The following is a 47,258-nucleotide window of genomic DNA, read 5'->3' on the forward strand; positions in this document are numbered from 1 at the left end:
GGGTCCCAGGTGGCCACCCCGTTGCGGTCGTCCGGATCGTTCGTGAGAGTGCGCATCGACAGCTTGAGAGCGCTGACGCCGTCGACCAAGGAGTGATGCATCTTGGTGTACAACGCAATTCGACCGTCGGCGAGCCCCTCCACGATGTGCAGCTCCCACATCGGCCGATACCGATCCAACGGTGCACTGTGATTCAGAGACAAGAACTGGAACAACTCCCGGATGCGTCCCGGCGACGGCAACACGGTGCGTCGGACGTGGTACTCGAAGTCGACGTCCGGGTCGTAGGCCCACGCCAGGTTTCCCATGATCTGAACGGGCCGGGCAGGCCGCTTGCGGAACAGCTCGTGTACTTCACCGGTGGTGAACTTGTGGTGCACCTCCTGCGCGAACTCGTGCGGATCGCCCGGGGGAACGAACAGTTGCAGCCCGCCCACGTGCATCGGGTGCTCCCGTGACTCGGCGATCAGAAACATCGATTCGGTGATGGGCATGAGTGCCATGAGCTGTCCCTTTTCCATTTGTTTTGTGTCACGGTACGGCACCGAATGTGACTCAGAACACGACCTTACGTGCGGTGGCGAAAACCCACCCGCTATTGTCCGTTACCAGGGGTTCCAAATAAGACGGGGATTCCAACGCACGGCGCAGACGCGCCGAGCACCGCCAACGGGGATGGAGGCGACGGCTATGAATCCGGCGCTCACCGTAGTGAAAACAACCGACCCGGCAGCCACTGCGCGCCGACGCGATATCCGCGGAGCGAGCCTGCAGTCGCAGATCCTGTCCAAATACCTGCAGTTCACCGTGCGTCCGTTCCTGACGGTGTGGGCCCAGGCACCGTCGCTCCCCTGGCCGATGGGTCTGGTCGACTACGCAGGCCTGCTCGTCCCCCAGATCAGCGGCACCACCCGCAGTCGCGTCATGCTCGCCGAGTGCGAGGCCGAATGGATCCGGGCGGAAGGCAGCGGAAACGATCGTGTCGTTCTGTACATGCACGGCGGCGCGTTCGTCTGCTGCGGATTGCGCACCCATCGCCGGATGACCTCGCGGGTCTCCAAGAGCGTCGACGGCGCAGTGCTCTCGGTGAACTACCGCATGATGCCGCGCAACCCGATCGCGCACGCAGTGGAGGACGGAGTCGACGCCTACCGTTTCCTGCTCGATTCCGGTTACCGCCCGGATCAGATCCTCATGGGCGGCGATTCGGCGGGCGGATATCTGGCGTTCATGGTCACCCTGGCGCTGCGTACCGTCGGACTGCCCGCACCGGCCGGAATCTTCGCCATGTCTCCGCTGACCGATATGGACCCCACCGGCAAACTCGACCACGAGAACGCAAAGAAGTGTTCGGTCTTCCCGTCGAACGCAGTTCCCGCACTGACCGCACTGGCCGACCGCGTCGATGCGCGCATCGTCGTCGAGGGTCAACGTGGCCCGCGGGTCTCCCCCGTCGACGGCGACCTCACCGGCCTGCCGCCGGTGCTGATTCAGGTCGGCTCGACCGAAATGGTCTATGCCGACGCCGAACTCATGGCTCAGCGCCTCGCGGTCGCCGGCGTCGACTGCGAACTTCAGGTCTACGAGGATCAGGTCCACGTGTTCCAGGCAGCCGATTTCGTCCCCGAAGCCCGACGCGCGCTCCGCGCCATCGGCGAGTTCGCCCATAACGTCAGCCCCCGTACAGAAAGCTGAGATACCTTCTCCCCATGGCAGTCACAGTGAACAAGTCCGTCGACATCGACGCCGACGCAGCGACCATTCTCGACGTCCTCGCGGACGTCGAAGGCATCCCATCGTGGTCTCCGGTGCACAAGAAGTGCGAGGTGGTCGATCGCTTCGAGGACGGCCGGCCCAACCACGTCAAGATGAACGTCTCGATCATCGGCGTCAACGACGAGCAGTTGGTCGAGTACACCTGGAAAGAGAACGAGGTGTCGTGGAGCTTGGTGGAGAGCACCCAGCAGAAAGCTCAGGAAGGCCGATACACCCTGACGTCCAAGGGAAACGGCACCCACGTCGAGTTCGAGCTGACCGTCGACCCCAAGGTTCCGCTGCCCGGCTTCCTCGTGAAGAAGGGCACCAAGACCATTCTCGAAGCGGCGACCGAGGGACTTCGTCAGCAAGTAGTGGGCTGAGCGGCTACTCCGCCTGCCGGGCCGCCAGAACCGCTTCGTAGACCGCTCGTTTGGAGACGCCGTCGACCGCCACCTGGGCGCAGGCGTCCTTCAAGCGCATGCCCGACGCCACCAGCGTTTCGACGGTGGCCACGAGATCCTCGGGTTCCTCGGCGACGGCGACCGCTCCTTCGAGTACGACGGTGATCTCACCGCGTACGCCGCTCTGCGCCCACTCGAGCAACTCACCCAGTCCGCCGCGTCGCACCTCCTCGTAGGTCTTGGTGAGCTCTCGGCACACCGCGGCGCGGCGATCGGGACCGAGTACGTGCACGGCGTCCTCGAGACACGCCACGAGGCGATGAGGTGCCTCGAAGAAGACGATGGCACGTGGTTCGGCGAGTACAGACTGGAAATACGTGCGTCGCTGTCCCTGCTTGCGCGGCGCGAAGCCGTCGAAGCAGAACCGCTCGACCGGTAGCCCGGACAGCGCAAGAGCGGTGGTCACTGCCGACGGTCCGGGCAGGCACGTCACCGGCAGGTTGGCCTCGACGCATGCAGCCACGAGTCGGTAACCGGGATCGCTCACCGACGGCATCCCGGCATCGGTGACCAACAGCACCGTTCTGCCCTCGGCTACCGCCTCGACCAGGGCAGGCAGGCGAGCCGTCTCGACCTGGTCGTAGAAGCTGACCACTCTGCCTGCGATCACCACGCCGAGCGCGGACGCGAGCTGTTTGGTGCGCCGGGTGTCCTCGGCGGCGACGACGTCGGCACTGCCGAGGGCGTCGCGCAGGCGCTGCGAGGCATCACCGACGTCGCCCATCGGGGTGGCGGCAAGGATGAGCATGCCTCCAGTGTCCCGCATGCGGTGGCGTGGCTCGTCGGGCACTGCCGAGCAACGCCTACGATCGGTACGTGACCTTGCTGACCTCTGTGCGCTCCGGCGACCGGTCGATGGTCAGTCCCGGGCCGACCGTTGCCGCGCGCGACTGGTTCCACGACACCGATGCCAGGCGCGGCTGGATCGTCACTCTCGTCATCACCGCCATCTGCGCGATCACGCGTTTCACGATGCTGCGCTACCCCACCGATGCGGGCACTCCGGTCTTCGACGAGAAGCACTATGCCCCGCAGGGATATCAGGTACTCACCGGCGAAGGGCTCGAGGACAACCCGGCCTACGGACTGGTGGTGCACCCACCGGTGGGCAAGCAGCTGATCGCCGTTGGAGAAGCGCTGTTCGGTTACAACGGGTGGGGTTGGCGATTCTCGTCGGCAGTGGCCGGAACTCTGTTGGTGCTGTTGGTGATTCGTATCGTGCGACGACTCGCCCGATCGACGCTGGTCGGTGCGATTGCCGGAATCCTGCTGACCGTCGACGGGGTCGCCTTCGTCAGCAGTCGAATCGGCATGCTGGACATCTTTCTCGCACTGTTCGTCACCGCGGCGCTGGGTTGTCTGATCGTCGACAGAGACGACATGCGACGACGGCTGTCGAGAGTGCGCGACGAGGGCCGAATGGACGTCAGCGTCCTCGGTCCACGAATGGGAGTGCGCTGGTGGCGATTCGGAGCCGGCATCATGCTGGGTCTCGCCTGTGGCACCAAGTGGTCCGGCCTGTACTTCATCGCCTTCTTCGGATTGCTCAGTGTGGCATTCGATGTGGCCGCACGTCGTTCGTACGGCGTCGGGCGTCCGTGGCGGGGAACGGCCGTACGCGACGTCGGCCCTGCGCTCTACGCCTTGGTGGTCGTTCCGATCGCGGTGTATCTGATGACCTGGTGGGCCTGGTTCACCTCCGAGACCGGCGTCTACCGGCACGAGGTCGGCAGCGCCATCGGCACGGGCGGGCCGTTCTCGTTCGTTCCCGACGCGCTGCGCTCCCTCTGGTTCTACAGCGGCAGTGTGCTGCAATTCCATGAGGGACTGACTAATTCGGCCGGTAATCGGCACCCGTGGGAGTCGAAGCCGTGGACGTGGCCGATGGGTCTGCGCCCGATGCTCTACTACTTCGCCGACGGCGAGAACGTGTCCGGCTGCTCGGCGTCCTCGTGTGTGAAGGCGATCATGCTCATCGGCACACCTGCGATGTGGTGGTTGGCGTTGCCGATGCTGGCCTGGGTGACCTGGTCGGTGCTCGTTCGGCGCGACTGGCGTTACGCCGCGGTGTTGGTGGGCTACTCCGCAGCACTGCTGCCCTGGTTCACCACGCTGGACCGGCAGATGTACTACTTCTACGCGGTGGCGCTCGCACCGTTCATGGTGATGGGCTTTGCTCTGGTACTGGGCGACATCATCGGAAAGGCGACGGCGTCGGCGGAACGGCGAGGTACCGGGCTACTACTGGTGGCCCTGTACCTCGCCGTGGTGATCGCGAATTTCGTCTGGCTGTGGCCGATCCTCACCGCGATGCCGATCACGCCGCAGATGTGGCAGGAACAGCTATGGCTGCCGAGTTGGCGTTAGCGCGCCGGCGGCACCTGGCCCAGACCTACGCAAGAATTGCGGTTTTGCCCTTGGTCAATCCGTCGATGCTGATGCGTCCGGCACCGAATGCGGCCAGCAGCAATGCGCCGACACCGAGAGCCACGACCAGCTCGTAACCGTTGTCGGTTGCGAACACACCGTGCTCGAAGTGCACGAAGACCGCGGCACCGAGCATGTCGAGGAAGAGCAGCAGACCGGCGATCGGGGTGAAGATGCCCAGCACCAGGGCACCCCCGCCGATGAGCTCGACGAACGTGGCGAAGTATGCGGACGCCGTGGGCAGCGGGATGTTCATCATCTCGAAGCTGGACGCGGCACCGTCGAGTCCGTAGGTGTTCAGCTTCTGCCAGCCGTGAGCGATGAAGACGACTCCCAGACCGATGCGAGCTACGAGGGCGACGGCGTCGCGGACGAGGGTGGAGTTCATGGGACATCCTTCTGACACGGCTACATGGGCCGCATCACGATGTCAGAAGTATGTTGAAGCGTCAACTTAGCGGTCGTTTGCACCCTTCAGTGCAGCTTCGAGGAACGAGCGAGCCTGGTCGGCGTCCAGGCCGACGGACCGAACCGTTCTAACGAATTCCGTCGCGGCTCGCGCCGCGATATCGCGCGATGGATCGCCGCCCGAAGCGACGAACGAACCCGACCGACCACGCGTCTCGATGACGCCCTGCTGTTCGAGCTCACGGTACGTCTTGGCCACCGTGTTCGGCGCGATCTTCAGCTCCTCCGCGAGACCGCGAACCGTCGGAATCTTGGTGCCGGCAATCAAGTCGCCCGATCGAACCAGGTTGAGAATCTGCATTCTCAATTGCTCGAACACCGGGGTCGTGTTCGACGAATCGATATGAACGCGCACAGTCCGTGCCTCAACCAACCGCGGCGACTGCGTCGGTGATCGACGTCGAACCCGACGTCAACATCAGAATCTTGCGTACGGCTGCGCCGGTATCGAGCAGTGTCGCAATGACGGCGGCCACGTCGGCACGCGTCACCTCGCCCGGCTCGAGCGGAGGCTCGGTGAGTGATACCGAATCGGTCGGATCCTCGTCCGTCAGCTTGCCCGGACGCAAGATTGTCCAATCGAGACCGTCCTTGCCCGAAACATATTCCTCCGCAGCAGTTTTCGCGTCGATGTAGGCCTTCCAGCCATCGTCCACGTCGTCGGCGACCGGTTCTCCTGCGCCGAACGAGCTGATCAGTACGTACCGACTGACGCCGGCCTTCACGGCCGCATCCGCCAGCAGTACTGCACCCGCGCGATCGACGGTGTCCTTGCGCTCGGGACCACTGTTGGGGCCGGCACCGGCCGCGAAGACCACTGCATCCGCACCCTCGAGTACGGCCGCCACGTCGTCGACGGACGCAGATTCGAGGTCGATCACCTGCGGCAGAGCGCCGAGTGCGGTGACAGCGTCGACGTGATCGCTGTTGCGAATCAGCGACACCGCGCGATCTCCGTGCGCCGTCAGCACCTGCGTCAGATGCTGAGCAATCTGTCCGTGTCCACCTGCAATGACAATCCGCTTGTCCGTCATAACCACTCCCGTTCCTGGCGTGAATCTGTCGGCTTGGCTACCCGCGTGGGAGGATTGCAAACATGACCGCCACCGCGACCATCTACCACAATCCCCGGTGCAACACCTCCCGTACCGCGCTGAAAGCGATCGAAGAAGCGGGCATCACGCCGCAAGTCATTCGGTATCTCGAGTCACCGCCCACCGAGGACGAGCTCCGCACTCTCCTCGCCGACGCCGGTCTCGAACCGCACCAGGCTGTTCGAACCCGCGAAAGCATCTACAAGGAACTCGACCTCGCATCCGCGGACGCCGATACGCTGATCGCTGCGATGATCGAGCACCCGATTCTGATCGAACGCCCAATCGTGGTGACAGAGAAGGGAACCGTGCTGGCGCGACCCGCCGACAGAGTGCACACCGTCCTCTGACGAACTTCCCTCGCCGGGTCCGCAGACCTGAAGTAATGTCGAGGTCGTGCCGATGCCCGAGTGGAACGTCCGAGAGCTGACTCCAGGACAATTGTCCGAGCGCAGTGGAGTTGCTGTGTCCGCGCTGCACTTCTACGAAAAGCAGGGGCTGATCACCAGCCGCCGAACCACGGGCAATCAGCGCAGATTTCACCGCGAGACCTTGCGACGCGTGGCGTTCATCCGCATCTCACAGAAGGTCGGCATTCCGCTGGCCGAGATTCGGCAGGCACTGAGCGAGCTACCGGACGAGCGGACGCCTACGCGCGAGGACTGGGCGCGCCTCTCGACGCGGTGGCATCGCGAACTCGATTCTCGGATAGAGCAATTGACGAGGCTGCGCGACAACCTGACCGGATGTATCGGCTGCGGCTGTCTATCGCTGGCAGGCTGCGCTCTGGCGAACCCACACGACGAGTTGGCTCACTCGGGCCCGGGTGCGCGGACGCTGGATGTCGATTTCGACGACCCATCCACGCGACGAGGCACCAGCAACCGCGAGAACTGATCGTTGGCCCGCTGCAGAACGAACTCGTACGGCGGCGCGAACTTCCGAGCCATCCAGTATCCGAACCTGATGTCGTTGGAGGAATAGACGAGGTACTTGCGCTTGGCGATTCCGGTGAGAATCGCCTCGGCGACGACGGACGGCTCGACGGCCCGCTTCTCGAATCGATGCTGCAACTTCTGCACCCGAGGATCGTCTCGATCGACGCCGGCGATCTGAAGCGTCTGCACCAGACCGGTTTTGACGCCGCCGGGCACCACCAGGCTGACGCCGATTCCGTGGCGCTTGAGGTCGTATTTGAGCACTTCGGACACTCCGCGCAAGCCGTACTTGCTTGCGCTGTACGCCGCGTGCCACGGCAGAGGAATCAAGCCGGCGGCCGACGAGACGTTGACCAGATGTCCGCCGCGTCCGGCCTCGACCATGGGCGGAAGGAACTTCTCGATGATGTGAATCGGGCCCATGAGGTTGACGTCGACCATCGACTTCCAGTGTCGGTGCTCGAGGTTCTCCACGGTTCCCCATGCCGAGATGCCCGCGACGTTCATCACCACGTCGAGGCTGCCGAACTCGGCGTGAATGTCGTCCGCGAACGCGGTGACCGCCTCGAAATCGGAGACGTCGAAAGCCAGCGAGTGGCTGACGGTGCCGCCCGCGCGGCCCACCATATCCACCGTCTCGGCCAAGCCTGCGCCGTTGATGTCGGTGAGGAAGAGCTCTGCTCCCACCTCGGCGGCAGCGATGGCCGTCGCCCGACCGATACCGCTACCCGCACCCGTGATCAGTGTTTTCTTGCCACGCAGATCGTATGTAGCCATCGAAGCCTGTAACCCCCACCGGTTGCCACGTTCAGTTCGGGTTCGACCCTACGCGGTGACGACCGGGAGGGTTGTCACAATCTCTGCGACATCTCGTCTCGGTAATCGGCGATGGTGCGCTCGATCCGCTCAGCATCGTCGTCCGCGCCGCGTTTGCGCGCATCGTCTGCGCGGTGTTGCAACGTGCCGATCGCTTTGCGAAGTTCGTTGTCGGACATTCTCGAGTTCTGCGTTGTGTGTTCCATATCACACAGTGTGCCGGGCATAGGGATACCCGGCAAGCGCTACCGGGTTACGAAACGTGTCAGACGGTGACGGAAGCTGAGGTGATGTTCTCGCGCACGAAACTGGACAGACTCCGCGCTGCGAATTCCCGGAAGTAGGCGAGCTTGTCGGCAGGCACGAGGGAGGGAAGCACGGTGTTCCACACCTTCTCCATCCGCGACGGCGCATCTTCGAGACGCGACTGCGCCTCGGACACCATCAGCACTCCTGCCAGCATTTCGCATACCAGCAGCGCCGCGTTGCCTGAATCCAAGTGATCGGCAACGTCACCGTGCTCGATCGCGCGTTCGAACAGATGCTCGAAGATGTTGCCCCAGGTACCGAACACACTGCCCCGAGCGGTGTCGGAACCGTCGATCTCCATCTGCAACCGGTACATGACTCGAACCAGGGGATCGGAGGCCGCGAGCTCGAGTACCGAGTACGAAATCCCGATGACGGATTCCAGCGCCGGGCTACGGCTGTCGACCAGGCCGGCGCACGCGGTGGACACCCGCTCGTGGCCTTCGTCGACGATCGCGCGGGCCAGCTCCTCCTTGGACGCGAAGTGGAAGTACAACGCCCCCTTGGTCACGCCGGACTGGGCGGAAACCTGACTGAGCGTGGCATTCGCATGCCCCACCTCGAGAAAGAGATCCGCTGCGGCGCGTAGTGCGGCCGCCCGCGTTGCTTCTGCCCTGAGTTGTCTCACCATGTTGCTGCACCCCTGCTCTGTCGACCTTGCGATGACATCGACGCCCTGTTCACGCCGCCTACCCTGGAACGAACGGCGTGACTGTTGTTTCACGACGTCTTTGCGGGCCGACTGCGCTCGACAATGGTAACCGGTTCGGCGGCGACTTTGTGATTCGAAAGTGACGATTGGGTGAAAAAGGGCCCGACTACAAAACAATTGAAATGAAAAGTTCCACTTCTCCGGAACTTGTAACGACTTCTACTTCCTCTTTGTATGCGCGGAAAATGGCACCCGACGCCACGCAATCGTCGACTTGAGCCCATACGTCTTCTATTGGATCCGCCAATGAACCGCTCGGCGTAAACACCGCAAACACACCGGTCGGTATTGAAACGAAAACATCGCCGACAGCGACGTCCGCGGTCGAATCCACCGAGACGGCAACGACGGCGTTGACGGTGCCGTGCGCATCCGGTACGTACACCGTGTTCACCTGATCCACACCGATGTGCTTCTCACGCAACCGATCTCGCAGAAAGCGCATCCACTCGCTACCACTCGATTCCGCACCGGGATCGACTCTCGGCGCGACCAATCCGCTGAACAACTCCGCACTGCGCGCCGTCACCCGAAAGCTCACGACGAACCGCCAGGCACGGTGATCGCCAGATAGAGATCGATTTTGTACGCATGCGGATAGCATTCGTAATCGCCGGTGAACGATCGCACTATCTCGCCCTGCTCCTCTGCGTGATCGATCTGCGTCCACAGGCGAGTGAGAACCTCGGGGAAATACCCGACGGCCGAGAATCGTGCGTATTTAGCGGCAGGGACTTTTGCAATCAAATGTCCGCGCGCAACCTGACCCAGCGAAGAGCAGAGATAACCGACTATTTGCGTGTTGTATGAACCGATACCGGGGGCGAAGTCCGTATAAATGGAAGCCAACGGACCTGACGTGTCCTGATTGAGCACCGCAGACCAGGCTTGATCCAGAGCGGGGTCGTTGAGCCTTCCGAGTGCCCGTTTGGGGCTGCGCACTGGAAGACCGGCGACCCACGTTTCGGGTAGGTCGACGATCTCGAACGACATCCATACTCCGTAGAGAAAGTTGAAGGGGCAGATCCGGTGCTCGGACCGAGTCCGAGGGTATCGCCCGTCAATCTACCGGCCCGACGGGCACGTCGATCGTCAATTGATCAACCATACCGTCAGTTCGTTTTGATCGCTCAGTAACCTCTTCACGATCGACCGATGCCGTTCGAGTGAGCAAGCGGTCGTTGGTCGGGTATTGCCGAGGCTGCCTTGCTCGACCACCCCGGCCGCCCGCCGATTATGTTGTCGGTGCCGTTTCGGGCGAATCGGGCTTTGCCGCTATTTCTTCTGTTCGATCGAACGGACTATCACATCGCTGTAATTCACCGTCGAACCATCAACAATTCATTTGTTGGAAACAGTCATCGATCCTTCTACTCAAACTACGGACAGATGCCGGTCGGATGTAACGCTGGCGTCGGGATGCGACACTGGCAGAATGCGCGAATCGCATGTGGACAACATACGCGTCAGCGGCCAATGAACCGCGTGCAGAATCATATCCGCGACCAGCAATCGACGCAGCGACTTGCTTGCCAGATTATGGAACGCCCAGGTCCGATAGGAACTCTGTACATAGTGGCGGTATTCGAGTGGAGGCGTGAGCAGTCGACGCCCCGATACCTCGACACACATGGACTTGATCTGCGCGATCTGTAGCCCGACGCGGTAGAGACACAGTGAGAGATCGATGTCCTCGTGTAGATCGGTTCGCAAACTCACTCGGTCACGGGCCGCCTTCCACGCGGAGCGACGAATGGCGAAGTTGTTGCCGGAGGCCGCAGATACCCGCAGCTCATCGGGCTTGCGCTTGGTCGAGAACCTGACGAAGGCCCGGTATGGAGCAGACCAGGGCGAGTCGTAAAGGTATATCGGTCCGGTCACCGCGGCGTAGTCCAGTCGTCGATCGAAAAAGTCCAAAACCGACTTCGCCCAGCCTGATCCGACGTGTGTATCGGCGTCGATTCGTCCGATGATCGATCCGCTCGCCTGGTCGAAACCGGCGTTTCGTGCGTGCACGACTCCGCGCTCGGACTCGGCCACGAGTGTCACCATCGGAAATCTGCGTCGGCGATCGAGCACGATCTCAGCAGTGTCATCGGTGGAGTTGTTGTCGACCACAATTATTTCATGAATGTGTTCGCGCTGCGCGAGCAGTGCATCCAAGCATTCACCCATGTGGGCGGACTCGTTGAATGCAGGGACAACGATCGAAAGAGTGTTCACCCGTGCCAACCCCTGACGAATTGTTTTCGGCAATCGTGTGGCTCGATTCGTTTACATAATTCGTGTCCCGAAATGCGAGCCGCGGACGAATCTGATGCTACCTCACTGCTGTGGGTTGATAATTCGTCGAATTATCGGCTTGAAACAATATGAATTACGATTGAAGTTCATCGACGGTACTTCAATTCATCAACTGGTCTCGAAAACAAGCATAGAACCGGTTTGGATCTACCGAGCCGACTGATCGTCCACGCCTCGGATGCGTCTCGCCGGACTGCCCGCGTAGACCCCATTAGGGTCACAGTCGCTTGTTACGAGGGAGCCGGCACCGATGATGCATCCCGAACCGACCCGGACGCCCGGCATGATGACGGCACCGGAGCCAACCCAAGTGCCCGTTCCGATCGTCACCGGCGTGCCCACCAATCGCCCTGCCCGTCGTGTCGGAACGCCCACCTCATGAGTACTGGTCAACACGCGCACATGATCCGAGAGGAAGACTCCGTCACCGATGTCGATGTTCGCCACCGTGTCGAAATAGCACCCGTAATTGACGAATGCACCGGCACCGAGACGAAGTATGCCTCGGCCCTGAACCATCTGACCGCCGTAGACGAGCGCTCGTGAACCTGCCTGTACGCGCGCTCCCGTCAGCGCTCGTCCGCGGAGTATCGCGGGCAGCAAAGGGCAATTCGCCAACGCAACCACCGTGGATTGCCGCACCTGGAACAGAGCCCAGAGAACATCGTCGGCTACGTACCCTCGCCAACTGCGCATGAACAGAACTGTAGCTGTGCGCACTGAGGCAGCCGAGCGACATACCCGGCTCACAGGGGGTCCGTCAGCGGATCAGATTCAGGCGCGCTTCGTTGAGCACGAGAACACCGTCGCGAACTCCGAACAGGTCGATTTCCTCCGACAGTCCGTGGGTGTTGCCCAGCAGCGTCTCCGACGACGTCGACGTCAGACGGGCTCCGGTCATGGGGTCGACCGCCTCGATCTTCCCGAGATCGGACAGCCACACGGTGCCGTCGTGCAGTACGTCGGGGGTGGCCGAGAGCGGGGGAACGACTGTGGGCCACGCCGGCGCTCCAGTACGAAGATCGAGGGCGGGGGCACCGCCGGCCAGCACGACATTGCCGACAACGGCGATGTCGCCCTGGTAGAGGTAGCCGTACTCGTAGTCGGCGGTGGACCAGAGCCGCCGACCGGTCGAGGGGTCGAATGCATCGCCGTTCAGCAAGACCGGGTCGTCCTCCGCAGCGGGTGCGTCGATCGTGACTCGTTGATACGCCTCGACGTCGACGGTCGCGAGTACACGTCCGCGCATATCGACCACGTCGGTTCGGTACTCGAACAAGTCACTGCAATGCCGTCCCAGGACGAAGTGGACATCGTTTCCGCGGACCGACCGCGCACGGACGCAATCCGGCACACCGAACCGCGAGATGATCTCGCCGGTCTCGGTATCGAACACCGTGGTGGCGGAGAGGAAGTTGGTGACTCCTACCCCGCCCACGAATTCGATCATGTCGCCGGGCAATGACATCCCCACGTACGCGTCGTCCATCGTCAGCGACCAACGCGAGTCCGGGTCGTCGAGCGTCCCCCGATGGATATTCGTGGTGTAGCCGTCGATCGCGCCTTCCATCACGTAGATGTCGGTGCCGTCCGTCGCCACGCTGAAGATCTCCCAGCCTGTCGGATGACGGGTGACCGCACCGTCGGTGGTGTCGACCGCAACCACATCACTTCCGCTGCTGCACAACATCACTGGACCGAGAAGGGACGTGGAGCAGTTGGCGATTCCTTCCGCCGACGTCCTCCACCGAACGTGTCCGGTCGATGCGTCGACCCCGACCAACTCGGGCTTGTCGAAATCCTGAGTTTCCTGGTTCGTCACACCGACCTCGGTCACCAGAATGTCGCCCGCCTCGATGACGCCGCCGACCTTGCCACCGAACCGCGCACCCACCGGGTCCACGAAGGTGGCGAATTCGTTGCCCAGCACGTCCGCGGCATCGAGGGTCCAGACCGCACCCGGCGACGTCGGCGTCGAGCGCTCGAGGGGCTCGCTCACCTGTTGCCCACTGCTGACCGCCACAACAGCTGCACCGACGCTCACCACTGCCGCGGCTGCACTGACCGCGAGCCGTCTGTAGACGTTCACAGCACGTCCAGCCCGTCGGCCGTCGCGATGACACGAAGGGTCTCGGCATCGAGCGGCTCGTCCGGCTTCTCGGCATGTGAACGCACCTGCACCTGGGTGCCCGACGGGTAGGTGACGGTGACGGATCGATACAGCCCTCCACTCGAACCGGATTGCGGCGCAGGCGAATACGAGTACGGCGATTCGTCCACCTGGAGCACCGCACCGCCGTCGAGCATGTCCGTCGACAATGGCCTGTTCGCATAGGCGGGGTCGTAGACGTCCGGGATCGTCGGGAGCTCCTGGCCCCCTCGAATGGAGACGGACAGGTCTGCACCGGAGTCGAGCACGTCGACGTGCGTGCACACCACCCCGGGATCGAACGCCGCGAGCATCAGGCTGTCCAGACCGTGATCGAAGCGCAGGCCCGTGTCGATGCGCTCGAGCGCGGCGTTCAGTTCTGACGCCGTGGCACCGTCGATCTGCGTGCCGCCACCGAAGAACGCGAACGAGTTGTCGCACGCCTGCGCCGGTTCGGGGGTATCGGCCGGAACCGTAGCGGTGATTCTGAGCTGTGGGAGTGCCACGATCGCCTTCAGTTCGTCGACCGTGAGCACAACATCGCGCGGGCCCACGTTCGTCGACAGAAAGCCCTCACCGTCCGACGCCGTGGCCGTGATCCGCGAGCCGTCCGGGGCGTAAGCGGAGACCGACCGGAAGTTGGTTCGGTCGTCGCCGTACTCGTACCAGGATTCGCTCGCATCCATCACCGTGCCGTCCGCCGCGGTGGTGCGCTCCTGGAGAGCGCCGGCCACGCAGGGCGGAACGCCTGTCCCCGACGCCGATACATCGACGACGAGCAGACCGAGCGTCGGCCCGCGTTGCATCTCGGCCGAGGCCGACGCGGACCCCGGCGGCTGCGGCTCTCCCGGTTCGGTCGAACTCTGTGGAATCGGCTGAAAGACGAGTGACTCTCGGGTGCTTCCGAATGCGATGTCCACGCCGTCCGGCAGGGCATCAGCGACGGCGTCGGTCATCAGCACCGACCGGGGCCCGGAGTACCACGGATACTGCGGATTGTCGTAGCTGTCCGCACTGGTGACGATCCGTCCCCAGGTGCTCGATTCCGGGGCGGGGGGCGGCAGCACGTCGTCGCAGCCAGGGATGGAGGTGGGAAACGCAATTTCTGGAGTGCGATAGGTGGTGTCCGCCGGTTCGGACGACTGCTCCGGCGCAGGCGCGGTCGTCGTCGGCGAACTTGCACTCGCGCGCGGTTGTTGCGCGTCACCGCGATCCACCAGTGCCGCGACACATACTCCGACGGCAACGATGGACACGATCGTCAACGCGTCGGCCAACAGTCCGGCGCGACGAGGACCGAGGCTATTGAGCACCCAACGAACATACAGTTCTCGATACGAACCAGACACGGGCTACGAAAGCAGACCTGGTGTGGAGCTGAGGGGAATCGAACCCCTGACCTTCTCGATGCGAACGAGACGCGCTACCAACTGCGCCACAGCCCCTTTGCCGTCATCGTGACCGGCTGGGTAACCCTAGCAAATCCGTGTGGGACGGCCGCTACGCGCCCTGTGCCCGGCGCACGTTGCGATCGTCGTCACGGCTGGCTTGGAACGGCTCCTCGTAGTGGTCGAGGTGCTCGAACTCGGGATCCTCGTCGTCGATCTCGAGAACCACTGCGCCGGGTCGACGCAAACGTTGTGGGACGAGCTCGAGTTCTTCGTCGGTCTCCGATTCCACCCCGAGTCGGGATCGGCTCATCCGGGTGAGCCGACGCCGCCGCACTTCTTCCTCGATCTGAACCTGCCGGCGCAGGTAGTACAGGTAGCCGACGAGGACTGCGACGGACAGTCCGCACAGCCACCAGATCGTCGGAGAAATGATGAACGCCAATGCCGCCGTGGTGATCGCGGCGAAAACCAAACCGAGCACTGCGCGCTGACGGAACGCGTATCGCGCAGCGCGTGCCAGCGCGTCCGCCTCTGGATCGAAACCACCGCGGCCGCGGCGACGAGGCACGAAATCGTCGTCGACGACGCCGGGCTCGTGCGAGGCCGAGCCTCCGCGCGCAGGTTCCCCAACCGGTGCGTCGCGTTCGAGGTCGTTCTCTGCTGCGTGAGTGTCCATCGGGTCCTCCGCGGTACCGGGTAGATCGGGTGAGTCTGAACGTGCGGCCGCCGATGACGGGCCGAATATTTCACGAGCCGGCGCGGAGACCCGAAGGTCGTCCTCCGGTCGCCAATCGGGATCGCTGCGGTGGCCGGTCGCCGGGCCGCGCTGCTTGCGCTTGGTGCCACCTCGATGCAGAACGCGCGTGGCGAGCGCAGCATCGGTGGTCTGCATGATCTGCGGACGCTTGGTCATCAGCATGGGAAGAAGAACGAACAGCCATACGGCAACGAGACCGATCCAGATGACCGAGTTCGGCATCGGCGGTGTTCTCCTCCCTCGAGCTACGGCGACAGTCGTGACGTCATCAGGCTATGGGGAGCAGGTGCGAGAACCACGCAGACGCGCCGACCCGAATTACACTCCTGTCACTTTGACAACACGAGTGCCATCTTCTCGGGCCAGATCACGCCCAGGCGGCGCGTCCCGAACGGACCAACCGATCGACGACTGTTCCGTGCACCTCACCGGAGGTGAGCGCGACGAGCTTGTGATCGCGCCATTCACCGTCGACGTCCAGATACTTGTAGAGCAGACCTTCTTCGCGGAACCCGACATTGCGCAGCACTGCTTGACTGGCGAGATTCTCCGGTCTCACCGTCGCTTCGACGCGATGCAGTCCGACGGGTCCGAAACAGTGGTCGAGTCCGAGGGCGAGTGCTGCAGTTGCGACGCCCTTGCCGTTGACCTCCTTGGACACCCAGTAGCCGATCCACGCAGACCGCAGTGCGCCGCGAACGATGTTCCCGGTGGTGATCTGACCACAGAATTCGCCGTCGACCTCGATGACCATGGGCAGCATGTGACCTTTGCGTGCCTCGGACTTGAGTCCGGAGCACAGGGTGGGCCACGAGGAGATGTGATGCCGTGAATTCCAGCTGCCCTCGCCGCTGGGCTCCCAGGGTTCGAGGTGGGAGCGATCCTGGGTGCGAATCCGGCTCCAAGCTGCCGCGTCACGCACCCGAACCGGCCTCAACGTGACGGTTCCACCGGCCACTCTCACTGGACCCAATTTCGCCGGCCAACCTGGGTGGCTCGACCACGTTCGCGGCATCCGTCGATCGTATGCGCTACGCGCAGTGGTGCACTCGACTGCCCCGGGCAGCACCTGTCCCCGCCACTGGCGTCAGCCTCTCTGCGCGAGGAACGAGACCTTCACTTCTTCGCCGGTACGGATTTCGGTGACCTCGGGATCGATGACTACGAGGCAATTCGCCTCCGCGAGTGTCGCGAGAAGATGCGACGACGATCCCGGTGCTCCCCCGAGTGCCTGGACCAGATATTCGCCGGTCCCCTCGTCGCGCATGAGCTGGCCGCGCAGAAATCCCTTGCGATCCTCGATCGAGGTGATCGGTGCCACGGTTCGGGCCGTGACAGTCCGGCGCATCGGCTGTCGTCGACCCAGGGCGATGCGAATCAACGGACGAACCATCACCTCGAACACCACAAGTGCGCTGACGGGGTTCGCCGGCAACAGGAAGGTGGGTACCTCGTCGCGTCCGAGTTGGCCGAACCCCTGGACCGATCCGGGGTGCATGGCAACTCGTTCGACCTCCATGTCGCCGAGTTCGCCGAGCGCCTCCCGCACACCGTCGGACGCTCCACCGCCGACAGCGCCGGCGATGACGACGATTTCGGAACGAATCAACTGGCCTTCGACCACTTCGCGAAGCCGCTTGGGATCGGTACTGACGATGCCGACGCGGTTGACGTCGGCACCGGCGTCTCGCGCCGCGGCGGCCAAGGCGTAGGAGTTGACGTCGTAGACCTGGCCGGGCCCGGGGGTGCGATCGGTGTCGACGAGTTCCCCGCCGACCGAGATTACCGACAATCGCGGACGCGGATGGACCAGTACCTTGTCGCGGCCGACCGCCGCCAGCAATCCGACCTGAGCTGCACCGATGATCGTGCCTGCTCGCACGGCCACGTCGCCGGGCTGGACGTCGTCACCGATCTTGCGAACGTAGTCACCCGAGCGGACCGGCCGAAACACCTTGACTCGGGCTCGGCCACTGTCGGTCCGATCGAGCGGCAACACCGCGTCGGCCAGCGTCGGCAGTGGCGCTCCGGTATCGACTCGCACTGCTTGCCGTGGCTGCAAACGGATAGGTTGACGCGATCCAGCCGAGACCTCGCCGACGACGGGCAGCGTCAGGTCGATGCGCTCGTCTTCCTCATTGCGCAGATCCGTACCGGCAGCGGCCACATCCACACTGCGCACTGCGTAGCCATCGATCGCGGCCTGGTCGAAGCCGGGAAGGGGACGCTCGGTGACCACTTCTTCTGCACACAGCAGACCCTGTGCTTCGGAGATGGCGACCCGAACAGGCCGTGGAGCCACCGCCGCGGCGGTCACTCTGGTCTGCTGATCTTCGACCGAGCGCATCTGGCCCTTCCTCTATGGCATCGACCCGCGATGCTATTCGTACGTGGTCAGTTCCGGTGCCCAGCTGTCGCTCAAGCGCTCGTTCAACCATTCGCGCAGCGCGGGACCGTAGTCGTCACGCTGCAAGGCAAAGTCAACCGCAGCGCGGAGGTATCCCCCGGGATTTCCGAGGTCGTGTCTCGATCCGCGGTGCACCACCACGTGAACGGGATGGCCTTCCGAGATCAGCAGCGCGATGGCGTCGGTCAGCTGCAATTCGCCGCCGGCACCGGGCTCGATGCGTCGGAGGGCGTCGAAGATTGCGCGGTCGAGCAGGTAGCGGCCCGCCGCAGCCAGATTGGACGGGGCCTCTTCTTTCTTGGGCTTTTCGACCATGCCGGTGACCTTGAGGACGTTCGGGTTGACGGCGTCGGGCACGATCTCGACGGAGAAAACACCATAGGACGAGACCTTGTCGTCGGGAACCTCGATGGCGCACAGCACCGAGCCGCCACGCTTGGCGCGGACCCGAGCCATGACGTCGAGCACTCCGCGGGGCATCACCAGATCGTCGGGCAGCAGTACTGCGACGGAATCCTCGTCCTCGTCGAGAGCTTCCTCGGCGCAGGCGACGGCGTGACCGAGTCCGAGCGGTTCGTGCTGAATGACCGACTGCACGTCCAGCAGCTTCGGGGCGACGCGCACCTTCTCGAGCATTTCGAGCTTTCCGCTCGCTTCGAGCTTCTTCTCCAGAACGAGGTCCTCGACGAAGTGGGCGACGACGCCGTCCTTGCCGGGTGAAGTGACGATGACCAACCGTTGTGCACCGGAATCTGCCGCTTCTCCGGCGACGAGTTCGATACCGGGTGTGTCGACGACCGGAAGCAGTTCCTTGGGAACGGTTTTCGTAGCCGGCAGGAACCGGGTACCCATGCCTGCGGCGGGGACGATGGCCGTGCGGAAGTGCACGGGCGTGGCGGCGGTCGTCGCTGAAGCGGCTTCTGTCATGGTGCTCACCCTATCCATGGTTTACGGAGATCTGCTCGCCGTGTGCTGCGTTGTACCTCCGAGTGCATATCGTTGAACGACTGCACAGGAAGGGTGGGTGAACCGTTGTGACCGTTCCCGAATTCTCGGAGAACACGCCCAAGGATCGTTGGCGGGCACATGTCCTCGCCGAACGCCGACTGCTCGACGATGCGCAGCGCGCGGTGGATTCCTTCGCACTCTGCCATGTTGTGGCGCAATTGGCGGCCGAACACCCCGCGGTGGCCGCGTACGTGCCGGTCGGGCGGGAGCCGGGGTCTATCGAGATGCTCGACGCGATGGCCGCGGCCGGCTCCACCGTCCTGCTCCCGAGTGCGCACGAGCCCGGACCGCTGCGGTGGGTGGCCTACTCCGGGAGCGAGTCGTTGGTGGCTGCGCCCTTCGGGCTGCGCGAGCCGTCCGGGCCGATCCTCGAACCCGAGGCCGTCGGGCTGTGTTCCTTGGTGTTGCTGCCGGCGTTGGCTGTCGATCGCCGCGGTGTTCGATTGGGTCGCGGTGCCGGGTTCTACGACCGAACACTCGATCTGTGCAGGCCGGACGCGATGCTGGTTGCGGTGGTGCGTGAAAGTGAACTGGTGGATCGACTACCGGACGAACCGCACGACCGAAAGGTGACGCACGCGTTGACCCCAGTCAGCGGACTCGTACGCTTGGGTACGGAATAACGTTCCGATTCGATTGGTTGGCACTCCTGACTGTAGAGTGCTAATGCTCTCCCCAGTTTCGACGAACAGACAAGACACCGGCGGTGTTCGGCCTCGGCTCGCAGAGCAGCCAATCTCCTCGGTGACCAGCGCGGAGGAAACACGATGCCCACTTACTCATACGCCTGCACCGAGTGCGACAACCGGTTCGACATCGTCCAGTCCTTCACCGACGACACGTTGACGGTATGCCCGGCGTGCTCCGGCAAGCTTCGTAAGTTGTTCAACTCCGTCGGCATCGTGTTCAAGGGCAGCGGCTTCTACCGCACCGACAGCCGCGGCGGCTCGGGCACCTCGAGCGAGAGCGCAGGCGAGAAGAAGTCCGACGCGGCAGCCACGAAGTCCGACTCGAAGTCCGAGACCAAGTCGGACTCCAAGCCTGCCGAGAAGAAGTCTTCCGATTCGTCGTCATCGAGCTCATCTTCTTCTTCGTCCACCACGAAAGCTGCTGCCAGCAAATAGCTTTCAGCTTCATCCACAGGCCGGGCCGTTATCCACAGCCCGGCCTTTTCGGTATTCGAAGTGTCGTCGTCGGCACTAGCGTTTCCGGCATGACTGCTGGCCGGAACCGACTCGACTCGACGCTCCTCGATCGCATCACTCTGCGGCCGGCATGGATCGATTCCCCGAAGGTTCGACGTGTGGCGGCAGGCGCGCTGGTAGCACTTGCAGCGGTGTTGTTCGTCGACGACGCTGCCGGCGACGACCGAGTGGACGTGATCACCGCCGGACGCGACCTGACACCCGGAACGGTGCTGACGTCGGCCGATGTGGTGGTCTCCAATTGGGACTCCGACAGCGTTCCCGAGGGCGCACTGATCGATACCGGTGCAGTGGATGGCCAGACGCTCACCGGGCCGGTTCGAGAAGGCGAATTGCTCACCGACGTACGCCTACTCGGATCCCGGACGGCTACGACGGCTTTGGGGACCGAGGCGCGCGTCGTACCGGTGCATCTCGCGGACGCCGGAGTCAGTGATCTGCTGCGTGAAGGCGATCAGGTGGATGTGTTGACCGTCGAGGTGCAGGAAGACCCGAATGCCGTCCCCACTGCCCGGGTGCTGGCGTCCGGTGCCGTGGTTGTCCTCGTCTCCGACGACGCCGGGGGTAATAGACAACGGGATCGGGTGGTGCTGCTTGCGTTACCCAGCGACGATGCGACGACGGTGGCCGCCGCGTCGTTGGTCAGTGCTCTGACGGTGACGGTGCACTAACGTCTCCCGAGACAGAACACACCGATCGTTGGGAGAGGGCTCATGCTGAAGGGCTTCAAGGATTTTCTACTGCGCGGGAACGTTGTCGATCTCGCAGTTGCAGTGGTCGTCGGTGCGGCGTTCACCGCCATCGTCACCGCTTTCACCACCAACATCATCAACCCCCTCGTCGCAGCCGTCGGCGGCAGTAACGAACTGGGATGGGGCATCAAGATCCTGTCGGACAACGATGCGACGTTCATCAATCTCGGTGCGGTGGTCACGGCGATCATCAACTTCATCATCATCGCCGCGGTTGTCTACTTCGTGCTGATCCTGCCGGTGAACACGGCGAAGAAGCGCTTCGTCAGCCAGCCGGAGAAGGAACTGAGCGACGTCGACGTGCTCGTTCAGATTCGCGACATCCTCGCCGGGGGAACCGCTGCGGGACAGAAGCTCTCGACGGCGGAAGACACCACAGGCGGCAGCGGCGAGGCAATCGACGCTGCACCGGACTTGGGCAAGCACTCCAAGGACTGACAGCTCCTTACCCGCACTCGGCGGGCCCCTATCGAATGAATGTGCCAGTCACGCACTCTGAGTGCGTGGCTGGCACATTCATTCGTCTGTGAGGGTGTTGGAAGGGCCGGCCGCGAGGGCCGTCAGGCGATCAGTTGTTGAACGTCTGCAGCGGAAGCTCGTCGAGGGTGATCGTCGTGCCGTCGGCCTCGCAGGCCGACTTCACGGCTGCGCCGTTGTCGACGAATGCCTTGCCCGACGCGCTGTCGGGTTCCGACAGTTCGAGTGTGTCGGCCGGCAGCGCCTCCACGAACGTGGTGGACGCGGACGCGACATCACCGGACGCCGTGCCGGGCACCGACTTCAACGAGTCGACGGCAGCTTGCTTGTCGGCTGTCCACTTCTCGATGTTGGCTGCCGATCCCGGTCCCGCGGTCACCAGGCCGACGAAGGTGTTGTGATCGGCGGCGAAGGTGTTGCATGCATCGGTGCTCTGACCGGTGGCAGCCTCGTCACTGCTACTGCAGCCGGTGACCAACCCGAGAGCTGCGACGGCTCCTGCTGCGAACACTGTGAAACGGGCTTTGCGATGCATCACTACTTCTGAGCCTTCCGTGAACGTCGAACTGTGCGTGTGCCGAACATAGTTCAGGCCCGCACGGAGAATCCGTGCGGGCCTGAACCGGAGAATCTAGCGAACCAGAGTCAACCGAAGAAGATCAGTTGAGGCGAGTTGCCGGGCCGTACGTGGTGATGGAGTCACCCTTGGCGCTGAGCAGGGTGACGTACGGACGAACCGTGACGTTGCCCAAGATGCCCGTAGCGGTGCCGTGGACGCCGGCGAGCTGGATGGAGCCCTGTGCGCCTGCAGCGTCACCTTCGGTCTTGGAGATGTTCGCCTCTTCGTTAAAGGTGGCGATTGCACTCTCGGACTGAACGACGCCGCCGCCGGGAGCGAGATCGATGGTCGCAGTTGCCTGCGGGATCAGCTGGACGCCGACATCGAGAGCGCTCGTCGAGGTTCCGGCACCACCGAGAGCAATCGCAGCGGGGCCTGCAGGCACGACAGGAATCGTACCGGTCACAGTGGACGTGTTGCCGCTGCCGATGCCGAGCTTGGCCGAAGGCGAAGCCCACTCGACCGACACGCCACCGTCGAGGCTCAGCGGGTAGCCGATCTGCAGGCCGGCGGTGAGGGTGCCCTCGAAGTCGTCAGCCGTGGGGCCCTGGACATCAAAGGATGCGCGGCCGTCGTAGAACCACTCACGGGTGAGCGGGTTTCCGTCGAGAGGCGCAACGCCGCTGACGAAGGAGTCGGACAGGGTCAAGGTCACGGTGTTGCCATCGGCGTCGACGATGGACTTCGCGCTGTCGACTCCGGCGGAAGCGGTTCCGGTACCGAGTACCAGGCCGACTACCGAAGCGCTGGCAGCAACTGCGACGCTCATGGACTTGAGTCCCCGGCTGCGCCGCGACTTCTGGATCTCCGTCATTTATTCCTCATCATGTTCAGTCCCAGCGCGGTGTCGCACGGGGAAGCTTGTGGCTTTCACCCTCGAACTGATCGGCCGCAACGATGCGAACGAGCCCGAGCCGGATGTCGCCGTGAAGGCCACATCCTCGTTCAACTGTTCCGAGATGAAGGGCGCGGCACCGGTTGGTCCCACGCCCTCGATCTGGAAGCTGAGGGGAACATTAGAGGAGATGCCTGACCGTGACAATCCCTACGGTCGACGCCGAAACGTTGCCATCTCGTGATGTGTTTCGGCGGCGTGAACTTCTTTCACAGCAGTGTTAGCGATAACTCGAGTCACAGCATCTCTCGCAAGCGCCGAAGCGTTACATCGGTCACGCACGGGTAAACCGACCCTGATGTGGGAATACTCGAATGCCCGCGTGTCCGGATCGACCGTTTGGTGCCATCCGAGCGGTGTCCACATAGTCCGTTTCATGCCTTGCCGCCCGAAGCTACTGATGGGTAGCTCGCTAACGGTAGGTAAACGAGTAACTAACAGACCTGTCATTCCAGCCAATAAAATGTGTCGTGGATCACATCAAAAGTAATGGGGTGGTCTCTGCTGTTTCAACCAGTCGACCGACAACGAGTCGCCGTCAGCGCCCTCGTTCTGTTCGTCCCCGGTCGTTTCCGGTAGTACCTCGCCGAAGATGCGAGCGAGCCGGGCCCGTTCTGCTCGGGCCCGGCTCGCTTCGTCTTCGGCCGATCGATCGTCGTTCGGCTCGTTCATCGGTGTCGCTACGCGTCCAGCCCCGACAACTCGGCAATGACCTGGCTGGCCAACGGAGTCAGAGTGGCCATCCCGTCGCGAATCGCTGCCCGCGACGAAGCAAGGTTCACCACCAGGGTGCTGCCGGAGACGCCGACCAAACCTCTGGACAGGCCCGCATCCAAGGATCCCGCAGCCAGGCCCGACGAGCGCAGGGCCTCACTGATACCCGGGATCTCCCGGTCGAGCACCTCCGCAGTCACGTCAGGAGTCACATCTCGCGGCGAGACTCCGGTTCCGCCGATCGACACCACCAGATCGACACCGCCGATCACCGCTGTGTTGAGAGCGTTTCGCACGTCCACTTCGTCGGCAGTCACTGCAACGACGCCGTCGACGAGAAAGCCTGCCTCGGTCAACAGTTCGGTGACGAGAGGTCCCGTCGAATCCTTCTCGGTGCTGTGCGCAGTTCGGTCGTCCACGATGACGACCAACGCGCGGCCGGCCAAGGGTGCGTCGAGTTCCATACCGCTCACCGTAGTAGTAAGGCCTCCACCCGGCTCACGCTGTGCGTAAATCGTTGCAACCGTTCCGTGCTTGCCCGCTTCCCGCAACATCAGCGACCGCCCGGGAACGACGGGATCTGCAGCGACGGAACCTGCGCAGCGGGTGCTGCGGCGGGCTCGGCCGTACCCAGCGTGACGTCGACGGTCTTTTCGCTGCCACCATCGGTGTAGGTGATCTTCACCGAATCACCGGGCGCATGAGAGCGCACCGCCGCGATGAGCGCATCACCACTGGCGACGATCCGATCGTCGACCTTGGTGATGACCGCACCCTTGGGAATGCCGGCGGCTGCGGCCGGCCCGCCCTCGGTGACCTCGACGACCGTTGCGCCGTTGGCGTCGTCCTTCGACGGAACCTGGACCCCGATCATGGCCTGGGTCGCCTTGCCGGTTTTGGTCAGCTCGTCGGCGATGCGCTTGGCCTGATCCACCGGGATTGCGAACCCGAGTCCGATCGAGCCACTCTGAGCACCGGAGCTCTCGCCGCCGCCGAGCGTGGCGATGGCGGTGTTGATACCGATCAGCTGGCCGTCGGTGTTCACGAGCGCGCCACCGGAGTTGCCCGGGTTGATCGCGGCGTCGGTCTGGATCGCGTCGATCACCGAGTTCTGGTTGCCCGACTCACCGGAGGTCGACACCGGCCGGTTGAGCGAGGACACGATGCCCGTGGTGACGGTGCCCGCCAGACCGAGCGGCGAACCGATCGCGACAACCTGCTGGCCCACCTCGAGATTCGACGAAGACCCGAGTTCGATGGGCGTCAGATTCGTCTTGCCCTCGGCCTTGATGACGGCCATGTCCGATACCGAATCGGCTCCGACGATCGTGGCGTCGGCCACCGAACCGTCCGCGAAGGCGACGGTGAGCTTGCCGTTGGCTCCCGCGCCGGTCGCAACGTGGTTGTTGGTGAGGATCAAGCCGTCGCTGCTGAGGATGACGCCCGAGCCCTCTCCCTCTTCCTGCGAGCCCTTGACCTGAATCTGCACCACGCTCGGCAGAACCTTGTTCGCGACGGCTTGTACGGAGCCGTCGGGGAAATTGGCAGCCGGCTGCGCGGCCGTGACGGTGGAGTTCAACGAATTGGACACTGCGCCGCCGTTGCCGTTGGCGTTGTTGGTCGCGATCGCGCCGACGGCACCGCCGATTCCGCCGCCGACCAGAACGAGCGCGATAGCGCCGGCCACCAAGGCCGATCGGCCGGGCCGAGTCTTCACTGCACCCGGGACGGAGTTCGACTGCGGTACAACGTGCTGCGGCTGAGCGTGAGCCTGCTGAGACGCCTGAGGCTGACCCTGCTGGCCGTACGGCCCGTAACCGGGCTGGTAGGCCCCCTGCCCGTAGCCTGCGTACTGCTGCGGGTAACCCTGCTGCGACGCTGCGCCCTGGGGATTCGCCTGCTGGGACGGGAACTGCTGCGTCGGATGCTGCTGAGCGGGATCCTGCTGGGTCGGATGCTGCTGGGTCGGATGCTGCTGGGCCGAGTAGTTCTGCTCGTCGCCGCCCGAAGCCCGGTTCGCCGGATGCTGCTCGGACCCGGCACCCTGCCCAGGCTGTTCGGATTCGTTACGGTCGTCACTCATCGTTGCTGCTTCCTTCAGTAGGGACCCAGAGGTCCTCCCGCCTTCTTGCTACTCACTGTGCAGGGCGGTACTGAGAGCGCGCTGAGATCCGCCTATCAGTTTGCCGAGAGTGCGGTCAGCTTGCCGAGAGTGTGTCCGGATCCGGGGCACCTTCGCCCGGCAGCACGATCCGAATGAGCGCACCCCCGCGTTCGGATACCTCGACCCCGATCGTGCCGCCGTGCTTGACGACCACCTGTCGCACGATCGCAAGCCCCAGGCCACTTCCCGGCATCGAGCGAGACGCCGTCGAGCGGTAGAAACGCTCGAACACCAACTCACGATCTTCCTCTGGGATACCCGGGCCCGCGTCGTCCACCGTCAGCTCGAGCAGGCCGTCACCCATCTGCCGCATGGCAATACGCACCTCGCCGCCACTCGGACTCCACTTCGCGGCGTTGTCGAGCACGTTCAGAACGGCACGCGAGAGACCCGCCTGGTCGCCGTACACGAACCATGGCATCAGCGTTGCGTCGAAGTCGATTTCGTTGCGTCGCCTGCGTGCTCGTTCGAGACTTCGTTCCACGGCATCGGCCAAATCGACGCGCTCGAACACCGTCTCCGGTGCGTCCTCACGGGCCAGATCGACCAGATCTCCTACCAGCGTGGACAGTTCCTGAATCTGCGCCACCACGTCGGTTCGCAGTTCGGCCATGTCCTCGTCCGGAATGGACGGCGCACCGGGACGGCCCGCAGCGATGAGCAACTCCATGTTGGTACGGAGCGATGTCAACGGTGTCCGAAGTTCGTGGCCGGCGTCGGCGACCAATCTGCTCTGCCTGCCACGAGATTCGGCGAGCGCCCGGAGCATCGTGTTGAAACTCTCTGTCAGCCGAGCCAATTCGTCGTCACCGGTGACAGGGATAGGCGTCAGATCGTCGGTACGCGCCACCCGTTCGGCTGCAGCTGTCAACCTCGCGATCGGCCGTAAACCGGTACGTCCCACCGCCATGCCTGCGCCTGCAGCCAACACGACGCCACAGCCGCCGACGATCAACAGGACCCATGCCAGCCGGTCCAGTACTACCCCGGTGGGAAGCAACCGCTGCGCTACGACGAGCGTGCTGCCGTCGTTGGTGCGGATGGCCAGGACCCGTTGATCGTCGAGCGTCCGCAGCGACGATTCCTGATCGCCGCGCACCACAGCGAGTTCGGCGTCGCCGATCGGCACCTTAGGCCCCGGCGGGTTGTAGCTGGACATGTCCGGATAGATCAACGCGACGCTCACGTCCGTGCTGTACAGCGTGGCACCGGCAACGAAGCGTGGATCGTAGGAAACGAGCGTGGACTCGGCCAATGCCGATGCACGAGAACGCAATTGGGTGTCCACATCACCGTACAGAGCTCGCGAGACCACGGTGTACGCGGCAATGGCCATCACTGCCACGGCAATTGCGACGACCGAGGCCGCGAGCAGCGTCACCCGCCAGCGCAAGGACACGGATCGTGTCAGCGGCGTCGGCGGCCGCATCGCAGCAGGCGCGCCACCCCCGGCGTCGGCCGTCTTACGCCCGAACGAAGCGACCATCACGGGGGCGTTTCGCGCAGGACGTACCCGACACCGCGAACGGTGTGGATCAGCCTCGACTCCCCCTCCGCCTCGGTCTTACGCCGGAGGTAACCGACATACACCTCGAGGGCGTTGCCCGACGTCGGAAAGTCGTAGCCCCATACTTCCTCGAGAATTCGACTTCTGGTGAGAACTCGGCGCGGGTTCGTCATCAGCATCTCGAGCAACGAGAATTCGGTACGGGTGAGGCTGATGGAGCGCTCGGCACGCGAGACCTCCCGGGTGACCGGGTCCAGAGACAGGTCCGCGAAGGTCATGGTCTCCGAGTCGATGCCCGCTTCCATTGCGGTACGCCGGAGTAACGCCCGCAGCCGGGCCAGTAGTTCTTCGAGCGCGAACGGCTTGGGCAGGTAGTCGTCGGCCCCTGCGTCGAGACCGGCGACGCGCTCGGACACCGAATCGCGAGCCGTGAGCACGAGAATCGGCAGGTCGTCGCCCACGCTGCGCAACCGCCTGCACACTTCGAGTCCGTCGAGGCGGGGCATCATCACGTCGAGCACCAGCGCATCCGGCCTGCCTGCCGCGACTTGCTCCAGGGCGTCGAGCCCGTCGACCGCGAGGTCCACGGTGTATCCGTTGAACGTCAGCGACCTGCGCAGCGACTCACGCACCGCTCGATCGTCGTCGACCACCAATATCCGCATTCGTACAGTTTGTCCTGGTCGACTGAGACACGGCTGAGAGGGGTGGTCACCATGGACCGGCGGCGACGGCCGGAGGTCACAGGGTGGGCAGGTTCCGGGCCTGCGGCAGGTTCCATTTCCGCCATAGGGCCACGACTCGCAGGCCGGTGGCCACGACCGTTCCGACGATCAATCCGACGTTCTCCGGAAGGGTCAGTGCATCGGCCACCACCACGGTCGTCGCCCCGAGCAACGCGGGCAGGGCGTAGAGGTCGCGGTGCAGGAGCAAGGGCACGTCGTTGACGAGGACGTCCCGGATGACGCCACCGGCCACGGCCGTCGTCGTACCGATGAGCGCTCCGGACAGGCCACTCCCGCCGACACTCAACGCGATGGTCGCGCCGGTCGATGCGAACAGTCCCATCCCGAACGCGTCGAGCACCAGAACGCCGCGGCGCACCTTGCCCATCTGCCGATGGCCGACGAAGACCACCAACGAGGCGAAGAATCCGACGGTCACGTTCGGCCATGTGTCCAGGGATGTCGGTGGATGGATACCGAGCAGCAGATCCCGGATGATGCCGCCGCCGATGCCGGTCGTGATTCCGACGACGCATACGCCGAACAGATCGAGCCGGCGCTGGACTCCGACCAGAGCCCCCGACGCCGCGAAGACTGCGATACCGATATATCCGAGGAGGTCGAGAAGCACCGGATCAGCATGTCACGGCACTGACAGGAGCTTCACAGCAACATCCGAGGCTCGGCTCAGCATCTGCGAGCAGTGTCGTGTCATCAGCGAATCCGCCTCACCGAGGAGACCATCATGCGTATCGGAATCAAGAAGACCATCGCCACGATCGCCGTAGCCGGTGCCCTCTCACTCGGTGGCGGTGCCATCGCCCAGGCCGAGCCGGATCGGGCCACGATCCCTGCTGTTGCGGGGAGCTCGGAAGCGGACGCGCTGCAGGCGCTGTCGGATGCCGGCTTCACCGACGTCACCGCCGACTACGACCGACCCGACGCCATCGTGATCGGAACGAATTTTCAGACCGGAATCAAGGTCAGCGAAAACGCGCACGTTCTCGTGATAGTCGGCCAAGGCTAGGAAGGCCGTTCAGACGATAGTCTCGACCGGGTGCCGTCCGGCACAGTTCTTTCTCGAACCGAGGTGACCCGAAGTGCCGATCGTCGACAACGCCGTTTACGTCGAGGGAAAGCGAACCGCAAACCCCGAAAGCCTCGATATCACGTTCGAGTGCATGCGCGATCGCCACGGAATGGCCTGGATCGGACTGTATCGACCCGAGCTCAGTGAGATCAATGCTGTGGCAACCGAATTCGGCTTGCATCGACTGGCCGTCGAGGACGCCATCGCAGCCCACCAACGGCCCAAACTCGAACGGTATGCCGAACAGCTCTTCGTCGTACTGCGCCCCGCCAGATACATCGACGAGACCGAAAAGGTCGAATTCGGTGAATTGCACATTTTTCTCGGCAAGGATTTCGTCGTCACCATTCGCCACGCCGAATCGCCCGAACTCGGGAAGGTGCGGCACCGACTCGAGGAATCGCCCGAATTGCTCGCACTCGGGCCAGAAGCGATCCTGTACGGCATCCTCGACCAGGTGGTCGACGAGTACGTCCCCGTCATGAAGGGCTTGCAGACCGACATCGACGAGATCGAGGATCAACTGTTCACCGGCGATCCGAAAGTGTCGCGTCGGATCTACTCACTCTTGCGCGAAGTATCCGAATTCGATCGTGCTGCAAAGCCTCTGGTAGAGATGATCGAATCGCTCAAGCGCGGATCGGACAAATATCACGTCGACGTCGAATTGCAGCGCAACCTCCGCGACGTGCTGGACCACGCGATCCGCATCTCCGACCGTATCGAGGCGTTCCGGTCCAACCTGCAGAATGCGATGACCGTGCACTCCACCATGGTGGCGCAGCAGCAGAACGAAGAGATGCGCAACATGACCCAGGTCAGCCTGGAACAGAACGAACAGGTCAAGCGTATTTCGTCATGGGGTGCAATACTTTTCGCGCCTTCCCTGATCGCCGCGATCTACGGCATGAACTTCGAGGACATGCCAGAACTGAAGTGGCACCTGGGCTATCCGCTTGCCCTGATCGCCATGGTGATCTGTTCCAGCGCACTGTACGTGGTGTTCAAACGGCAGAAATGGCTCTAGAGCGGGTTCGCCACAGGTGAGTGGGAATTCGTAGCACTGGTCGAAGTTCCACTCACCTGGGCACTCAGGAAGAACCGAAGATCGGGCCGACGGGGATCTTTCGCTCGAAGGTCAGACGATCGAACTCGTTACCGTATTCGTCGATGGCACCGATGGTCATCGTGCTGGCCTTGATGCCCGGAATGCCCGGCACCACATCGACTCTGACGAACGAGTAGTTGAGGAATCGAACCCGTGACCAGGTGGTGGACTCGGCAGACTTGGTGCCGTCTTGTGCCCACACGTAGCTGTTCGGAACAGCCGTGTCGGGAAGTTCGTGGCCGCGGTAGCTGACGCCCTCGCCGTCCTGGAACGTGTATCTGGGACGGCCGCCACCGCCGACGGTGTAATACACCGTGCCGTCGGTCTTTCCGCACACCGTCGCGTTGTCGCCGGCCACCCGCGTCGGACGATTGCCGCGGATGGGGTCGGTCCTCTCGAAGACGTGATTGTGCGCCTGAAGCACCACATCGACCTCGTACTTGTCGAACAATGACACCCAGGCGTCGCGCACGCCGCCGTCACTCGCGTGTGTCGACGTGGTCGAGTACGCGCAGTGATGGAAGAAGCAGACGATGAAGTCGATGTTCGGATCGGCGCGGTATTTCGCGAGAGTCTGCTCCACCCAGGTGTTCTGGGCTCCCCCGCTGTAACCGGTATTGGCCTTGATCTCGTAACTCACGTCGTTCGCGTCGAGCGAGAGAACTGCGGTGTTGCCGTAGACGAACGAGTAGGCCGACGGGCACCCCTTCGGTCCGGTGGTCGGCTGATCGAGTCGCGCCGCGTGGCCACCGTAGCCGTTGGGGCTGTACAGCGCTTCCATGTCGTGATTACCGGTGGCGAACAACCACGGAGCAGTGGATGCGCTGGCCTCTATCGCCTGGAAGTAGCCGTCCCAGACGAAGGGGTTGAACTTGTCGAAGCCCTTCGGCGGCGTCTGACCATGCTTGGCGAACTGCGGTGGCAGGCCTGCACCTGATGGATCCGCGTACGCGATGTCGCCGGCGAGGATATGGAAATCGGGGCGTGAAGCCTCGATTGCCCGGTTGATGTTCCGGGCGTGCTTGACCGACGGTTCGTTGTCCGCCTTGTAGTACAGATCGTCGTAGTCTCCGGCTACCAAACCCTCCGGTTGCGAGGGGGTTTCGTCGACGCCCTGATCGCCCATCATGGTGAAGCGGAACGGAGCGATGCGTCCGGACGGCAGTGCGGGAGATGCGCTGCGAATATCGCTGACGAATCCGTCTGCCGTGCGCCAACGATAGTAGTGCGGCAGCTTGGGCGTCAGATTGTCGACGGGCACGTGCACGTAGTACTGCTCGGCCGAGAGAATTCCGCCGTCGGTCTGTGGCACCTGACTGATCAGATTGCGCACCTCCGCGGACGTCGTCGCGCCCAGTGCAGGTGTCGGGCCGTGATCGAGGAAGACCCCGGTGATGCCGGGATTACGCGAGAGTTGAGCGGAGAACCGCAACTGCGTCGCCGGATCGTTTCCGAATCCCATGTGTCGCCCTGCCACGGCCAACGGAGCGTCCTGCGCATAAGCAGTGCGCGCGAAGACCGAGTTTCCGACGCCTACCGCGGCAGCCGTCGCGGCCGCTCCGACCAGAAAGTTGCGTCGGCTGACCGGGTGCCGCCGCAGAAACGACCGATGCCAATCGTGCTGCTCGGCCATGGTCATGTTCTCGGCGAGTGTGCCCGGGATTCCGGTCGCGACGGTCTCGCCTGCGGGATTGAGCGTCATGAATCGATGGTGACCGTGAAGCCCCTTCGGACGCTGAACGGAACGGAGCACTACAGATGAACAAATGGCGAACACCGATGCACAACGGGACGAACGGGGACAATCCCGTCGGACGAGTACTCGGAGGGTCGACACGGGCCAGTCGCTCCGGGACCACGGATCGATGCAATGAAATAGGAAAGATGGACCAATGCACAAGCTATCCGCCGTACATCGGCGTCCTTTTCAGCTCAAACAGACATACGCGACACGTGGCGCGCCAACTCGGTCGACGACTGGCGCGCCAGAACACCCCCGCACTGCTAGTCTGAGCACGAAACTTGTGGTCAGCGTCCGTTGGCTGAAGTTCGACGTGAGTTATACGCCTCCCAAGATTGGGGCGGTCCTACGGCCGCATCCAGTCGGCAGAAGCCAACAGATCAGAACCAAGGAGAAGTCATGTTGAAGAAGTCGTTGGCCGTTGCCACGCTGTCCATTGCGTGTGCGATCGGATTTGCCCCGCTGGCGCAGGCCGCCGATTTGCCCGATTTCGATGATGACATCAAGGGCAATTCCATCTCCGACGTCCGCGCAGTGGTCAAAGGGACCGGTAACGTCTTGCTCGTCAAGCTTGAAGACCCGATTAATGGATGCGACGACGAAGATCGCGAAGCAACTGCATGGCGTACGGTTTATTTCGCGCCGATCGACCGTTACAACGTGATAGTCACGTTCTCGTGCTAGTCGAGAGAACATTCTCCCGCACGTGATCTTTAACAAGACGCGCATCGAGATAGATCTCGGTGCGCGTCTTTCGTCGTTCACCCCTGCGGTCCGAGACGCACTCAGGTCCCTTCGACGTCGAGGATCCGCCGCAGCTCGTGCCCGATGTGCACAAGGCCGAGCCCGTTCCCATCGATTAATGGTTGCCTCGACACCATGCGCGGGATGAAGTGAGAGCGGGACAGAGTGCACGGAACCGCCACGGTCTGGCGGGATCCCGTCGATCAGGCCCACTAGCGTGCAGACCTGCCCAGCATGCCGCGACCTACACTCCCCCACCGAATGCGAGTCCCAGCAGATAGGTCGCCCCCGCCGCGCCGTAGCCGATGGCCAGTTGACGCAGTGCGCGTTTGACGGGCGGTCCACCACTGAGCAGACCCACCACCAGACCGGTGCAGATCAGCGCCAGCCCGACGAGAATGGCCGCAACAATAAGCGCGACAAATCCTTCGAGACCGAACAGGTACGGCAGCACCGGGATGACGGCACCCGAGGCGAAGAAGCAGAAGCTCGCTCCGGCAGCACCCAAGCCGGTGCCGATGGATTCGTGCTCGTCGATGTCGGAGGCTGTCTCCACTTCGGTGGGCAACAGCCGCAACACTTCCGCCGCTTTGGCGTCGGCCTCCTCGTGGGTCATTCCCCGGGCCCGATACACCAGCGCCAGTTCATTGGCGTCCACATCGAGATACTGGACGGCCTCACTGGCGGCGCTGTCCGGGGACGACGCCTCGAGCAGTTCGCGTTGCGAGCGCACCGAAACGTATTCGCCCGCACCCATCGACAGCGCACCGGCGAGCAATCCTGCGAGTCCGGTGACCAACACGATGTGGTTGGACACTCCGGAGCCGCTGATGCCGAGCACCAGGGCCAGATTGCTCACCAGCCCGTCGTTGGCACCGAACACTGCAGCTCGAAAGGTGCCGGACAGCCGATTGCGACCGCGCGCCGCGAGCGCTCTGATCACCTCGGCGTGGATCTGCTCGTCGGCCGTCATGGCGTCCGTTGCGTCCGCGTCGGTGGCGTACGGCGAGCGGGTCTCGGCGCGTTGAGCGAGGGCCAGCACGAACACCGAACCGAAGCGACGCGCCAGCACACCGAGAATTCGAGTGCGGATATCACCCCTGAGCGGCATCCCGACGCGTTCACCCAGCAGGTTTCGCCAGTGCTGCTCGTGGCGACCTTCGGCGTCGGCGAGCGCGAGCAATATCTCGCGCTCCTCGCCGGTTCGCCTGCCCGCCAGATCGCGGTAGACAGCGGCCTCGGCTCGCTCGTCGGCGAGGTATTGCCGCCATCTCTTGACGTCCTTCGACGACGGTGCCGTTCGGCTCATCGAGCAAACGTACCGGCCTCGGCACTTGGGCGCGTTGTGCGTAGCTGGATCTACTCACAACGCGCACCAAGACGGTGGTCAGCTGGGGTCGTACACCCCGGTCTGCACCGCCTTGACCAACCTCCGCGGCACTCTGAACTCTCGGCCCTGAAAACGCACCGTCACCAGGTCCGGGGCAGCAGCCTTCCACTGCGCCCGCCGGCTACGCGTATTGGAACGCGACATCTTTCTCTTCGGAACAGCCATGGCTCAGACGTCCTTTCGGCTTCGACGGCCGTAGCGCTTCTCGAACTTCTCGACGCGTCCCTGGGTGTCCATGACGCGCGTAGCTCCGGTCCAGAAGGGGTGCGATTCGGACGAGACGTCGACGACGATCAGCGGGTAGGTATTGCCGTCTTCCCACTCGGTCTCGCGGGCCGAGGTGACGGTGGATCGAGTGAGGAACTTGTTTCCGGTGCTCGAGTCCTGGAACACCACCGGGTGGTAGTCGGGGTGGATGCCTGGTTTCATTCTGTTGCCTCTCGTGACTGATCTGCGTACGGGGATTCGCTGCTCTCGCAGGGGTCTTCGTGCCATTGGCCGAACGGGTCGGTCCAGGTGGACCACTGGGCGCGGTCGGCCATCTCGTCGTCGGACACCAACGCCCACTGCAGAGTTCGATCGATCTCGGTGGGGTCCGCGGCGTGCACCAAGATCACCAACGAGGTGTCTCGATCGCCGAACTGCTCGTCCCACCGGAGGGCAGCCATGGCTCGTCGGGTGGTATCGATGCGCTCCTGTTCCACCGGAGTCATTGCAACGAGCCACTTTCCGGCGCTCGCTACCCGCAGCCCGCCGCCTGCCGATTCGATCCACAGCGCTTCGTCGGGCTGCGTGGCAACCCAGGCCCGTCCGCGGGCGGTGACGACGCCGTCGAGCAATACGTCGATGGCCTCGTGCAGGCGTTCGGGATGAAACGGCCGCGTCGCGGTGAATTCGACGAGTGCGACGCCACAGTCGACGGTCAAGGGCGGCTGGCCGCGCAGCAGCGGTGAATGGGCGTCGGTGATCTCACCACGCCGGGCATCGAAGGGAACGGACGCCAGGAGTGCTGGGCCGTCGACCATCGAGTCCTGCGACACCCACATCACAGGTGCGCCGGGTGCCATTCGCGCGAGAACCGCGGCAAGGCGGGCTCGTTCCCAGGCGTCGACCTCGGGCCCTGCGGTGACCACAAGCGCGTCGGCGTAATCGACCTGCCCGACGACCAACTGCGCGACGGTTCGATCGTCGTCTCCGCTGGCGACGATGCCACGGTCGGCCAAGGTGTCGTCGCCGGTGGCGTCGGCCAGCCAGGTTGCGGCGTCGAGGCAGCCGATCACGGCGTCGATGCGGACGTCTCGCGATGCGGGGCCGTCGATCTGCCCGACGATCCCTGACACGACGACGTTCTCGATGGCCCAGCACAATGCCTCGGGCTCGAGCGCTGGGTCGAGGACAAGCACGATGCGGTCGACGTTGCTGCGCGTCGACAGTGCCCGCAGCAGCGGCAACAGATCCTCGCGGAGCGTGCACGAGACACAGCCGTGCGCCAGTTCCAAGATCGTCTCGCGCGGGTTCTCCCCCACGACGTACAGCGTGCGGCGCACGACGCCTTCGGTGACGCGGCACAGGTCATGGCGTACTGCGACGGTCCCGGGCGCGAGCAGCGATGTCACGACCGCGTCCATGGCTCCGGTCCAGCCGGAGACGAGGACCATCGGGGTTCGATCGTCCGGTGAGTTGTTCACGAGCACCTTCCCTGTCGACAACGATTGTCATTCTCTGAGGATGCACGCTACATTCGACGGAACGCTTTGTCGAAAACGATTGTCATAACGGCAAGAAAGGAGTGCTCATGTCAGCGCACTGCCAAGTCACCGGCCGCACCCCCGGCTTCGGAAAATCCGTCTCGCACTCCCACGTGCGCACGAGCCGCAGGTGGGACCCCAATATCCAGCGCAAGACCTACTACGCGCCGAGCCTCGGCCGACGCGTCACCCTCACGCTGTCGGCCAAGGGCATCAAGACCATCGACCGCGACGGCATCGACGCCGTGGTGGCCAAGATCCGCGCACGTGGGGAGAAGATCTGATGGGCAAGAGCACCGACGTCCGCCCGATCGTCAAACTCAAATCCACCGCGGGTACCGGCTACACCTACGTCACGCGTAAGAACCGTCGCAACGATCCGGATCGACTGGTCATGAAGAAGTACGACCCCGTCGTCCGCAAACACGTCGATTTCCGAGAGGAGCGCTGACCGATGGCGAAGAAGTCCAAGATCGAGAAGAACGAGCAGCGCAAGGTCATCGTCGCCCGCTGGGCAACGCGTCGGGCAGAGCTCAAGGAGATCATTCGCAAGCCCTCGAGCAGCGATTCCGAGCGCGCAGAGGCCCAGGCGGCACTGCAGCGTCTGCCACGCGATTCGAGTCCGGTACGATTACGCAATCGTGACGCTGCGGATGGACGTCCGCGCGGTTATCTACGGAAATTCGGGCTGTCCCGCGTGAAGATGCGCGAGATGGCTCACCGTGGGGAGCTGCCAGGCGTCCACAAGTCGAGCTGGTAAGGGAAAAGGTAGAGATGGCAGTCAAGAGAGCACCGTCGAAGAAGGTCCGCGCAGAGGCGGGTCGTCGACCGAAGAAGAACCCGTTGAACGCCGCCAAGGTCACCACGGTGGACTACAAGGACATCAACCTTCTTCGTCAGTTCATTTCCGACCGCGGCAAGATCCGTAGCCGTCGGGTCACCGGGCTCACCCCGCAGCAGCAGCGCCAGGTCGCTGTTGCAGTGAAGAACGCTCGTGAAATGGCATTGCTGCCGTTCACCAGCCGCTGAATCAGCTTTCGAGAAAGGCCGCGTAGCCCTCAGGGCTGCGCGGCCTTTCTGTCGTTCCTAGCAAGAAAAGAGCACTTCGACGATGTCCGGCGTTCTCGAAGGCTTCACCGTCATCTTCGTCGTCATCGCTCTGGGCTATCTGCTCGCTCACCTGAAAGTTCTCGGCGAGCACGGCCAGTTCGTCCTGAGCCGACTGGTGTTCTTCGTGGCGACGCCTGCACTGTTGTTCGTCACATTGGCCCGGTCCGACCTGTCGGTGATTCTGTCGCCGACGCTGGCGGTCGCCGGTGCCACGGCGCTGCTGATCGGGGCGATCTATTTCGTCATCGCCAAGCTGATCTTGCGCCGAGAGGTGCCCGACGCGACCATCGGAGCCCTGGCCAGCTCGTACGTCAACTCCGCGAACCTGGGCATCCCGATCGCCGTGTTCGTACTGGGCGACGCCAACTTCGTCGCACCCCTGCTCCTGTTTCAGATCATGATCTACACCCCGATCGCGGTGACCATCCTCGACATCTCCACCAAGATCGACCAGGTCTCGCTCTTCAAGACGGTCACGACGCCGTTCCGAAACCCGATCGTGCTGGCCGGAGCAGCAGGGCTCGTCCTGTCGATCACAGAATTCGAGCTCCCCGAGGCGCTCATGCAGCCGTTCCAACTCGTCGGCAACCTGTCCGTTCCAGGTGCACTGCTCGCGTTCGGGCTGTCTCTCTACGGCGCGCGGGTACTGCAGAAAGGCATCAGCCCGCGACGGGACGTCGCCCTGGCGACGGTGTTCAAGATGGGGTTGCAGCCGGTCCTCGGCTACCTCATGGCCCGTTTCCTCTTCGGTCTGGACGGTCATGATCTGTTCGCCATCGTGGTCGTATCGGCGCTGCCCACCGCGCAGAACGTGTTCGTCTTCGCCAGCCGCTACCAGCGCGGAGTGGTACTTGCCCGCGACACTGCGTTCGTCACCACCCTGGTGTCGATTCCCGTCATCGCGCTCGTGACGGTCTTTCTCGCCTGAGACCGACACGCAAAGGTTCTCCTCAGCTCTCGGCGCTACTTTGGAAACATGAGGTTTCTCGCTGCAGGTGTCATGGTGTGCCTGCTGCTGGCTGGCTGCAGTACGGCTTCCGGTGGCGACGAGGACGCAATGCCCACGGTCGGTTCCACCACACCCGTCGGCCACATCCAGCAGCCGAGCGCCCCTCCAGTGCCCCACGAGGTTCCCGTCGGCGACGTCGGCACCATGTTCGAGCCGACCCCCGATCTGATCCGCGCCACCACCACTCCATTCGAGTCGTGGAGCCAGGTCTCCCCCAACACCATCGCCATCCACTTCGTGACCGGAACTCCGGAGTGCTACGGCGCCGACGCCACCGTGACCGAGACCGACTCCACTGTCACCGTCGAGCTGCGAACCGGCACCAGACCCGACGCCGCCCACAAGTCCTGCATCATGGTGGCCGTCTACGCCACCATGCAGATGACTCTCGCATCGCCTCTCGGTAACCGCACCATCCTGAATGCGGCCTGACCGCGACGCAGGTATGGTCCGAACGGTGAGCGATCATCTTCCCGACCGAGATCGAAGCAAAGTACGGGCCGCCGACGCAGACCGGAACCTCGTCGCGCAGTTGCTCAGCGATGCTTTCGCGAACGGCCAACTCACCGTGACCGAATACGACGAACGCACCGCCGCGGTGTACCAGGCCAAGACCTACGGCGAACTGGATGTGTTGACCGGCGACTTGGCGTTGTCTCCGCCTCCCGCATCCGCACCGTCCGGTGGCCCCGCCAACGACCGCGTGATCGCCATCATGAGTGGTGCAGTCCGCAAAGGACAGTGGACCGCCGCCGCCCGCATCGACGCCGTCGCATTCTGGGGCGGCGTCGAACTCGACCTCCGACGGGCCTCGTTCTCCGCAGCAGAGACCACCATCAACTGCGTGGCCATCATGGGCGGCATCGAAGTCACCGTGCCGCCCGGCGTGAGCGTCGAAGTACGCGGAATGGGCATCATGGGCGGTTTCGAGCACGTCGGTGCAGACCACCCCGGCGCGCCGCGCGTGATCATCACCGGCTTCGCGTTCTGGGGCGGAGTCTCGGTGGACATCAAAGCGGCGAAGTGACTACGACCGCCGACGCTTGAGGTAGTCACTCACCACCGCTGCACCCAGCCCGTCCAGATCCGGCGCAATGACACGTCCACCCACTCGCTCGGCCATCTTGTCGACCACTCTGGCCAAACCGGGATCGTCGCCGAGCCGGAAGATCGTCACCTGCGCACCGAGTTTGGCGACGGTATCGAGCTCACGCACCGTCAAACCCAACGTCTTCGACGACGGCGGGTAATCGAAATACGCGTGCCCGTCCGGCTCCAGATGAGCTGTCGGCTCACCATCGGTGACGATCAAGACCACCGGCTGGGCGTTGGGATGACGGCGCAGATGACGAACCGCCAGCATCAGTGCGTGGTGCAGATTGGTGCCTTGGTCGTAGGCACCGTCCAACCCCGCCAGCTCCGACGCCGTCAATGTCTGCGCGTGCCGCCCGAATCCGATCAACTGCAGATCGTCGCCGCGGAACCGAGTGCTCACCAGATGATTGAGAGCCAGTGCCGTGCGCTTCATCGGCACCCAGCGCCCGTCCATCACCATCGAGAACGACGTATCGACCAACAGTGCCACTGCGGCCTGCGTCCGAGTCTCGGTCTCGCTGATCTCCACATCGGTCACCTGCAACTGCACCGGAAAGCCCGATCCTGTTGCTGCCGAGCGTAATACCGCATTGTTGACCGTACGCGTGACGTCCCACGGCTCGGTATCGCCGAACTCCCAGATTCGTGACGCGCCCGTCGGCTCGCCCATCGCGCCGGCCTTGCGGGTATCGCGCTCGCCGCCGCGTCGAGACAGCTTTCCCGCAACATCCTTCAGCGCCGACTGCCCCAGCTGCCGCATGGCCTTGGGCGACAGTCGCCATTGACCATCGGCGCCCTTGTCCATGAAACCCTGTTGCTGCAGCGCCTTTTCCAGCTCCGACAGCATCCGCGCATCGGCCGCAGCCTCGGGCCCGAGTTGCTTCAACAACGCGTCGGCATCGATGTCGTCCAACGCCGCACCGTTGTACTGCTGGGAGAGCTGATTTCCCAGATTCTCCAGATCGGCGATGTCCTGAAGGGCTCCGGTGCCGTCGCCCAGACCCATACCGTTCTCGCCGCGGAAGTTCTGCGAACCGTCCCAGTCCTCACCGGGTCGGGCCTGTTGCAGGTTCTGATCCAGCTGATCCAGTTGCTGCAACAAGCTCGAGTCACCGAAGGCCTGTTGCGCCAGAGCATCCAACTCGGCTCGCTGCTCGGGCGACAGCGAGTTACGTAGGCGCTGCGCAGCCGCAGCTCTCTCCGCCAGTGAATCGAGCAACTCGTCGACATTCTTCGGATTTTCCGGGAAATGCTGACCGTGCTTGTTCATGAACTCGTCGAACTGCTCGTCGGTGTCCTCGCCCTTGTTGTGCGCGTCGAGCAGTTCGTTGAGGTCCTTCAGCATCTCGCTGATGGCCTGACGGTCCTCGTCGGTAGCACCTTCGAGAGCCTGCTTCATGCCCGCGAAACGCTGGTCCAGCATCTCGCGTCCGAGCAGGTCCTTGATCTTCTCGTAGTTCTCGCGCCCCTCCGACGAGCGCCAGTCGTAATCCGAAAGCTCTTGCACCGCTTGAGCAGTGGACGGCGAGAGATCACCGATCTGCATCTCCTGGAACCGCGCATCGTCGTCGAGGGCACGCGCCAACGCCTTGCGCTCCTCGAGCACCGCCTTGTCCAACAGCTCGCGGACCTCCTCGAGCGTGCCGTCGAGGTTGTTCTTCTTCAACAGATCTCGGCGACGCTTGGCCGCCTGAGCAGCTAGGTCGTCGAGCCCGCGCATGTTCTTCGTCCCACGGCGCAACATCTCCTGCAATGCCCGCCGCGGCGAGGCACCCTCGAGCACGTCCTCGCCGATGGCGTCGAGCGCTTCGCGCAGATCCACCGGTGGCGCAAGGGGATCCGGCCCGTCGTGGTACCGCCCGTATCTCGACCGACGCATCAGCTGTACACCGTCTGGCCGTCGTCGTCGGGGTCTTTCGAGATCCGGCGCGCGAGGTAGAGACCTTCGAGTGCGAGTTCGACAGCGGCTGCCTTCTCGCCGTCCGAGGTGGCGCTGAGCCGCTCGTGGATGTCGCCGATGACCTCGACGTCGGGCAGCTCGTCGAGCAGAGCCTTTGCCGTGATGCGGTCGCCGGTGACGATGGGCTCGCCGGTCTCGACTGCCGTGACCAGAGCCGCCAGGTTGATGCCGCCCAGATGCGCCCGGACGGTATCCGCGGTCGCGCGGCGCAGCATGTGCTCGAGCACCTCGATCTCGCGGCCCTCTTCACCGGACTCGAATTCGACCTTGCCGCGCAGCACCTCGATGATGGTGCCGAGATCGACCGGGCGCGCCACGGGCTCGGCCTCGCCGAGTATCGCGGCCCGGTGAACGGCTGCCGCTGCGATGGTCTCGGCGGCTGCGATCGCGAATCGAGCGGAGACGCCGGAGCGCTGATCCACCGACGGCGAATCACGTAGCAGCCGAGTGAATCGAGCCAATACCTCGAGCAGATACGTCGGGACGGCAGCCTGAAGATCTGCTTCCTGATCGATGACGGCTACCTCGTCGTCGAGCTCGAGGGGGTAGTGCGTCCTGATCTCGGCACCGAAACGGTCCTTGAGCGGGGTGATGATGCGACCGCGATTGGTGTAGTCCTCAGGGTTCGCGCTCGCCACCAGCATGACGTCGAGCGGCAGACGCAGCGTATAGCCGCGAACCTGGATGTCGCGCTCCTCCATGACGTTGAGCAGCGAGACCTGAATGCGCTCGGCGAGATCGGGGAGCTCGTTGATGGCCACGATGCCGCGATGGCTGCGTGGAACGAGTCCGAAGTGAATGGTCTCCGGATCGCCCAAGCTACGGCCCTCGGCAACCTTCACTGGATCGACGTCGCCCACGAGATCGGCAACCGACGTATCCGGCGTCGCGAGCTTCTCGGCGTACCGCTCACTACGATGCCGCCACTCGATCGGCAGGTCGTCGCCCAGTTCCTTCGTTCTACGAATGCTGGCGGGAGTGATGGGCTCGTACGGATGCTCGCCCAGTTCGGCTCCGGCGATCACCGGCACCCACTCGTCGAGCAGCAAATTCAGGGTGCGCAGCAGCCGCGTCTTGCCCTGACCACGCTCGCCGAGCAGAACCACGTCATGCCCGGCCAGAATCGCGCGCTCGAACTGCGGCAACACAGTGGAGCCGAATCCGACGATCCCAGGCCACGGATCCTCACCGTCGCGCAATGCCTTCAGAAGATTCTCGCGCAGCTCTTCCTTGATCGACCGCTGCCGATGTCCGGATGCCTTGAGTTCGCCGAGAGTGGAGATGCCAGGTTTGGTAGAGGTCACTTCTCCACGCTACGAGCGTTTGGCAATTGCTGCCATCTAGTACTCCGAACAGCGCTGCCGCCGAGTTCGCAATTATGCCACTCGAACTGGACAAATCGCCCGCACAAGTGCGAAATCGCTATACCGGAGCTCCCGCGGCCCGGAGTTTTGCTCTGACCCGCGCCACCACGTCGTGTGGTCGCAGCCGCATCTGCTCGGAATTGACGCGGACGATCTGCCACTCGGCTCGGTCGAGATCCTCGTACCTCTCGATGTCCCGGGTCCGCTGACGCTCGTCGAGCCAATGGTGAACGCCTTCGTACTCCACCCCCACCCGCCAACGACGCCATCCCAAGTCGATGCGCGCCACAAACTCGCCCGAACTGTCGCGAATCTCGATCTGCGTCTCGGGCTTCGGCAATCCCGCCTCGATGAGTAGGAGCCGTGTGCGCGTCTCTCGAGGCGATTCGGAACCGTAATCGACAACATCGAGTGCCCTGAACAAATGCCGGATGCCCCGGGTGCCCGGGCGCTCCACGGCGTACGCACGTATGGCGTCCACGTCGACGCCGGTGGCTGCAAGTAACGAGTCGAGAATGACCACCGACAGCGGCCGCGGAACCCAGCGTCCGATATCGAATGCAGCGCGCACGGGGGTGGACACAGCGAATCCCCGAGCGAACATCACGTCGTCGGAATCGAACGCGTCGTGGTGGATCCGCAGGCCGGGCAGCTGGTGTGATCTCCCGTTCGCCAAGACACTCGGACGAGTACTGGGGTCGATCCACTTAGCACCGTGCACTGCTGCCGCGGACACCCCCGCAATCACGGCACCATCTCCGACGGCCATCGATGCTGCGAAAGCCAGAGCCTGTGCGTCGAGCATCGCCCCTCTGCGTACGTAGGTATCGCGAAATACTCTGACGCAGGATGTACTCAACTCGTGTCTGGTGATGGCACCGGATAGGAGCGCTACCGATGCGCGAAACGGCCCGCCCTGAACCCCCATGTGTCAACCATGGCAGGCGCGGGACCCCCGAAACGGCCCACGATGCGATCTGTGGACAACTATTTGGTAATCCACAGATCGCCGAGTTCGCAGTTATGCGGCCGAAAGTGAGGTAAAGGCCTGCATAAGTGCGAGCTCGGCGTCAGCTGCTAGTGCGCGAAGTGCCGCGAACCGGTCATGTACAGCGTCACGCCCGCCTCCTGTGCGGCCGCGATCACCTCGTTGTCGCGAACCGAGCCACCCGGCTGCACAACGGCTTTGACGCCGGCGTTCATCAAGACCTGCAAGCCGTCGGGAAACGGGAAGAAGGCATCGGAGGACGCGACCGAACCAGCCGCGCGGTCCCCGGCCCGCTGGACAGCGAGGTGGGCAGCGTCGACGCGGTTGACCTGGCCCATTCCGACGCCGACCGACGCACCATCGTGGGCCAGTAGAATCGCGTTCGACTTGACGGCTCGTCCTGAGCGCCAGGCGAATTCGAGATCCTTCAACGTCTGCTCGTCGGCGGGTTCACCGGCAGCGAGGGTCCAGTTGGCGGGATTATCGCCGTCTGCGTCGAGGACGTCGCGCTGCTGCAGCAGTGTGCCGCCGGAAATCGGCTTGAGCTCCACGCCGGCGGTGGGCGGCGCCTCCGCCAACAGGACGCGAATGTTCTTCTTGCGCTGCAGTACTCCGAGGGCTCCGTCGGCGTAGGACGGCGCAATGATGACCTCGGTGAAGATCTCGGCCACCTGTTCGGCCATCTCGACGGTGATCTCGCGGTTGGCTGCGATGACGCCACCGTAGGCACTGACCGGGTCGCAGGCGTGCGCCTTGCGGTGCGCCTCGGCAATGTCCGCGCCGACGGCGATCCCACACGGGTTGGCGTGCTTGATGATTGCGACGGTGGGCTCGGCATGATCGAAAGCCGCCCGCCACGCCGCGTCGGAATCGGTGAAGTTGTTGTACGACATCTCTTTACCGTGCAGCTGCTCCGCCTGCGCGATGCCAGTGCCGGCAGGATCGACGTACAGCGCTGCAGCCTGGTGCGGGTTCTCGCCGTACCGCAGCACGGCCGCGCGCTCCCAGGCTCCGCCGATCCACTCGGGGAACGAGGACTCCGACTCGACCAGCACACTGCTCATCCACGACGCCACCGCGACGTCATAGGCCGCGGTGTGCTGAAAGGCTTGTGCTGCAAGCAAAGTCCGCTCGGCGAGGGTGAATCCACCACCGGCGACGGCGGTCAGGACATCCTCGTAACCGTTGGGGTCGACAACCACGGCGACCGACGGGTGATTCTTGGCCGCCGCACGGACCATCGAGGGACCGCCGATGTCGATCTGCTCGACGCATTCGTCGGGCGTCGCACCACTGGCGACGGTCTCGGTGAAGGGATACAGGTTCACCACCACGAGCTCGAAGGCCTCGATGCCCAGCTCTTCCAACTGCGAAAGATGTTCGGGCTTACGAGTATCGGCGAGCACTCCGGCATGCACCCGAGGATGCAGCGTCTTGACGCGTCCCTCGAGGGTCTCGGGGAATCCGGTGAGGTCCTCGACCTTGGTCACCGGGATTCCGGCGTCGGCGATCTTGCTCGCCGTCGATCCGGTGGACACCAGTGCCACTCCAGCGCCGTGCAAGCCGGTCGCCAGTTCGATCAGTCCGGTCTTGTCGTAGACGCTGACCAGTGCGCGCCGCACTGCTTTACGTTCACTCATCGGATTATCTGAGCCTTTCGTCCATCGGAGGTGACACCTGTGGTGACCATGGCTGCGATCACGTCGACCAGTAATCGTCGCTCGACAGTCTTGATGCGTTCGTGCAACGCGGATTCGTCGTCGCCGTCGAGAACCGGAACGGCTTCCTGCGCCAGGATCGGCCCGGTATCGACGCCGGAATCGACGAGATGAACCGTCGAACCGGACAGTTTGACGCCGTGGTCGAGTGCATCCCGAACGGCATGCGCGCCCGGGAACGACGGCAGAAGGGCGGGGTGGGTGTTGACGATTCGTCCGGCGAAGGCGTCGAGAAACCGCTCACCGAGAATCTTCATGAAGCCCGCGGTGACGATCAAATCGGGCTCGTGACCCAGGACGGCGTCGGTGAGGGCGACGTCCCACTCGCCGCGATCGGCGTAGTCACGCAGCCCGATGCGAAAGTGTTCGATCCCGGCCTCGTCGGCACGCCGAGCAGCGGCGCACTCTCGATCGACGCCCACAGCCACGATGCGCGCGGGATAGGTCTCGGACGCCGTCGCGTCGACGAGCGACTGCAGGAGCGAGCCGGTCCCCGACGCGAGGACGACGACCCGCGCGGGTGTCTCACGCAAGGCAGTCAGCGCACTACTCCTGAGGTATCGAGGGGATCGTTCGAGCCAGCAAAAGCCTAGCCGCAGGACCCCGACGCCCTACCGGGCAGGTCCGTCCTCTGCGGCGCTCGACGCGTCGGCCTCGCCCTCGGACTGCGGGGCATCGCCCGGTGGCGCGACGACCTCAGCGTCCAGGGGTTCGTCGATATCGTCATCGGCTGCGGATTCGGCGACCGGTTCCTGGGCAGGCTCGGCCGACGGTGGCCCTACGACCTCCGCCTCGACGACCTTGACGGCGGGCTCTTCTTCCTGCTGAGCGGGACCGGTCTCGATCGCCACCTCGGCGGCGGGCACCACAGCCGGGGCCGGTTCGACATGTTCGGGCTCGGGTTCTGCTCGACGCCACACGACGATGGCAGCGGAGATGGTGCCGGCGACGGCCAGCCACGCGAACGTCAGCAGTCCGAAGCTCCAGACGGTCACCTCGACGGTGCCGAAGGTGCCGAGATTGCCGCCTGCGGCGTATCCGAACAGGGCTGCGAACGCTCCCGCTACCGCGGCGACGACCCACACCGAGGACACCGCGACCTGGATGTCTGCGCTGCGGATAGCGCAGTCACGACCGAGCAACAGCCCCGCGCCGATCGGGACGACGAGCATGACGACCCAGATCGTCTGGGCAGGGCCCTCGGGAAGAGCGGCCAAGATCGGGAGAGGTGGAAGCGGCCCGCCCGTCGTCGTGAACAGACTCACCGATGCGTCACCGAAACCGGCCGTGGACCCGGTCGCCACGGCAAGTGCACCGATCAGGACGTTGGGAAGATAGAGCACCGACAGCACAGTCAGACCCAGCATTCCGACGACGTCGCGTCCGCCGTCGAGCAGGGCACCGGCGGTCTCCCACGAGGCGAGCAGAGCAAGCAACACCACCGCCGCGCCGCCAGCGAGCAGGACCGAGAGTGCACGCACGAACGGAGCGACGAGGGCGCGCACCCAATCAGGGAGTCCGCGTCGAAGTACCAGGGAATCCCAGCGCGCCAGAATCAACCCCGTTCCCGACGCGGCCGCGTGTACCCCGGCCACCCAGGAGAACGCCACCAAGGCATTGGGGCTCGACAGCCCGATGACGGTCGATGCGTCCTTGGCTACGGCCAGAGCGATGGCCGTGATGGCGAGCGGACCTGCCATCGATGCGGCGAATACCCACCGAACCATGCGAGTTTCGGTGTCCGTGTCCACCGCGCGATGGACGGTGCGAGCGACGGACCAGCCGATGATCGCAGTCGGCAACAGTGGCGCTACGCCGAGGGTCGTACCGCCGATACTCAGCGGAACCAGGTGCACGGCGAACCACGAGCCGGCGATCGCTCCGAGTGTTCCGGTGAGATCGCTGTTGACCGAGACGAGAGTGATGAGAACGAGGGTGGTGGCAATCACCACCACCAGCCCGGACGTCTTGAACGCCACAGCGGCCAGCATGCGCGACTGGTCCGGGGTCGGTCCGGTGCCGACGCGGGCCGGTCTCGCGGACGCGCGTCGAGTGTCTCGGTTCAGTAGATCGCTCATTGCAACGAGAGTCGCATCAACTTCGCGGCGCGCCGGTCAGGCGCGCCGCGAAGGTGAT

General features: G+C 63.7%; 55 protein-coding genes and 1 tRNA gene (1 of these 56 only partly in view). 19 read left to right on the forward strand and 37 right to left on the reverse strand.

Annotation, left to right across the window (positions count from 1 at the left end):
• Positions 1-503, reverse strand: partial view of a WS/DGAT/MGAT family O-acyltransferase gene (locus ACFI9K_RS22220; protein ID WP_462665508.1) — the 5' portion only. 877 nt of this gene lie to the left of the window's left edge; only the first 503 of its 1,380 coding nucleotides appear in the window; its start codon is at positions 501-503; its stop codon lies beyond the left edge, outside the window.
• Positions 504-675: 172 nt separating this feature from the next.
• Between ACFI9K_RS22220 and ACFI9K_RS22225 the strand changes: the two genes are divergently transcribed.
• Positions 676-1,695: an alpha/beta hydrolase gene (locus ACFI9K_RS22225; RefSeq protein WP_462665509.1), complete on the forward strand. Its 1,020-nt coding sequence runs from the start codon at positions 676-678 to the stop codon at positions 1,693-1,695.
• Between the two features lie 14 nt (positions 1,696-1,709).
• On the forward strand, positions 1,710-2,138 hold the full coding sequence (locus ACFI9K_RS22230; RefSeq protein ID WP_462665510.1) for an SRPBCC family protein: 429 nt from the start codon (positions 1,710-1,712) through the stop codon (positions 2,136-2,138).
• A 4-nt stretch (positions 2,139-2,142) separates the two neighbouring features.
• Here ACFI9K_RS22230 and rsmI read toward each other — a convergent pair whose 3' ends face one another.
• Positions 2,143-2,967 (reverse strand): 16S rRNA (cytidine(1402)-2'-O)-methyltransferase, encoded by an 825-nt coding sequence (gene rsmI / locus ACFI9K_RS22235; protein ID WP_462665511.1) that lies wholly within the window; start codon positions 2,965-2,967, stop codon positions 2,143-2,145.
• Between the two features lie 107 nt (positions 2,968-3,074).
• Between rsmI and ACFI9K_RS22240 the strand changes: the two genes are divergently transcribed.
• On the forward strand, positions 3,075-4,586 hold the full coding sequence (locus ACFI9K_RS22240; protein WP_462665557.1) for a dolichyl-phosphate-mannose--protein mannosyltransferase: 1,512 nt from the start codon (positions 3,075-3,077) through the stop codon (positions 4,584-4,586).
• Between the two features lie 25 nt (positions 4,587-4,611).
• On the opposite strand, the gene ACFI9K_RS22245 is transcribed toward ACFI9K_RS22240, so the two are convergent.
• The 3 genes from ACFI9K_RS22245 to ACFI9K_RS22255 all read right to left on the reverse strand — a co-directional run bounded on the left by ACFI9K_RS22245 (position 4,612) and on the right by ACFI9K_RS22255 (position 6,148).
• The gene (locus ACFI9K_RS22245) at positions 4,612-5,034 is read right to left on the reverse strand and encodes a DoxX family protein (protein ID WP_462665512.1); all 423 of its coding nucleotides are present in this window, start codon (positions 5,032-5,034) and stop codon (positions 4,612-4,614) included.
• 66 nt (positions 5,035-5,100) lie between these two features.
• On the reverse strand, positions 5,101-5,469 hold the full coding sequence (locus ACFI9K_RS22250; RefSeq protein WP_462665513.1) for a GntR family transcriptional regulator: 369 nt from the start codon (positions 5,467-5,469) through the stop codon (positions 5,101-5,103).
• Positions 5,470-5,479: 10 nt separating this feature from the next.
• A complete protein-coding gene (locus ACFI9K_RS22255) occupies positions 5,480-6,148 on the reverse strand; it encodes an SDR family oxidoreductase (RefSeq protein ID WP_462665514.1) in 669 nt (222 codons plus the stop codon).
• 62 nt (positions 6,149-6,210) lie between these two features.
• Between ACFI9K_RS22255 and arsC the strand changes: the two genes are divergently transcribed.
• Entirely contained in the window at positions 6,211-6,558 is a 348-nt protein-coding gene (gene arsC / locus ACFI9K_RS22260) for an arsenate reductase (glutaredoxin) (RefSeq protein WP_462665515.1), read from the forward strand.
• A 46-nt stretch (positions 6,559-6,604) separates the two neighbouring features.
• A complete protein-coding gene (soxR, locus tag ACFI9K_RS22265) occupies positions 6,605-7,105 on the forward strand; it encodes a redox-sensitive transcriptional activator SoxR (protein WP_462665516.1) in 501 nt (166 codons plus the stop codon).
• Here the strand turns inward: soxR and ACFI9K_RS22270 are convergent.
• The 14 genes from ACFI9K_RS22270 to ACFI9K_RS22335 form a co-directional block, all read right to left on the reverse strand.
• Positions 7,021-7,923 (reverse strand): SDR family oxidoreductase, encoded by a 903-nt coding sequence (locus ACFI9K_RS22270; protein WP_462665517.1) that lies wholly within the window; start codon positions 7,921-7,923, stop codon positions 7,021-7,023. The two genes, soxR and ACFI9K_RS22270, sit on opposite strands and share 85 nt — an antisense overlap.
• 74 nt (positions 7,924-7,997) lie before the next feature.
• The gene (locus tag ACFI9K_RS22275) at positions 7,998-8,168 is read right to left on the reverse strand and encodes a hypothetical protein (protein WP_462665518.1); all 171 of its coding nucleotides are present in this window, start codon (positions 8,166-8,168) and stop codon (positions 7,998-8,000) included.
• Between the two features lie 59 nt (positions 8,169-8,227).
• Positions 8,228-8,902, reverse strand: a complete 675-nt coding sequence (locus tag ACFI9K_RS22280) for a ScbR family autoregulator-binding transcription factor (RefSeq protein ID WP_462665519.1) — start codon at positions 8,900-8,902, stop codon at positions 8,228-8,230.
• 187 nt (positions 8,903-9,089) lie between these two features.
• Complete coding sequence (locus ACFI9K_RS22285) at positions 9,090-9,524, reverse strand: effector binding domain-containing protein (protein ID WP_462665520.1); 435 nt, start codon at positions 9,522-9,524, stop codon at positions 9,090-9,092.
• Complete coding sequence (locus ACFI9K_RS22290; protein WP_462665521.1) at positions 9,521-9,976, reverse strand: GyrI-like domain-containing protein; 456 nt, start codon at positions 9,974-9,976, stop codon at positions 9,521-9,523. The genes ACFI9K_RS22285 and ACFI9K_RS22290 overlap by 4 nt, the downstream gene beginning before the upstream one ends.
• Before the next feature lie 381 nt (positions 9,977-10,357).
• On the reverse strand, positions 10,358-11,206 hold the full coding sequence (locus ACFI9K_RS22295; RefSeq protein WP_462665522.1) for a glycosyltransferase family 2 protein: 849 nt from the start codon (positions 11,204-11,206) through the stop codon (positions 10,358-10,360).
• 228 nt (positions 11,207-11,434) lie between these two features.
• Positions 11,435-11,983 carry an acyltransferase gene (locus ACFI9K_RS22300; protein WP_462665523.1) on the reverse strand — a complete coding sequence of 183 codons (549 nt, stop codon included), beginning with the start codon at positions 11,981-11,983 and terminating at the stop codon, positions 11,435-11,437.
• A gap of 64 nt (positions 11,984-12,047) precedes the next feature.
• The gene (locus ACFI9K_RS22305; RefSeq protein WP_462665524.1) at positions 12,048-13,376 is read right to left on the reverse strand and encodes an outer membrane protein assembly factor BamB family protein; all 1,329 of its coding nucleotides are present in this window, start codon (positions 13,374-13,376) and stop codon (positions 12,048-12,050) included.
• The gene (locus ACFI9K_RS22310) at positions 13,373-14,749 is read right to left on the reverse strand and encodes a hypothetical protein (RefSeq protein WP_462665525.1); all 1,377 of its coding nucleotides are present in this window, start codon (positions 14,747-14,749) and stop codon (positions 13,373-13,375) included. The genes ACFI9K_RS22305 and ACFI9K_RS22310 overlap by 4 nt, the downstream gene beginning before the upstream one ends.
• 59 nt (positions 14,750-14,808) lie before the next feature.
• A tRNA-Ala gene (locus tag ACFI9K_RS22315) sits at positions 14,809-14,881 on the reverse strand.
• Positions 14,882-14,936: 55 nt separating this feature from the next.
• A complete protein-coding gene (gene sepX, locus ACFI9K_RS22320) occupies positions 14,937-15,806 on the reverse strand; it encodes a divisome protein SepX/GlpR (RefSeq protein WP_462665526.1) in 870 nt (289 codons plus the stop codon).
• Positions 15,807-15,951: 145 nt separating this feature from the next.
• Positions 15,952-16,599, reverse strand: coding sequence for a GNAT family N-acetyltransferase (locus tag ACFI9K_RS22325; protein ID WP_462665527.1), 648 nt, complete (start codon positions 16,597-16,599; stop codon positions 15,952-15,954).
• A 72-nt stretch (positions 16,600-16,671) separates the two neighbouring features.
• Positions 16,672-17,931 carry a molybdotransferase-like divisome protein Glp gene (gene glp / locus ACFI9K_RS22330; protein WP_032377296.1) on the reverse strand — a complete coding sequence of 420 codons (1,260 nt, stop codon included), beginning with the start codon at positions 17,929-17,931 and terminating at the stop codon, positions 16,672-16,674.
• A 33-nt stretch (positions 17,932-17,964) separates the two neighbouring features.
• On the reverse strand, positions 17,965-18,918 hold the full coding sequence (locus ACFI9K_RS22335) for a UTP--glucose-1-phosphate uridylyltransferase (RefSeq protein WP_462665528.1): 954 nt from the start codon (positions 18,916-18,918) through the stop codon (positions 17,965-17,967).
• A gap of 107 nt (positions 18,919-19,025) precedes the next feature.
• Between ACFI9K_RS22335 and ACFI9K_RS22340 the strand changes: the two genes are divergently transcribed.
• From ACFI9K_RS22340 to mscL, 4 genes are all read left to right on the forward strand, one after another.
• Complete coding sequence (locus tag ACFI9K_RS22340; protein WP_462665529.1) at positions 19,026-19,622, forward strand: 5-formyltetrahydrofolate cyclo-ligase; 597 nt, start codon at positions 19,026-19,028, stop codon at positions 19,620-19,622.
• 144 nt (positions 19,623-19,766) lie between these two features.
• Positions 19,767-20,123, forward strand: coding sequence for an FmdB family zinc ribbon protein (locus ACFI9K_RS22345; protein ID WP_222092368.1), 357 nt, complete (start codon positions 19,767-19,769; stop codon positions 20,121-20,123).
• Between the two features lie 89 nt (positions 20,124-20,212).
• The gene (locus tag ACFI9K_RS22350; protein ID WP_462665530.1) at positions 20,213-20,875 is read left to right on the forward strand and encodes an SAF domain-containing protein; all 663 of its coding nucleotides are present in this window, start codon (positions 20,213-20,215) and stop codon (positions 20,873-20,875) included.
• Positions 20,876-20,917: 42 nt separating this feature from the next.
• Complete coding sequence (gene mscL, locus ACFI9K_RS22355) at positions 20,918-21,394, forward strand: large conductance mechanosensitive channel protein MscL (RefSeq protein ID WP_462665531.1); 477 nt, start codon at positions 20,918-20,920, stop codon at positions 21,392-21,394.
• A gap of 130 nt (positions 21,395-21,524) precedes the next feature.
• Here the strand turns inward: mscL and ACFI9K_RS22360 are convergent, their stop codons facing one another.
• The 7 genes from ACFI9K_RS22360 to ACFI9K_RS22390 all read right to left on the reverse strand — a co-directional run bounded on the left by ACFI9K_RS22360 (position 21,525) and on the right by ACFI9K_RS22390 (position 28,688).
• Positions 21,525-21,968 (reverse strand): hypothetical protein, encoded by a 444-nt coding sequence (locus ACFI9K_RS22360; RefSeq protein WP_462665532.1) that lies wholly within the window; start codon positions 21,966-21,968, stop codon positions 21,525-21,527.
• 124 nt (positions 21,969-22,092) lie between these two features.
• Entirely contained in the window at positions 22,093-22,866 is a 774-nt protein-coding gene (locus tag ACFI9K_RS22365) for an MspA family porin (protein ID WP_462665533.1), read from the reverse strand.
• A gap of 761 nt (positions 22,867-23,627) precedes the next feature.
• Positions 23,628-24,125 carry a MogA/MoaB family molybdenum cofactor biosynthesis protein gene (locus tag ACFI9K_RS22370; protein ID WP_032377304.1) on the reverse strand — a complete coding sequence of 166 codons (498 nt, stop codon included), beginning with the start codon at positions 24,123-24,125 and terminating at the stop codon, positions 23,628-23,630.
• Between the two features lie 89 nt (positions 24,126-24,214).
• Complete coding sequence (locus ACFI9K_RS22375; RefSeq protein ID WP_462665534.1) at positions 24,215-25,744, reverse strand: S1C family serine protease; 1,530 nt, start codon at positions 25,742-25,744, stop codon at positions 24,215-24,217.
• Positions 25,745-25,859: 115 nt separating this feature from the next.
• Complete coding sequence (locus ACFI9K_RS22380; protein ID WP_462665535.1) at positions 25,860-27,311, reverse strand: sensor histidine kinase; 1,452 nt, start codon at positions 27,309-27,311, stop codon at positions 25,860-25,862.
• Positions 27,311-27,997 (reverse strand): response regulator transcription factor, encoded by a 687-nt coding sequence (locus ACFI9K_RS22385; protein WP_032377306.1) that lies wholly within the window; start codon positions 27,995-27,997, stop codon positions 27,311-27,313. Before ACFI9K_RS22385 ends, ACFI9K_RS22380 begins: the two co-directional genes overlap by 1 nt.
• Before the next feature lie 76 nt (positions 27,998-28,073).
• Positions 28,074-28,688, reverse strand: coding sequence for a trimeric intracellular cation channel family protein (locus ACFI9K_RS22390; protein WP_462665536.1), 615 nt, complete (start codon positions 28,686-28,688; stop codon positions 28,074-28,076).
• A gap of 114 nt (positions 28,689-28,802) precedes the next feature.
• Here ACFI9K_RS22390 and ACFI9K_RS22395 point away from each other — a divergent pair, with 114 nt between their 5' ends.
• Positions 28,803-29,084, forward strand: a complete 282-nt coding sequence (locus ACFI9K_RS22395; RefSeq protein ID WP_462665537.1) for a PASTA domain-containing protein — start codon at positions 28,803-28,805, stop codon at positions 29,082-29,084.
• A 73-nt stretch (positions 29,085-29,157) separates the two neighbouring features.
• Positions 29,158-30,174: a magnesium/cobalt transporter CorA gene (corA, locus tag ACFI9K_RS22400; protein WP_462665538.1), complete on the forward strand. Its 1,017-nt coding sequence runs from the start codon at positions 29,158-29,160 to the stop codon at positions 30,172-30,174.
• 64 nt (positions 30,175-30,238) lie between these two features.
• Here the strand turns inward: corA and ACFI9K_RS22405 are convergent, their stop codons facing one another.
• Positions 30,239-31,957, reverse strand: coding sequence for a metallophosphoesterase family protein (locus ACFI9K_RS22405; protein ID WP_462665539.1), 1,719 nt, complete (start codon positions 31,955-31,957; stop codon positions 30,239-30,241).
• A gap of 438 nt (positions 31,958-32,395) precedes the next feature.
• Here ACFI9K_RS22405 and ACFI9K_RS22410 point away from each other — a divergent pair, with 438 nt between their 5' ends.
• The gene (locus ACFI9K_RS22410) at positions 32,396-32,680 is read left to right on the forward strand and encodes a hypothetical protein (RefSeq protein WP_462665540.1); all 285 of its coding nucleotides are present in this window, start codon (positions 32,396-32,398) and stop codon (positions 32,678-32,680) included.
• 304 nt (positions 32,681-32,984) lie between these two features.
• Here the strand turns inward: ACFI9K_RS22410 and ACFI9K_RS22415 are convergent, their stop codons facing one another.
• From ACFI9K_RS22415 to mrf, 4 genes are all read right to left on the reverse strand, one after another.
• Complete coding sequence (locus tag ACFI9K_RS22415; protein ID WP_462665541.1) at positions 32,985-34,049, reverse strand: VIT1/CCC1 transporter family protein; 1,065 nt, start codon at positions 34,047-34,049, stop codon at positions 32,985-32,987.
• A 78-nt stretch (positions 34,050-34,127) separates the two neighbouring features.
• Positions 34,128-34,295, reverse strand: coding sequence for a 50S ribosomal protein L32 (gene rpmF, locus ACFI9K_RS22420; protein WP_462665542.1), 168 nt, complete (start codon positions 34,293-34,295; stop codon positions 34,128-34,130).
• Positions 34,296-34,298: 3 nt separating this feature from the next.
• The gene (locus ACFI9K_RS22425) at positions 34,299-34,559 is read right to left on the reverse strand and encodes a type B 50S ribosomal protein L31 (RefSeq protein ID WP_462665543.1); all 261 of its coding nucleotides are present in this window, start codon (positions 34,557-34,559) and stop codon (positions 34,299-34,301) included.
• Positions 34,556-35,788, reverse strand: coding sequence for a ribosome hibernation factor-recruiting GTPase MRF (gene mrf / locus ACFI9K_RS22430; RefSeq protein ID WP_462665558.1), 1,233 nt, complete (start codon positions 35,786-35,788; stop codon positions 34,556-34,558). The genes ACFI9K_RS22425 and mrf overlap by 4 nt, the downstream gene beginning before the upstream one ends.
• Before the next feature lie 137 nt (positions 35,789-35,925).
• On the opposite strand from mrf, the gene rpmB reads away from it, so the two are divergent.
• From rpmB to ACFI9K_RS22465, 7 genes are all read left to right on the forward strand, one after another.
• Entirely contained in the window at positions 35,926-36,162 is a 237-nt protein-coding gene (gene rpmB, locus ACFI9K_RS22435) for a 50S ribosomal protein L28 (protein ID WP_032404320.1), read from the forward strand.
• Positions 36,159-36,329: a 50S ribosomal protein L33 gene (gene rpmG / locus ACFI9K_RS22440; RefSeq protein WP_170944568.1), complete on the forward strand. Its 171-nt coding sequence runs from the start codon at positions 36,159-36,161 to the stop codon at positions 36,327-36,329. Before rpmB ends, rpmG begins: the two co-directional genes overlap by 4 nt.
• 3 nt (positions 36,330-36,332) lie before the next feature.
• Positions 36,333-36,638, forward strand: a complete 306-nt coding sequence (gene rpsN / locus ACFI9K_RS22445) for a 30S ribosomal protein S14 (protein ID WP_222092353.1) — start codon at positions 36,333-36,335, stop codon at positions 36,636-36,638.
• A gap of 14 nt (positions 36,639-36,652) precedes the next feature.
• Positions 36,653-36,907, forward strand: a complete 255-nt coding sequence (gene rpsR, locus ACFI9K_RS22450; protein WP_008719028.1) for a 30S ribosomal protein S18 — start codon at positions 36,653-36,655, stop codon at positions 36,905-36,907.
• 82 nt (positions 36,908-36,989) lie between these two features.
• Complete coding sequence (locus ACFI9K_RS22455) at positions 36,990-37,916, forward strand: AEC family transporter (RefSeq protein ID WP_462665544.1); 927 nt, start codon at positions 36,990-36,992, stop codon at positions 37,914-37,916.
• A gap of 48 nt (positions 37,917-37,964) precedes the next feature.
• A complete protein-coding gene (locus ACFI9K_RS22460) occupies positions 37,965-38,429 on the forward strand; it encodes a hypothetical protein (protein WP_462665545.1) in 465 nt (154 codons plus the stop codon).
• 25 nt (positions 38,430-38,454) lie between these two features.
• The gene (locus ACFI9K_RS22465; RefSeq protein ID WP_462665546.1) at positions 38,455-39,024 is read left to right on the forward strand and encodes a DUF1707 SHOCT-like domain-containing protein; all 570 of its coding nucleotides are present in this window, start codon (positions 38,455-38,457) and stop codon (positions 39,022-39,024) included.
• Here ACFI9K_RS22465 and ACFI9K_RS22470 read toward each other — a convergent pair whose 3' ends face one another.
• From ACFI9K_RS22470 to ACFI9K_RS22495, 6 genes are all read right to left on the reverse strand, one after another.
• Entirely contained in the window at positions 39,025-40,971 is a 1,947-nt protein-coding gene (locus tag ACFI9K_RS22470; protein ID WP_462665547.1) for a vWA domain-containing protein, read from the reverse strand.
• A complete protein-coding gene (locus tag ACFI9K_RS22475; protein ID WP_462665548.1) occupies positions 40,971-42,356 on the reverse strand; it encodes a sigma 54-interacting transcriptional regulator in 1,386 nt (461 codons plus the stop codon). The genes ACFI9K_RS22470 and ACFI9K_RS22475 overlap by 1 nt, the downstream gene beginning before the upstream one ends.
• Positions 42,357-42,474: 118 nt before the next feature.
• Positions 42,475-43,221, reverse strand: coding sequence for a hypothetical protein (locus ACFI9K_RS22480; protein WP_462665549.1), 747 nt, complete (start codon positions 43,219-43,221; stop codon positions 42,475-42,477).
• A 272-nt stretch (positions 43,222-43,493) separates the two neighbouring features.
• Positions 43,494-45,044 carry a bifunctional phosphoribosylaminoimidazolecarboxamide formyltransferase/IMP cyclohydrolase gene (purH, locus tag ACFI9K_RS22485; protein WP_462665550.1) on the reverse strand — a complete coding sequence of 517 codons (1,551 nt, stop codon included), beginning with the start codon at positions 45,042-45,044 and terminating at the stop codon, positions 43,494-43,496.
• Entirely contained in the window at positions 45,041-45,655 is a 615-nt protein-coding gene (gene purN, locus ACFI9K_RS22490) for a phosphoribosylglycinamide formyltransferase (protein WP_462665551.1), read from the reverse strand. Before purN ends, purH begins: the two co-directional genes overlap by 4 nt.
• A 78-nt stretch (positions 45,656-45,733) precedes the next feature.
• Entirely contained in the window at positions 45,734-47,200 is a 1,467-nt protein-coding gene (locus ACFI9K_RS22495) for a cell division protein PerM (protein WP_462665552.1), read from the reverse strand.
• Positions 47,201-47,258 lie beyond the last annotated feature (58 nt).

The organism is Rhodococcus sp. PSi06 (assembly GCF_054960675.1).

Bases quoted from the DNA above. Each gene is read 5' to 3' on its own strand.
- ACFI9K_RS22290 (WP_462665521.1), bottom strand. From the start codon at position 9,976: ATGTCGTTCGAGATCGTCGACCTACCCGAAACGTGGGTCGCCGGTCTT.
- ACFI9K_RS22360 (WP_462665532.1), bottom strand. From the start codon at position 21,968: ATGCATCGCAAAGCCCGTTTCACAGTGTTCGCAGCAGGAGCCGTCGCA.
- ACFI9K_RS22275 (WP_462665518.1), bottom strand. From the start codon at position 8,168: ATGGAACACACAACGCAGAACTCGAGAATGTCCGACAACGAACTTCGC.
- ACFI9K_RS22365 (WP_462665533.1), bottom strand. From the start codon at position 22,866: ATGACGGAGATCCAGAAGTCGCGGCGCAGCCGGGGACTCAAGTCCATG.
- ACFI9K_RS22410 (WP_462665540.1), top strand. From the start codon at position 32,396: ATGTTGAAGAAGTCGTTGGCCGTTGCCACGCTGTCCATTGCGTGTGCG.
- ACFI9K_RS22470 (WP_462665547.1), bottom strand. From the start codon at position 40,971: ATGCGTCGGTCGAGATACGGGCGGTACCACGACGGGCCGGATCCCCTT.
- arsC (WP_462665515.1), top strand. From the start codon at position 6,211: ATGACCGCCACCGCGACCATCTACCACAATCCCCGGTGCAACACCTCC.
- ACFI9K_RS22395 (WP_462665537.1), top strand. From the start codon at position 28,803: ATGCGTATCGGAATCAAGAAGACCATCGCCACGATCGCCGTAGCCGGT.
- mrf (WP_462665558.1), bottom strand. From the start codon at position 35,788: ATGGTCCTCGTCTCCGGCTGGACCGGAGCCATGGACGCGGTCGTGACA.
- ACFI9K_RS22385 (WP_032377306.1), bottom strand. From the start codon at position 27,997: ATGCGGATATTGGTGGTCGACGACGATCGAGCGGTGCGTGAGTCGCTG.
- ACFI9K_RS22245 (WP_462665512.1), bottom strand. From the start codon at position 5,034: ATGAACTCCACCCTCGTCCGCGACGCCGTCGCCCTCGTAGCTCGCATC.
- ACFI9K_RS22335 (WP_462665528.1), bottom strand. From the start codon at position 18,918: ATGACAGAAGCCGCTTCAGCGACGACCGCCGCCACGCCCGTGCACTTC.
- rpmF (WP_462665542.1), bottom strand. From the start codon at position 34,295: ATGGCTGTTCCGAAGAGAAAGATGTCGCGTTCCAATACGCGTAGCCGG.
- ACFI9K_RS22480 (WP_462665549.1), bottom strand. From the start codon at position 43,221: ATGCTCGACGCACAGGCTCTGGCTTTCGCAGCATCGATGGCCGTCGGA.
- rpmB (WP_032404320.1), top strand. From the start codon at position 35,926: ATGTCAGCGCACTGCCAAGTCACCGGCCGCACCCCCGGCTTCGGAAAA.
- ACFI9K_RS22325 (WP_462665527.1), bottom strand. From the start codon at position 16,599: ATGCCGCGAACGTGGTCGAGCCACCCAGGTTGGCCGGCGAAATTGGGT.
- ACFI9K_RS22280 (WP_462665519.1), bottom strand. From the start codon at position 8,902: ATGGTGAGACAACTCAGGGCAGAAGCAACGCGGGCGGCCGCACTACGC.
- mscL (WP_462665531.1), top strand. From the start codon at position 20,918: ATGCTGAAGGGCTTCAAGGATTTTCTACTGCGCGGGAACGTTGTCGAT.
- ACFI9K_RS22225 (WP_462665509.1), top strand. From the start codon at position 676: ATGGAGGCGACGGCTATGAATCCGGCGCTCACCGTAGTGAAAACAACC.
- glp (WP_032377296.1), bottom strand. From the start codon at position 17,931: ATGCGCTCGGTCGAAGATCAGCAGACCAGAGTGACCGCCGCGGCGGTG.
- ACFI9K_RS22455 (WP_462665544.1), top strand. From the start codon at position 36,990: ATGTCCGGCGTTCTCGAAGGCTTCACCGTCATCTTCGTCGTCATCGCT.
- ACFI9K_RS22405 (WP_462665539.1), bottom strand. From the start codon at position 31,957: ATGACGCTCAATCCCGCAGGCGAGACCGTCGCGACCGGAATCCCGGGC.
- sepX (WP_462665526.1), bottom strand. From the start codon at position 15,806: ATGCCGAACTCGGTCATCTGGATCGGTCTCGTTGCCGTATGGCTGTTC.
- rpsR (WP_008719028.1), top strand. From the start codon at position 36,653: ATGGCAGTCAAGAGAGCACCGTCGAAGAAGGTCCGCGCAGAGGCGGGT.
- ACFI9K_RS22300 (WP_462665523.1), bottom strand. From the start codon at position 11,983: ATGCGCAGTTGGCGAGGGTACGTAGCCGACGATGTTCTCTGGGCTCTG.
- ACFI9K_RS22495 (WP_462665552.1), bottom strand. From the start codon at position 47,200: ATGAGCGATCTACTGAACCGAGACACTCGACGCGCGTCCGCGAGACCG.
- ACFI9K_RS22240 (WP_462665557.1), top strand. From the start codon at position 3,075: ATGGTCAGTCCCGGGCCGACCGTTGCCGCGCGCGACTGGTTCCACGAC.
- ACFI9K_RS22375 (WP_462665534.1), bottom strand. From the start codon at position 25,744: ATGAGTGACGACCGTAACGAATCCGAACAGCCTGGGCAGGGTGCCGGG.
- ACFI9K_RS22255 (WP_462665514.1), bottom strand. From the start codon at position 6,148: ATGACGGACAAGCGGATTGTCATTGCAGGTGGACACGGACAGATTGCT.
- ACFI9K_RS22460 (WP_462665545.1), top strand. From the start codon at position 37,965: ATGAGGTTTCTCGCTGCAGGTGTCATGGTGTGCCTGCTGCTGGCTGGC.
- rsmI (WP_462665511.1), bottom strand. From the start codon at position 2,967: ATGCTCATCCTTGCCGCCACCCCGATGGGCGACGTCGGTGATGCCTCG.
- ACFI9K_RS22425 (WP_462665543.1), bottom strand. From the start codon at position 34,559: ATGAAACCAGGCATCCACCCCGACTACCACCCGGTGGTGTTCCAGGAC.
- ACFI9K_RS22345 (WP_222092368.1), top strand. From the start codon at position 19,767: ATGCCCACTTACTCATACGCCTGCACCGAGTGCGACAACCGGTTCGAC.
- purH (WP_462665550.1), bottom strand. From the start codon at position 45,044: ATGAGTGAACGTAAAGCAGTGCGGCGCGCACTGGTCAGCGTCTACGAC.
- ACFI9K_RS22380 (WP_462665535.1), bottom strand. From the start codon at position 27,311: ATGGTCGCTTCGTTCGGGCGTAAGACGGCCGACGCCGGGGGTGGCGCG.
- ACFI9K_RS22415 (WP_462665541.1), bottom strand. From the start codon at position 34,049: ATGAGCCGAACGGCACCGTCGTCGAAGGACGTCAAGAGATGGCGGCAA.
- rpsN (WP_222092353.1), top strand. From the start codon at position 36,333: ATGGCGAAGAAGTCCAAGATCGAGAAGAACGAGCAGCGCAAGGTCATC.
- ACFI9K_RS22370 (WP_032377304.1), bottom strand. From the start codon at position 24,125: ATGGAACTCGACGCACCCTTGGCCGGCCGCGCGTTGGTCGTCATCGTG.
- ACFI9K_RS22270 (WP_462665517.1), bottom strand. From the start codon at position 7,923: ATGGCTACATACGATCTGCGTGGCAAGAAAACACTGATCACGGGTGCG.
- ACFI9K_RS22230 (WP_462665510.1), top strand. From the start codon at position 1,710: ATGGCAGTCACAGTGAACAAGTCCGTCGACATCGACGCCGACGCAGCG.
- ACFI9K_RS22350 (WP_462665530.1), top strand. From the start codon at position 20,213: ATGACTGCTGGCCGGAACCGACTCGACTCGACGCTCCTCGATCGCATC.